The sequence below is a fragment of the Roseibium algicola genome (assembly GCF_001999245.1).
Taxonomy (GTDB): Bacteria; Pseudomonadota; Alphaproteobacteria; order Rhizobiales; family Stappiaceae; genus Roseibium; species Roseibium algicola.
On record NZ_CP019630.1, the window covers coordinates 2,397,809 to 2,455,479 of the forward strand.

Annotated in this window: 52 protein-coding genes (2 of these 52 running past the window's edge); 31 read left to right on the forward strand and 21 right to left on the reverse strand. The window is 57.6% G+C overall.

All coding sequences use genetic code 11. The features are described 5' to 3' along the window. From pcaG to B0E33_RS11180, 3 genes are all read left to right on the forward strand, one after another. Positions 1-310 carry the end of a protocatechuate 3,4-dioxygenase subunit alpha gene (gene pcaG, locus B0E33_RS11170; protein WP_075284651.1) on the forward strand. It extends 311 nt beyond the left edge of the window, so 310 of the gene's 621 nt are visible here — the last part of the coding sequence; its start codon lies beyond the left edge, outside the window; it ends in the stop codon at positions 308-310. Between the two features lie 196 nt (positions 311-506). Beyond that, on the forward strand, positions 507-1,343 hold the full coding sequence (locus tag B0E33_RS11175; RefSeq protein ID WP_077291257.1) for a 3-oxoadipate:acetyl-CoA acetyltransferase: 837 nt from the start codon (positions 507-509) through the stop codon (positions 1,341-1,343). A 54-nt stretch (positions 1,344-1,397) separates the two neighbouring features. Then, a complete protein-coding gene (locus B0E33_RS11180; RefSeq protein ID WP_077291258.1) occupies positions 1,398-2,711 on the forward strand; it encodes a lyase family protein in 1,314 nt (437 codons plus the stop codon). Positions 2,712-2,724: 13 nt separating this feature from the next. Here B0E33_RS11180 and B0E33_RS11185 read toward each other — a convergent pair whose 3' ends face one another. Further along, the gene (locus B0E33_RS11185) at positions 2,725-3,624 is read right to left on the reverse strand and encodes a LysR family transcriptional regulator (RefSeq protein WP_022999303.1); all 900 of its coding nucleotides are present in this window, start codon (positions 3,622-3,624) and stop codon (positions 2,725-2,727) included. 202 nt (positions 3,625-3,826) lie between these two features. Between B0E33_RS11185 and xdhA the strand changes: the two genes are divergently transcribed. The 6 genes from xdhA to maiA all read left to right on the forward strand — a co-directional run bounded on the left by xdhA (position 3,827) and on the right by maiA (position 12,460). Continuing rightward, positions 3,827-5,290, forward strand: a complete 1,464-nt coding sequence (xdhA, locus tag B0E33_RS11190; protein WP_077291259.1) for a xanthine dehydrogenase small subunit — start codon at positions 3,827-3,829, stop codon at positions 5,288-5,290. A gap of 17 nt (positions 5,291-5,307) precedes the next feature. Then, positions 5,308-7,650 (forward strand): xanthine dehydrogenase molybdopterin binding subunit, encoded by a 2,343-nt coding sequence (xdhB, locus tag B0E33_RS11195; RefSeq protein WP_077291260.1) that lies wholly within the window; start codon positions 5,308-5,310, stop codon positions 7,648-7,650. A gap of 3 nt (positions 7,651-7,653) precedes the next feature. Then, positions 7,654-8,508 carry a xanthine dehydrogenase accessory protein XdhC gene (gene xdhC / locus B0E33_RS11200; protein WP_206051430.1) on the forward strand — a complete coding sequence of 285 codons (855 nt, stop codon included), beginning with the start codon at positions 7,654-7,656 and terminating at the stop codon, positions 8,506-8,508. Positions 8,509-8,576: 68 nt separating this feature from the next. After that, entirely contained in the window at positions 8,577-10,160 is a 1,584-nt protein-coding gene (locus B0E33_RS11205) for a permease family protein (protein WP_077291261.1), read from the forward strand. 66 nt (positions 10,161-10,226) lie between these two features. Beyond that, positions 10,227-11,606: a guanine deaminase gene (gene guaD, locus B0E33_RS11210; protein ID WP_077291262.1), complete on the forward strand. Its 1,380-nt coding sequence runs from the start codon at positions 10,227-10,229 to the stop codon at positions 11,604-11,606. Between the two features lie 209 nt (positions 11,607-11,815). After that, positions 11,816-12,460, forward strand: a complete 645-nt coding sequence (maiA, locus tag B0E33_RS11215; RefSeq protein WP_077291263.1) for a maleylacetoacetate isomerase — start codon at positions 11,816-11,818, stop codon at positions 12,458-12,460. Between the two features lie 7 nt (positions 12,461-12,467). On the opposite strand, the gene B0E33_RS11220 is transcribed toward maiA, so the two are convergent. Further along, the gene (locus tag B0E33_RS11220; RefSeq protein ID WP_077291264.1) at positions 12,468-13,574 is read right to left on the reverse strand and encodes a FecR family protein; all 1,107 of its coding nucleotides are present in this window, start codon (positions 13,572-13,574) and stop codon (positions 12,468-12,470) included. Between the two features lie 201 nt (positions 13,575-13,775). On the opposite strand from B0E33_RS11220, the gene B0E33_RS11225 reads away from it, so the two are divergent. Next, positions 13,776-15,995, forward strand: coding sequence for a CHASE2 domain-containing protein (locus B0E33_RS11225; protein WP_167579526.1), 2,220 nt, complete (start codon positions 13,776-13,778; stop codon positions 15,993-15,995). Between the two features lie 72 nt (positions 15,996-16,067). Here the strand turns inward: B0E33_RS11225 and B0E33_RS11230 are convergent, their stop codons facing one another. The 7 genes from B0E33_RS11230 to B0E33_RS11260 form a co-directional block, all read right to left on the reverse strand. Further along, on the reverse strand, positions 16,068-17,846 hold the full coding sequence (locus tag B0E33_RS11230; RefSeq protein ID WP_077291266.1) for an ABC transporter ATP-binding protein: 1,779 nt from the start codon (positions 17,844-17,846) through the stop codon (positions 16,068-16,070). A 66-nt stretch (positions 17,847-17,912) separates the two neighbouring features. Beyond that, positions 17,913-18,863, reverse strand: a complete 951-nt coding sequence (locus B0E33_RS11235) for an acetamidase/formamidase family protein (RefSeq protein ID WP_022999313.1) — start codon at positions 18,861-18,863, stop codon at positions 17,913-17,915. Next, a complete protein-coding gene (locus B0E33_RS11240; RefSeq protein ID WP_022999314.1) occupies positions 18,853-20,481 on the reverse strand; it encodes an ABC transporter substrate-binding protein in 1,629 nt (542 codons plus the stop codon). Before B0E33_RS11240 ends, B0E33_RS11235 begins: the two co-directional genes overlap by 11 nt. A gap of 71 nt (positions 20,482-20,552) precedes the next feature. Then, a complete protein-coding gene (locus B0E33_RS11245; protein WP_055656842.1) occupies positions 20,553-21,473 on the reverse strand; it encodes an ABC transporter permease in 921 nt (306 codons plus the stop codon). Between the two features lie 2 nt (positions 21,474-21,475). After that, positions 21,476-22,363 (reverse strand): ABC transporter permease, encoded by an 888-nt coding sequence (locus tag B0E33_RS11250; RefSeq protein ID WP_156912518.1) that lies wholly within the window; start codon positions 22,361-22,363, stop codon positions 21,476-21,478. Between the two features lie 4 nt (positions 22,364-22,367). Beyond that, complete coding sequence (locus B0E33_RS11255) at positions 22,368-22,970, reverse strand: ANTAR domain-containing response regulator (protein WP_022999317.1); 603 nt, start codon at positions 22,968-22,970, stop codon at positions 22,368-22,370. After that, a complete protein-coding gene (locus B0E33_RS11260; RefSeq protein WP_077291268.1) occupies positions 22,967-24,181 on the reverse strand; it encodes a transporter substrate-binding domain-containing protein in 1,215 nt (404 codons plus the stop codon). The genes B0E33_RS11255 and B0E33_RS11260 overlap by 4 nt, the downstream gene beginning before the upstream one ends. Before the next feature lie 682 nt (positions 24,182-24,863). Here B0E33_RS11260 and B0E33_RS11265 point away from each other — a divergent pair. The 7 genes from B0E33_RS11265 to B0E33_RS11295 are packed head-to-tail and all read left to right on the forward strand — an operon-like array spanning position 24,864 to position 32,895. After that, a complete protein-coding gene (locus B0E33_RS11265; RefSeq protein ID WP_022999320.1) occupies positions 24,864-25,580 on the forward strand; it encodes a FadR/GntR family transcriptional regulator in 717 nt (238 codons plus the stop codon). Next, a complete protein-coding gene (locus tag B0E33_RS11270; RefSeq protein WP_077291269.1) occupies positions 25,570-26,565 on the forward strand; it encodes an ABC transporter ATP-binding protein in 996 nt (331 codons plus the stop codon). Before B0E33_RS11265 ends, B0E33_RS11270 begins: the two co-directional genes overlap by 11 nt. Then, on the forward strand, positions 26,562-27,662 hold the full coding sequence (locus B0E33_RS11275; protein WP_077291270.1) for an ABC transporter ATP-binding protein: 1,101 nt from the start codon (positions 26,562-26,564) through the stop codon (positions 27,660-27,662). The genes B0E33_RS11270 and B0E33_RS11275 overlap by 4 nt, the downstream gene beginning before the upstream one ends. A 28-nt stretch (positions 27,663-27,690) precedes the next feature. Further along, positions 27,691-29,196 (forward strand): ABC transporter substrate-binding protein, encoded by a 1,506-nt coding sequence (locus B0E33_RS11280; RefSeq protein WP_077291271.1) that lies wholly within the window; start codon positions 27,691-27,693, stop codon positions 29,194-29,196. Positions 29,197-29,255: 59 nt separating this feature from the next. Then, the gene (locus tag B0E33_RS11285) at positions 29,256-30,203 is read left to right on the forward strand and encodes an ABC transporter permease (RefSeq protein WP_075284666.1); all 948 of its coding nucleotides are present in this window, start codon (positions 29,256-29,258) and stop codon (positions 30,201-30,203) included. A gap of 5 nt (positions 30,204-30,208) precedes the next feature. After that, positions 30,209-31,078: an ABC transporter permease gene (locus B0E33_RS11290; protein WP_077293233.1), complete on the forward strand. Its 870-nt coding sequence runs from the start codon at positions 30,209-30,211 to the stop codon at positions 31,076-31,078. A 29-nt stretch (positions 31,079-31,107) separates the two neighbouring features. Then, positions 31,108-32,895, forward strand: a complete 1,788-nt coding sequence (locus B0E33_RS11295; protein WP_077291272.1) for a gamma-glutamyltransferase family protein — start codon at positions 31,108-31,110, stop codon at positions 32,893-32,895. 52 nt (positions 32,896-32,947) lie between these two features. On the opposite strand, the gene B0E33_RS11300 is transcribed toward B0E33_RS11295, so the two are convergent. The 5 genes from B0E33_RS11300 to B0E33_RS11320 all read right to left on the reverse strand — a co-directional run bounded on the left by B0E33_RS11300 (position 32,948) and on the right by B0E33_RS11320 (position 38,060). Continuing rightward, on the reverse strand, positions 32,948-34,012 hold the full coding sequence (locus B0E33_RS11300) for a DmpA family aminopeptidase (protein WP_228148083.1): 1,065 nt from the start codon (positions 34,010-34,012) through the stop codon (positions 32,948-32,950). Between the two features lie 44 nt (positions 34,013-34,056). Further along, a complete protein-coding gene (locus tag B0E33_RS11305; protein ID WP_077291274.1) occupies positions 34,057-34,887 on the reverse strand; it encodes an ABC transporter permease in 831 nt (276 codons plus the stop codon). Then, complete coding sequence (locus B0E33_RS11310; protein WP_077291275.1) at positions 34,884-35,819, reverse strand: ABC transporter permease; 936 nt, start codon at positions 35,817-35,819, stop codon at positions 34,884-34,886. Before B0E33_RS11310 ends, B0E33_RS11305 begins: the two co-directional genes overlap by 4 nt. Beyond that, on the reverse strand, positions 35,816-36,934 hold the full coding sequence (locus B0E33_RS11315) for an ABC transporter ATP-binding protein (protein ID WP_077291276.1): 1,119 nt from the start codon (positions 36,932-36,934) through the stop codon (positions 35,816-35,818). The genes B0E33_RS11310 and B0E33_RS11315 overlap by 4 nt, the downstream gene beginning before the upstream one ends. A 79-nt stretch (positions 36,935-37,013) precedes the next feature. Beyond that, a complete protein-coding gene (locus B0E33_RS11320; protein ID WP_077291277.1) occupies positions 37,014-38,060 on the reverse strand; it encodes an ABC transporter substrate-binding protein in 1,047 nt (348 codons plus the stop codon). 114 nt (positions 38,061-38,174) lie between these two features. Between B0E33_RS11320 and B0E33_RS11325 the strand changes: the two genes are divergently transcribed. Next, positions 38,175-39,044 (forward strand): MurR/RpiR family transcriptional regulator, encoded by an 870-nt coding sequence (locus B0E33_RS11325; protein WP_075284660.1) that lies wholly within the window; start codon positions 38,175-38,177, stop codon positions 39,042-39,044. Positions 39,045-39,051: 7 nt separating this feature from the next. On the opposite strand, the gene B0E33_RS11330 is transcribed toward B0E33_RS11325, so the two are convergent. After that, complete coding sequence (locus tag B0E33_RS11330) at positions 39,052-39,627, reverse strand: cupin domain-containing protein (RefSeq protein ID WP_022999333.1); 576 nt, start codon at positions 39,625-39,627, stop codon at positions 39,052-39,054. Between the two features lie 116 nt (positions 39,628-39,743). Here B0E33_RS11330 and aptA point away from each other — a divergent pair, with 116 nt between their 5' ends. The 3 genes from aptA to B0E33_RS11345 all read left to right on the forward strand — a co-directional run bounded on the left by aptA (position 39,744) and on the right by B0E33_RS11345 (position 43,256). Then, positions 39,744-41,084, forward strand: coding sequence for an omega-aminotransferase AptA (gene aptA / locus B0E33_RS11335; RefSeq protein WP_077291278.1), 1,341 nt, complete (start codon positions 39,744-39,746; stop codon positions 41,082-41,084). Positions 41,085-41,556: 472 nt separating this feature from the next. Then, positions 41,557-41,934 (forward strand): hypothetical protein, encoded by a 378-nt coding sequence (locus tag B0E33_RS11340; RefSeq protein ID WP_077291279.1) that lies wholly within the window; start codon positions 41,557-41,559, stop codon positions 41,932-41,934. Beyond that, on the forward strand, positions 41,931-43,256 hold the full coding sequence (locus B0E33_RS11345; protein WP_077291280.1) for a relaxase/mobilization nuclease domain-containing protein: 1,326 nt from the start codon (positions 41,931-41,933) through the stop codon (positions 43,254-43,256). Before B0E33_RS11340 ends, B0E33_RS11345 begins: the two co-directional genes overlap by 4 nt. A gap of 96 nt (positions 43,257-43,352) precedes the next feature. On the opposite strand, the gene B0E33_RS11350 is transcribed toward B0E33_RS11345, so the two are convergent. Beyond that, on the reverse strand, positions 43,353-44,429 hold the full coding sequence (locus B0E33_RS11350; RefSeq protein WP_077291281.1) for a type II secretion system protein: 1,077 nt from the start codon (positions 44,427-44,429) through the stop codon (positions 43,353-43,355). A gap of 93 nt (positions 44,430-44,522) precedes the next feature. Between B0E33_RS11350 and B0E33_RS11355 the strand changes: the two genes are divergently transcribed. Continuing rightward, positions 44,523-45,257, forward strand: a complete 735-nt coding sequence (locus B0E33_RS11355) for a hypothetical protein (RefSeq protein ID WP_077291282.1) — start codon at positions 44,523-44,525, stop codon at positions 45,255-45,257. On the opposite strand, the gene B0E33_RS11360 is transcribed toward B0E33_RS11355, so the two are convergent. Further along, entirely contained in the window at positions 45,258-45,524 is a 267-nt protein-coding gene (locus B0E33_RS11360; protein ID WP_156912386.1) for a hypothetical protein, read from the reverse strand. 313 nt (positions 45,525-45,837) lie between these two features. Here B0E33_RS11360 and B0E33_RS30890 point away from each other — a divergent pair, with 313 nt between their 5' ends. The 5 genes from B0E33_RS30890 to rplO all read left to right on the forward strand — a co-directional run bounded on the left by B0E33_RS30890 (position 45,838) and on the right by rplO (position 49,222). After that, on the forward strand, positions 45,838-45,984 hold the full coding sequence (locus B0E33_RS30890) for a hypothetical protein (RefSeq protein ID WP_156912387.1): 147 nt from the start codon (positions 45,838-45,840) through the stop codon (positions 45,982-45,984). After that, positions 45,981-46,454 (forward strand): tyrosine-type recombinase/integrase, encoded by a 474-nt coding sequence (locus B0E33_RS11365; protein ID WP_077291284.1) that lies wholly within the window; start codon positions 45,981-45,983, stop codon positions 46,452-46,454. The genes B0E33_RS30890 and B0E33_RS11365 overlap by 4 nt, the downstream gene beginning before the upstream one ends. Before the next feature lie 313 nt (positions 46,455-46,767). Continuing rightward, the gene (locus tag B0E33_RS11370; protein WP_167579529.1) at positions 46,768-47,973 is read left to right on the forward strand and encodes a CHAT domain-containing protein; all 1,206 of its coding nucleotides are present in this window, start codon (positions 46,768-46,770) and stop codon (positions 47,971-47,973) included. A gap of 12 nt (positions 47,974-47,985) precedes the next feature. Beyond that, a complete protein-coding gene (locus B0E33_RS11375; protein ID WP_077291286.1) occupies positions 47,986-48,285 on the forward strand; it encodes a Pepco domain-containing protein in 300 nt (99 codons plus the stop codon). Positions 48,286-48,334: 49 nt separating this feature from the next. Beyond that, entirely contained in the window at positions 48,335-49,222 is an 888-nt protein-coding gene (gene rplO / locus B0E33_RS31560; RefSeq protein ID WP_322853557.1) for a 50S ribosomal protein L15, read from the forward strand. Between the two features lie 1,087 nt (positions 49,223-50,309). Here rplO and B0E33_RS11390 read toward each other — a convergent pair. From B0E33_RS11390 to B0E33_RS11400, 3 genes are all read right to left on the reverse strand, one after another. Continuing rightward, positions 50,310-51,080: a hypothetical protein gene (locus B0E33_RS11390; RefSeq protein WP_077291287.1), complete on the reverse strand. Its 771-nt coding sequence runs from the start codon at positions 51,078-51,080 to the stop codon at positions 50,310-50,312. 279 nt (positions 51,081-51,359) lie between these two features. Further along, positions 51,360-51,791, reverse strand: a complete 432-nt coding sequence (locus B0E33_RS11395; protein ID WP_077291288.1) for a hypothetical protein — start codon at positions 51,789-51,791, stop codon at positions 51,360-51,362. Between the two features lie 12 nt (positions 51,792-51,803). Beyond that, on the reverse strand, positions 51,804-52,310 hold the full coding sequence (locus B0E33_RS11400) for an antirestriction protein ArdA (RefSeq protein ID WP_077291289.1): 507 nt from the start codon (positions 52,308-52,310) through the stop codon (positions 51,804-51,806). Between the two features lie 504 nt (positions 52,311-52,814). On the opposite strand from B0E33_RS11400, the gene B0E33_RS11405 reads away from it, so the two are divergent. Both B0E33_RS11405 and B0E33_RS11410 read left to right on the forward strand, forming a co-directional pair. Then, positions 52,815-53,066 (forward strand): helix-turn-helix domain-containing protein, encoded by a 252-nt coding sequence (locus B0E33_RS11405; protein WP_028482377.1) that lies wholly within the window; start codon positions 52,815-52,817, stop codon positions 53,064-53,066. A 39-nt stretch (positions 53,067-53,105) separates the two neighbouring features. Next, positions 53,106-54,368, forward strand: coding sequence for a type II toxin-antitoxin system HipA family toxin (locus tag B0E33_RS11410; RefSeq protein WP_322853558.1), 1,263 nt, complete (start codon positions 53,106-53,108; stop codon positions 54,366-54,368). 140 nt (positions 54,369-54,508) lie between these two features. Here B0E33_RS11410 and B0E33_RS11415 read toward each other — a convergent pair whose 3' ends face one another. Beyond that, complete coding sequence (locus B0E33_RS11415) at positions 54,509-55,195, reverse strand: hypothetical protein (protein ID WP_077291291.1); 687 nt, start codon at positions 55,193-55,195, stop codon at positions 54,509-54,511. Between the two features lie 74 nt (positions 55,196-55,269). Here B0E33_RS11415 and B0E33_RS11420 point away from each other — a divergent pair, with 74 nt between their 5' ends. Both B0E33_RS11420 and B0E33_RS11425 read left to right on the forward strand, forming a co-directional pair. After that, positions 55,270-56,457 carry a CBASS cGAMP synthase gene (locus B0E33_RS11420; RefSeq protein WP_077291292.1) on the forward strand — a complete coding sequence of 396 codons (1,188 nt, stop codon included), beginning with the start codon at positions 55,270-55,272 and terminating at the stop codon, positions 56,455-56,457. Further along, positions 56,457-57,671 carry the 5' portion of a ThiF family adenylyltransferase gene (locus tag B0E33_RS11425; RefSeq protein WP_077291293.1) on the forward strand. The gene runs 447 nt beyond the window's last position, so 1,215 of the gene's 1,662 nt are visible here — the first part of the coding sequence; the start codon lies at positions 56,457-56,459; its stop codon lies off the right edge, out of view. Before B0E33_RS11420 ends, B0E33_RS11425 begins: the two co-directional genes overlap by 1 nt.

The window sequence follows — 57,671 nt, forward strand, 5'->3', positions numbered from 1 at the left end:
TTTCGACACCGGCGAATGGGGGTTCGACACGGTCAAGCCAGGCCCGGTCAAGCTGCCGGACGGCAAGGTTTCCGCGCCCCATATCAGCCTCTGGATCGTCGCACGCGGCATCAATGTCGGGCTTCAGACCCGCCTTTACTTCGAGGACGAAACCGAAGCCAACGCGGCCGACCCGGTGATCAACCTGATCGAATGGGAAAAGCGCCGCCAGACCCTGATCGCCCGGAAGACCGAGCGCGACGGCAAGACGGTCTATCGTTTCGAGGTCAAGCTGCAAGGCCCGGACGAAACGGTGTTTTTCGATATCTGAGAAGGCACAAACCACTCTTCCTCATCCTGAGGAGCTTGGCCAAGCCAAGCGTCTCGAAGGATGGGCGGCGCACTCAAAGTATGCGGCCCATCCTTCGAGACAGCGCTGAAGCGCTTCCTCAGGATGAGGGAGGCTTATGCAACGATCGCCGCTCCTTGATGGGACAGGCGCAAGCGAAACCGGAGCGGCGTGAAACATGTCCAAGCCCTGCATCATCTGCGTCGCGATTACCGGATCGCTGCCGAAGAAGGAAAACAATCCGGCGGTGCCGATCACCGTTACGGAGCAGGTGGAAAGCACGCAGGCTGCCTTCGAGGCCGGTGCGACCATTGTCCACGCTCATGTGCGCAACAACGATGAGACGCCATCCTCGGATCCGGAGAAATTCGCGCGGCTCAAGGAAGGGCTGGAAAAACACTGCCCGGGCATGATCATCCAGTTTTCGACCGGAGGCCGTTCGGGCGCCGGGAAGGAACGCGGCGGCATGATTGCCCTTCAGCCCGACATGGCGTCGCTGTCCGTCGGCTCCAACAATTTCCCGACCCGGGTCTATGAGAATCCGCCGGATCTGGTCGACTGGCTTGCCAGCGAGATGCGGACCCATCATGTGAAACCGGAGATCGAGGCATTCGACCTGAGCCACATTCATCAGGCGGCTGCCATGAACCGCGACGGGCGTATTCCCGGCAAGCTTTATGTGCAGTTCGTCATGGGCGTGAAGAATGCCATGCCCATCGACCGGGACGTCTTCGACTATTACATCAAGACCGTTGAACGGCTGGTACCGGACGCCGAATGGTGTGCCGCCGGGATCGGCCAACATCAGTTCACCCTCAACGAGTGGTGCATTTCCTCAGGCGGTCATACCCGCACCGGCCTGGAAGACAACATCCGCCTCGACCGGGACACGCTTGCCCCTTCCAATGCGGCGCTTGTAAAACGGGCGGCGGATCTTTGCGAGAAATATGAGCGTCCCGTCGCGACCTGGCAGCAGGCGCGCGAGATCCTGGGTCTGCCGCTGAAGGCGGCTTGACCCGCCTTTCCACTTGGCTCTCAATAAGGGCCCATCCAGAGACCCTGCCGAGCCATGCCTCTTTCGCTATTTTCCAGCCAGATCCATTCCTCCCTCTTTGCTGACGGTGACCTGACCAAGCTTCTCGCTGACGGCAGCGATGTCGCGCATATGATCGCTTTTGAGCGCGCCCTTGCCATCGTACAGGGGCGCCTGGAGATCATTCCGGCGCAGGCCGCGCGGGAGATATCAGAGAAGCTCGCCGACGTTCACATCGAGCCCGCAAACCTGGCGGCCGGTACAAGATCCGCCGGCGTGCCCGTTCCAGCGCTTGTGGCGGAACTGCGCAAGCAGCTCAGCGCCGACGCCGGGGCCTGGCTGCACTGGGGCGCGACCAGTCAGGATGTGATCGACACGGCGCTGGTCCTTCAGGCGAAAGTGGCGCTGGAGATCCTGGGCGCTCGGCTGGAAAAACTGGTCGATACGCTGGAACGGCAGAGCGAGCGCCATGCGGATCAGCTCATGGCGGGGCGTACGCGCAGCCAGGTTTCGACACCGATCACTCTCGGCTACCGGATCGCGCAATGGGCGCATCCGCTGATAGATGCGGAAAATGCCCTGCCCGCGCTCAGGTCCGCCGTGCTGCGCGTCCAGTTTGGCGGCGCCTCAGGCATCAACAGCGCAATCGCTCCAGATGGAACCGCCGTCTCGGCGGCGCTCGCACTGGAACTCGGCCTTGAGGACAGCCCGTCGTGGCACGTCAACCGGACGCCAATTCTGGCGCTTGCGGGCTGGCTGCAGCAGGTCACCTCCGCCCTTGCGAAGATGGCTGGAGACCTGGCGCTTTCCGGGCGCACGGACATTGCGGAAGTTTCCAGCGGGACCGGTGGCGGATCCTCGACCATGCCGCAAAAGGCGAACCCGGTGCAGGCCGAGACCATTCAGGTGCTCAACAGCATTGCGATTGCCGCCCAGGCCGGGCTTGCCGCTGCCGCCAGCCCCCTTGAGGAGCGCGACGGGACAGCGTGGCCGCTGGAATGGCATTTCCTGCCACAAATGCTGCTGGCCGCAGGCGCTGCGCTGGTTCACGCAGAAGAGCTTGCCACCAGCCTGCAGGCGCATGAGGCCAACCTCGCCGCTACACTGGCCTCAAACCCGGAAATCATGGCCGAAACCGCCAGCTTTGTTCTCGCCCGGAACAGCGTTTCCCGCGCTGAGGCAAAGGATCTTGTCGCGGCAGCTGCAAAGGACCCGGCCCCCTTTGCCGAAGCCCTAGCAAGGATTTCGCCGGTCAGCCTTGACTGGCAGAAGGAACTGGACCCGCAACAGGTCGTCGCACCGGCAAGGGAAATGTCGGCGCGGATCTTTCAGACCCGCCGCAGAGACTGAACAGGGTCGGGTCCTACCCGGCCACATCCGCGTTGCTGATCACGAAATCCACGAAATGGCGGATCTTTGGGTCCTGAAGACGCCTGTGCGGATAGAGGCAGCCGAAGATGGTGGGGGGAGGCGGCGTGTCCTTCAGGATCTCCACCAGACGGCCGCTTTCCAGATGCTGGGCTACGTCGAACCTCGGCTTGTTGACGATGCCGTATCCTGACAAGGCCCAGTCGGTGAGAACGTCGCCATGGTCGGCATCCATCTTGCCGGAAACCTGAAGCTTGCGCGGCCCGGCCGGTGTCTGCAGAACCCAATAATATTCCGGCGAGCGCGGGTAGCGCAGCAGCAGGCAATTATGCTCGTCGCTCAGCAGATCATCCGGGGTTCGGGGCGTACCGTGCTTTTCCAGATACTCCGGAGCCGCGCAGAGCACCCGGGGGCAATCGGATATCTTGCGGAGCTTCAGATTGGAATCCTGCGGGGTGCCGATGAAAAAGGCGACGTCCAGCCCGTCGGACAGGATGTCGACCTTGCGGTCCGACAGGCGCATATGCACTTCCGTTGCCGGGAATTTTTCAACGAAACGCGGCACCAGCGGGGCGATGATGCGCCGGCCGGCACCAAGCGGTGCCGTGACCCGGATGACCCCGCGCGGCGTATCGGAAAAGCTGGCGACCGCGGCTTCCGCGTCTTCGATGGATTCCAGCGCCTTCACCGCATAATCGTAGAACACCTTGCCGACCTCGGTCGGCGTGAGGGACCTTGTGGTGCGGTTGAAGAGCCGCACGCCGAGATGCTTTTCCAGCTCCTTTATGCGCTTGCTGGCAACCGCCGGTGTCAGGCGCAAGTCGCGTCCGCCGGATGTGATGCTGCCCAGTTCGACCACGCGGGTGAAGACGCGCAGGGATTCCAGATAGGACATGGCCTCTTGCCTCGGATTTGAATTCTCGTGCGATTACAGGGCGCTCGTTCTCATGATCGACTTTGGTCGCATTTCCCGAGCCACAGTATCGCACGGCCATTTTCAATGATCTGTTGAAAGAATTTCCGGAATCACCGGATTTTTTGCAAGTGTCCTGAAGCGTACCGTCCTCGGCTGAGAGAAGACTTTGCCCGAGGACGCGATGACCCACCGCACAGAAATCCGGTTTCTGCTGAACGGCGCCGACGTGATTGTCACGGATGCGCCTGCCGACAAGACCCTACTCGACTACCTGCGCCTGGAGCGCCGGCTGACGGGCTCCAAGGAAGGCTGTGCGGAAGGCGACTGCGGGGCCTGCACGGTGTTGGTCGGCCGGCTGGCCGGCGGCGTTCTGAAATATGAGACCGTCAATGCCTGCATCCGGTTTCTCGCGTCGCTTGATGGATGCCACGTGGTCACCATCGAGCATCTGCGGGGAGAAAACGGCGGTCTGCATCCGATCCAGCAGGCGATGGTCGATTTCCACGGCAGCCAGTGCGGCTTCTGCACCCCGGGCTTCGTCATGTCGCTCTACGCGCTGTGGATGGGCAATCCGGAACCGACAGAAACGGAAGTCGAAAGCGCGATCCAGGGCAATCTCTGCCGCTGCACCGGCTACCAGCCCATCATTGCCGCCGCCATGGCCGCCAACCGCTACGGCTCGCCGGCACAGGATTTCCTGGAAAGCGAACGGGCAACCATCACCGAACGGCTGACAGCGCTTTCCGACGGCCGCCGTGTCGTCACCGGCCCTGACGACAACCAGGCGATCCTTCCGGCGGATGTCGCCGACTTCGCAGCCGTTCTGGAAGACTTTCCGCAGGCGACCATCGTTGCGGGTTCCACCGATGTCGGTCTCTGGGTCACCAAGTTCATGCGCCCCATCGGCCCGGCCGTCTTCATCAGCCACCTTCAAGAGCTGAAATCGGTCACCTTGAGCGACACAGCCCTGGAGATCGGTGCAGGCGTCACCTACTCGGAAGCGCAGGAGACCATCTGCGAGATCTTTCCGCATCTGAAAAGCTACTGGGACCGGATCGCCGGCCAACAGGTGCGCAACATGGGCACCATCGGCGGCAACATCGCCAATGGATCGCCCATCGGCGATACGCCGCCCGTGCTGATCGCGCTCGGAGCGCAAATCGTTCTGCGCAAGGGAGCCACGCAGCGCAGCCTGCCACTGGAGCAGTTCTTCATCGAATACGGCAAGCAGGACCGGGCGCCCTCCGAATTCGTCGAGAGCATCCTGATCCCGCGGCCCCGGCCCGGCCAGTTTCACGCTGCCTACAAGATTTCCAAGCGCCGGGACGAGGATATCTCGTCCGTGGCCGCCGGTTTCTGCGTGACCGTTTCCGAAGGCCGCATCACCGATTGCCGCCTGGCATTCGGCGGCATGGCTGGCACGCCGAAGCGGGCCGCCAAGGCAGAAGCCGCGCTGCGCGGCCAGCCATGGGGGGAAGCTGCGTTCGTGGCTGCCGGCAAGGCGCTGGAAGCCGATTTCACACCGCTTTCCGACTGGCGCGCCTCGGCCGAGTACCGGGCGACTGCCGCGCGCAACCTGCTGCAGCGCTTCTTCCTGACCCATGACGAAACGACCACGGAAGCGGTCGATCTGCAGTCTGCTTGAGTTTTGAGGCGAACCACATGAAACACGACATCATCACGGACGCCAAGAAGTCGATCAGCGGCGCTGTCCATACCGACCGCCGCCACGACAGCGCGGAAAAACACGTCACCGGCCGGGCAGAATATTGCGACGACATTGCCGAACCGCAGGGCACCCTGCATGCCTATCTCGGCACGTCCACGGTTGCCCACGGCCTGATCAAGTCAATGGATCTGGAGGCGGTTCTGACAGCTCCCGGTGTCATCGGAGTGCTAACTGCAGCCGACGTTCCGGGCTGCAACGACATCAGCCCCACAGGCCAGAACGACGAACCGGTGTTCCCGGTCGACAAGACGGAATTCCATGGTCAGCCGCTGTTTGCCGTCATCGCAACAAGCCGCGACGCTGCCCGGCGGGCCACCGAGCTGGCAAAGATCGACTATGAGGTTCTGCCGCATGCGCTTGATCTCGTCAGTGCGATGGATGCCGGCTATCCGCATGTCACCGCACCGCTGAAGCTGGAACGCGGCGACATCGCCCCTGCTTTCGACAGCGCGAAGAACCGCATCCAGGGCCGGATGACGATCGGCGGCCAGGACCACATGTACCTGGAAGGCCAGATTGCCTTTGCCATACCGGGTGAGGACGACGACGTCGCCGTCCACTGTTCGACCCAGCACCCAAGCGAGGCGCAGCATATGGTCGCCCATGTGCTCGGCGTGCCGTCGAACGCGGTCACGGTCAACGTCCGCCGCATGGGCGGTGGCTTCGGCGGCAAGGAAAGCCAGATGAACCTCTTCTGCGCGGTGGCTGCCATCGCCGCGAAGAAGTGGAACTGCCCGGTAAAGATCCGCCCGGATCGCGACCAGGACATGACCGCCACCGGCAAGCGGCACGACTTTGTGGTCGACTACGACGTTGCCTTCGACGACAGCGGCCGGATCGAGGCTGTCGACGGCACCTTCGCGGCACGTTGCGGTTATTCCTCGGACCTTTCCGGTCCGGTGACCGACCGCGCGCTGTTCCACGCGGACAATGCCTATTTCTATCCGAATGTCCGGCTCACCAGCCGGCCGATGAAAACCAACACGGTCTCGAACACCGCTTTCCGAGGGTTCGGCGGGCCGCAGGGCGTGGTTGCCGCCGAACGCATGATCGAAGAGATCGCCTATGCGCTCGGCAAGGACCCGCTGGAGATCCGCAAGGCCAATTTCTATGGCGACCGCAACGACGGCCGTCTCCTCACCCCCTATCATCAGGAGGTCGAGGACAACATCTTGCCGCGCTTGATCGGAGAACTCGAAAGCTCCTCTGACTACCAGGCCCGCCGTGAGGCGATCCTGCAGCACAATGCCCGTTCCTCCATATTAAAACGGGGTATTGCGCTGACACCGGTCAAGTTCGGCATTTCTTTTACAGCCACCTGGTACAATCAGGCCGGTGCGCTGATCCACATCTACAATGACGGATCGATCCACCTGAACCATGGCGGCACCGAAATGGGCCAGGGCCTGAACACCAAGGTCGCCCAGGTTGTCGCAGATGCCTTCCAGGTGGATTTCGAGCGCATCAAGATCACCAAGACGACGACCGAAAAGGTGCCGAATACATCGGCGACCGCCGCCTCATCGGGCTCCGACCTCAACGGCATGGCCGCCTTGAACGCGGCCGAACAGCTGAAGGAACGTCTGGTCGCCTTTGCCGCCGAGCGCTGGAACACCGAACCGGAAACCATCCGTTTCCATAACAACATGGTCGAGATCGGGTCCGAACTGGTGTCCTTCAATGATCTTGTCCGCCAGGCCTACATGGCCCGTGTGCACCTGTCGGCCGCCGGCTTCTACAAGACGCCGAAGATCCACTGGGACCGCGCCGCCGGGAAAGGCCGTCCGTTCTACTATTTCGCCTATGGCGCATCCTGCTCGGAAGTTTCCGTCGACACGCTGACCGGTGAATACCGGGTGGAGCGGACCGATATTCTGCATGACGTCGGCAAGTCGCTGAACCCGATCCTCGACAAGGGGCAGGTGGAAGGTGCCTTCATTCAGGGCATGGGCTGGCTGACGACGGAAGAATTGTGGTGGGACCAGGCCGGACGCCTCAGGACCCACGCGCCGTCGACCTACAAGATCCCGCTCGCCTCCGATCGGCCACGCCAGTTCACCGTGAAGCTTGCCGAATGGTCGGAAAACAAGGAACGCACCATCAAGCGCTCCAAGGCCGTGGGCGAACCGCCCTTCATGCTGGGGGTGTCCGTCTTCGAGGCGCTTGCCATGGCCGTTGCCAGTGTCGCCGATTACCGCAAATGCCCGCGCCTTGATGCCCCGGCAACGCCGGAGCGGGTGCTGATGGCCATCGAGCGGCTGAAAACCCGGGAGTAAATCATGACAATGCGCTCCAGCCAGACCGAAAGCTTCTTCGGCTCAGCCCACCCGATCGTCCGTGTCGTGCTGACGCGGGTTCGAGGATCGTCCCCCCGGGAAGCCGGAACGGAGATGTTCGTTGCCCCGAACAGCCTCTTCGGCACCATCGGCGGCGGCCAACTGGAGCACATCGTCATTACCCAGGCCCGTTCCATGCTGGCCGAAGGCACGCTTTCCTCCAGGCTCGACTTGCCGCTCGGCCCGGAAATCGGCCAGTGCTGCGGCGGACGGGTGGAATTATCACTTGCACGCATGCGCAAAGCCGAACGGCAGGCAGTCATCAGCCGCCTGCAGGCCGAGGACGATGCGCTGCCGCATGTCTATGTCATGGGCGCGGGGCATGTCGGCCGGGCGATTGCCAACCTGCTGCAGCATGCGCCGGTGCACTGCGTCCTGGTCGACATGCGCAAGGAAGAGCTGGCGCAATGCCAGGCGCGTGTCGACATGCGCCTGCGGGCCATTCCGGAAGTCGAAATCTACAATGCGCCTGCGGGCAGCGCCTTTATCGTGCTGACCCATGACCACGGCCTGGACTTCCTGCTGACGTCGGCCGCCCTGGAGATCGGTCATGCGTCCTATGTCGGCATGATCGGGTCGGCCACAAAACGCGCCAAGCTGCGCTCCTGGTGCAACAGCCATTGCAATGGCCTTTCCATCGACCAGCTGACCTGCCCGATCGGCGCAACCGCCAGCCGGGACAAGCGCCCCGAGATCATTGCCGCTTTTGTCGCCGCAGAAGTCCTGACCGCCCTGACCTCGGGCGCAAGAGCTGCCGGCGATACGGAGGAGGCTGCGCTGCTGGAGGCCGCGCAGTGAAACAACGGCTGACCTGTCCTTTGGGAGATGGAACAGGACGGCTGTCTTACCCTGAAAGGAGACCCGACATGCGGGTTGGGAGGAACGACTACACTTTGTTTTCGAGGGGGGATTTCAGCGCCTTCTGGGCCCTGTTCACCGACAACCTCGTAAACCTCATGGTCCTGGCAGGCATCTGCCAGTTCGTATTCCAGATGCCGGCGGACATTGTCTACGGCAAGATCGTGCCGGGTGCCGCCATCGCGATCCTGGCCGGTGTCGCCGCCTATGTCCTGCTGGCCAAACGCGCCGCCGCACAGCATGGCCGGGACGTGACCGCGCTGCCTTACGGCATTTCGACACCGGTGATGTTCGTCTATCTCTTCGGCGTCATCGGACCGATCTACTGGGCGACCAACGATCCGGTTCTGGCCTGGCAGGTCGGCATCGGCGCGGGCTTCATGGGCGGCATCGTCGCGGCCCTTGGGGCGCTTGTCGGCCCCTGGCTGAAAAAGGTGACCCCGCGTGCGGGCATGCTCGGCACCTTGTGCGGCATCGCCCTGGTGTTCATCGGCACCGTGCCTCTGGCAACGGTGTTCGAGAACCCGTTCATCGGCTTCGCCTCGATGATCATCATCCTGTGGGGCCTCGTCGGCCGGTTCCGCCTGCCGTTCAACATTCCGGCCGGCCTGTTGGCCCTGATGGTCGGCACCGGGGTCGCGCTGGCCACCGGTCAATCGACAATCAGCTTCGAGGGCGTCGGCTTCTATCCGCCCGTTCCCTACCTTGGCGACCTGATGGCCGGGATCCAGCATCTCTTCAACCATCCGGAGCTGTTCCTGGTGCTGGTGCCGGTGCAGATCTACAATTTCATCGAAACGATGAACAACGTGGAGAGCGCGGAAGCCGCAGGCGACCACTATCCGGTGGCAACCTGCCAGATCACCGACGGTGTCGGCACCATGATTGGCGCGCTGTTCGGTTCGCCCTTCCCGACGACCGCCTATATCGGCCATCCCGCCTACAAGCGCATGGGTGCTCATGCAGGATACGTGATCGGCGTCGGCGCGGTCATTCCGCTGGCGGCCTTTTTCGGATTGCTTGCCTTCCTGAACAACCTGATCCCGGTGGCCGCTGCCGCCCCCGTTCTGGTGTTCGTCGCGCTCAGCCTGATCACCAACACCGCCCATGCCGTGCGCACCGACCATATGGCCGCCGTCACCATCGCAATGATGCCGCATGTCTCCAGCTTCCTCATCATCAAGTGGGGCTCGCTGATCGGCGCACTCGGCGCGACCGGGGCCACAGGCATGCTGGCCCTTGGCGATCCGAAACTGACCGCAGCGCTGCTGCAGCAGGGCGCCCATTACGAAGGCCATCTGGCCCTCAGCCAGGGGGCGATCCTGACGGGTCTCATCTGGGGCGCCATCGTTGCCAGCGTCATCGATGGCAAGTTCCGCAATGCCGGCGGTTTTGCCTTTGCCGCCTTTGCCATGGCCTCGGTCGGGATCATCCATTCCGCAACGCTTCACTGGCCGGAATTTACCACCGTCAGCCTCGGCTACCTGATCGCCGCCGCCTTCCTGTTCATCTACCCGATCTTCCATCGTGAAGACGCGGCAGAGCCGGAAGCCGAACCGATTGCCAATGCCCAGGTCAGCCCGGGCGAATGAACCAGACCTAAAACCACTTCGGGGCGGATCTTCCGCCCCGAACTCCGACAAACGGGACCTTTCTCGATGCCTTCCGACCGTCTCTTGCTTCGTGGCCGCATGCTGACTTTTTCCGCCGAGCCGCAATCCCCGGACGACACCACCGCCTTCGATTACATCGAGGATGGTGCGCTTCTGATCGAAAACGGCCTCATCCTGCGACGTGGCAGCTATTGCGAAGTGGTTGCCGGGGCGGGCGATGCGGAAATCATCGATCACCGACCGAAACTGCTGATGGCGGGGTTCATAGACACCCATATTCATTTTCCGCAGGTGCAGATCGTCGCCTCCTGGGGTGCGCAACTTCTTGACTGGCTGAACACCTACACCTTCCCGGAAGAGACCCGCTTTGCGGATGAAGGCCATGCTGCCGCCATGGCCTGCCGCTTCTTCGACCTGCTGACTGACCATGGCACCACGACGGCCGTTGCCTATTGTTCGGTTCACAAGGCCTCGGCGGAGGCCTATTTCGAGGAAGCCGAGCAGCGCAACATGCGGATGATCGGCGGCAAGGTGCTGATGGACCGCAACGCCCCGGACGGGCTGCGCGACACGCCGCAATCCGGCTATGACGACACGAAGGACCTGATCGCCAAATGGCATGGACGAGGGCGTGCGAGCTACGCCATTACGCCGCGCTTCGCGATCACCTCAACTCCGGAACAGATGGAGATGGCCGGCGCGCTGGTTGCCGAGCATTCGGACTGCTTCGTCCAGACCCATCTGTCCGAAAACAGAAACGAGATCGCCTATACGCTGGAGCTTTACCCGGAAGCTCGCGACTATCTCGATGTCTACCAGCACTACGGACTCCTGTCGGACAAGATGCTGCTCGGCCACTCGATCCACCTGGAACAGCGCGAGATTGATGCGCTGGCCGAAACCGGCGCCCGGCCGGTGTTCTGCCCGACGTCGAACCTCTTCCTCGGCAGCGGTCTTTTCGATGATGCAGGCTTGCGCTCGAAGGGCATCGTCAACGCCATTGCCACCGACATCGGCGCCGGCACCAGCTATTCCATGCTGCAGACACTGAACGAGGGCTACAAGATCCTGCAGCTGCAGGACCAGAAACTGCATCCTTTCCGCGCCTTCCACTGGATCACCCGCGGCAATGCCGTCGCGCTTGGCCTGGAAGACAGGATCGGCACCCTGGACGAAGGCACGGAAGCGGACATCGTGGTGCTGGACAGCCGTGCGACCGAGGCAATGGCCCTGCGCATGGAGCGCGCTTCGACCCTTGCGGAAGAGCTTTTCGTTCTGCAGATGCTGGGCGACGACCGGGCCATAGATGAGGTCTATGTCGCCGGCAAGCCGCAGAAGGGCAAGGCACCGGCGGTACCGCAGCCCGCGCCAGCAAGGACACGCAAAACGCCTGCTGCCCGCGAAAGGGACCTTGTCCTGTCCTGACCAGCGAACCTGGCCGCGAACTTCGAAGTCACCCCGAGCGAGCATCGCGAGACCCGGGGTGACCTCCAGAGGAAGAGAAAAGATAACGGCAAGGGCTTCTTCACCGGCTCAGCAAAAAATCGGCTTTTGATACCGTTCCACGCACACGGACTTGCCAATTCATGGCCAAATAAGTGTATCAATGCACACCGTGTTGCTGGGAGGGATTCGTGGCAAAAGATATTGTTTTATATGACTACTGGCGGTCCTCGGCGAGCTATCGCGTTCGCATTGCGCTCAATCTGCTGAAGCTCGATGTTGACTACCGACCGGTGAACCTTCTGACCCGCGCCCATCTGGAAGATGACTATCTCGCTCTCAACCCTCAGGGCCTGTTGCCTGCGCTGATCGTTGACGGCAAGACGCTGACCCAGTCGCTGGCCATCATCGAATATCTGCATGCGACCACACCCGGTTCGACCTTGATGCCGGACGATGTCGACGGCCAGTACCGGGTGCGCCAGCTCTCCTATGCCATTGCCATGGAAATCCACCCGGTCTGCAATCTCGGCATTGTTGGTCATGTGGCGGAGCTGACCGGCGGTGGCGATGATGCCAAGAAAGCCTGGATGCAGCGCTTTATCGGCAAGGGCCTTGCCGCCTTCGAGAACCTCCTGGATGACAACGGTCCGTTCTGCCACGGCGAAACGCCGAGCATGGCCGACTGCTGCCTGATGCCTCAGCTCTACAACGCCAATCGCTGGGGCGTGGATGTTTCCGGATTTCCGAAAATTCTGCGCGTGGCAGCTGCCGCCGAAGCGCTCGACGCGTTCAAGGACGCCCACCCGGATGCCATCGGCGCGCCGCCCGCCTGATAAAAGACTAATTGTTGCGGCGTTCAGCCTGGTTGCGGGCCTGTCTGTTTTCTCCCGGTGTGCTGCCGCTCCTGCCCGGTGAATCGCTGCTCTGGCCGGGTGCGTTTGCACTGTTTCCGCGAGAGCCGCCGGAAAATCTTTCTCCCGCGTTGCCGACAGCATTGCCGTTGCCCGGATTGTTGGGAACGCCAGCGCTCGCAGGCGCACCGCCAGATTGTGTCGCCGGTTCTGGCGAACTGGAAACGGAATTGCTCGGCTCTGAGCTATTCGAACCTGGGCTGTTCGGCTCGGGGCTGTTCGGCTCGGGGCTGTTCGGCTCCGGGCTGTTCGGCTCCGGGCTCCTCCGCTCGGGGCTGTTCAGGTTCTCGGTTGGTTGTCGTGGACTGAAGAGGGCGCGGAAAATGTTTCTGGGTTGCTGCTCGGGAACCCGATCGGGTGCCAGCCTCGCATTTTTCACGGTGCATCCAAACCCGCGCTGCCTGAACTGTCTGTTCAGGTTCGACTCATTTACGAGTAGCGGAAAGAGTGACTTCGACCGATTTCTGAGCGAATCCGAATTCAGCCGATCCTTTTTCACGCCGCGCCGACCGATAAGGACATAGTCGCACCGGTTTCTGACCAACTGGCAGCGCCCGCTCCTGTCGCATGCGTTGATCGCACCGCGCAACAGGGCGACATTGGTTCCCTGAGGCGTGATTGTCACATCGAAAGCCGTGCCCCGCACGCCGATCGTGCCATTCGGCGTCCGGATGCTGTAGGCGGAAGACTTGCTGCGCCCGCTGATGAAGCGGAAGGCGCCGCGCGTTGCACTAACAGTAAGCTTGCTAACAGTCTGACCCGTGATCACGAAGTCATCGATCTTCACATCCGCATTGGGACCGACAACAATCTTGGTGCCGTCGATCAGCCGGATCTGTGCGTTTCCGCTGGAATTGGCACGCAACCGGTCGTCCCTGAAAATGGATGTGTTTGATGCCAAGATGCGGGGGTCACCTCCCCCCGTCGCTTTGACGGTCTTTCTTGCATCAACGGTTATGCCAACCTTGTCGGCCAAGGACACCGACGAATAAAAGATGGATAACGATAAAACTATTAAAACCGGGGCAAACCTCATAGCTCCCACTCCGGCCCGACCGATGAGATCTTACCACATCGTTAACCAATAGACGAATCGTTTCCGATTTCTCAGCTCAAACCCTGTTCTTTTTGTCAAGGTCTATTTTTCACAGAAACGCGTATTCTAGCGTAGAGTGGACACCAGACATGGGAACGGTGTCGCGGCTCCCGAACAGCTATGTCGGTCAGGGGCATGTCGGTGGGAAAGACGCTTTTCAACTTGCTACGCAACAGGCACGTTTTCGTCCTGGGTCTGACGCTGATCCTCCTTTTCGGCGCCCGTGAACTACGCCTGTCCGATCCCCCGTTCATAGCGTCCCTGCGCTGGATCACCTTCGACACCTATCAGCGTTTCAAACCGAGGGAGGCTTTGGGGCAACCGATCCGGATCATCGACATCGACGAGAAGTCGATAGCGCAGCTGGGCCAATGGCCTTGGCCGCGTACGCAGATTGCCAAACTTCTGAAGCGTATCCAGAACCTGGGAGCCGCCTGCGCCGCCTTTGACATGGTGTTTTCCGAGCCCGACCGGACAGGACCGGCAGGGTTCTTGCGCGAGCTGGAAGAACGCGGTTGGCCCGGCCGCGACGAGATCAAGCCACTGCTCTCGGGAATACCAGACAATGATGCCGTTTTCGTTCAATCAATGGCCTGGCTGCCAACGATCCTCGGGTTTTTCAACGAACCGAGATCGGCAATGGGACTGCCCGATGCCAAGGCTGCCTACGTCGTCCTCGGGGAAGATCCGACACCGCTCCTCGACCCGATCAGAGGCAGCGTGATGAGCCTGCCGCCCTATCAGGCTGTCGCGGAGGGAAGTGGTACGATTTCCCTTGGGCAGGCGGATTCCGACGGGGTGGTGCGCCAGGTTCCAATGTTCATCGCCGGCACGAACGGTGAAATATATCCGGCCCTTGCACTTGAGACGCTTCGTGTCGCACTTGGCGACAAGACCTTTGTTCTCAAGACTTCGGAAGCGAGCGGCGAGTTCAGTGCAGGAACACTCGCCATGACCGAATTCAAGGTTGGAGAGTTTCAGGTTCCGGTCACGGCCAATGGCCATCTGCTGATCTATTATTCGCGCAATGACCCGTCTCTCTATCTTTCTGCGCGGGATCTTCTGAACCTGTCGGACGAGGAGCTGGCCCCCCTGATCGAGGGCCACATCATCCTCTTCGGATCGTCGGCCGCCGGATTGCGAGACATCAGGCTCACGGCTCTCGGCGAGAGCGTTCCGGGTGTTTTCATGCATCATCAGATCATTGATCAGATCCTGTCGAATACGTTTCTCAACCGTCCCGACTGGGCGACCGGAGCCGAAATCGCGGCGCTGTTCATCGTGACACTCATCATCGGCGCCATTTTGCCGTCAACGGGCGCGATTCCATCGGCTGCCGTTGGCGCCGTCCTGAGCGCGGCAGTTAGCGGCGGAAGCTGGTTTGCCTTTTCCAGCTATGGCCTCCTTCTGGATCCGGTCTTCCCCATGCTGGTTTCAGGGCTTATTTTTCTTCTGACCACAATCTTGATGTTTGCCTTCGCGGAGCGGGAAAAGCGGTTTGTCCGAAGGGCGTTCCAGCGCTATCTCGCACCGGATTTGCTCAGAAAGCTGGAGGAGCAGCCTCACACGCTGCGTCTCGGCGGCGAAATCCGCGACATGACGATGATGTTCATGGACGTGAGGGGGTTTACGCCGATATCCGAGAAACTGCCTCCCGAAGAGGTGGTCGCATTCCTGAACCGTCTGCTGTCTCCACTATCGGATTGCATCCAGAAACGGGAAGGCGCAATCGACAAATATATTGGCGATTCAATCATGGCGTTCTGGAACGCGCCGCTTGACGTTGCCGATCATCCGGTCAAGGCCGCCCATGCTGCGCTGGACATGATAAAAATCGTCAAGGAACTCAACGACCGGGATGCCTTCGGCTTCAAGTCCGGCCCCCATAAGTTGGGCGACATTCGCATTGGCATCGGTCTGAACAGCGGACCTGGTTGCGTTGGCAACATGGGCTCGAGTTCGCGGTTCAACTACTCGGTCATCGGTGACGCCGTCAACGTTGCTTCCAGAGTCGAGACAGCCTGCAAGCAGGTCGGCTGGCCTATTTTGCTGACGCAACCAACTGCCACCGCGTGCAAGGCCATGGCACTTCTGGAAGCAGGGTCGATTACACTCAAAGGCAAGGCTCAGCCGGCAACTCTCTACGCGCTTGTCGGCGATGAGACACTTGCCCGAACGAAAGAGTGGCAGGCATTGGAAAGGCGGCACAGGGAACTTATCGAAGGGCGCACGCGCGTCGCCAGTCGCGCAGAGATCGAACGCCTTGTGAACGCCTGCCTCGCGGTGGCTCCGGTCGACTTGAGCGCCTTCTACGACAGTTTCATGCCGTCACCCATCATCGAGGAACTTGCCGGGGAGTAACGCCTGCAGTGCATTCTCGCAGGATGCATGCGAGGTAAAGCGCCGCCAGCCCCACGCTCGGTTCCTACGGCTTCAGGCGACAGCCACCAGATGCCGGTCGCCGACATCATGGTAACGGACCCGCTCGACCGATTGCCCAAGCGGCAGTACCGGTGAGGGGATTTCGCCCGTCGGCACATCGAAAACGGTGCGCCGGCGCTTGGGATCAGGGATCGGCACGGCCTTCAACAGTCGCTTGGTATAGTCGTGTTGCGGGTTTTCGAACACCTGACGGCGTGTTCCCATCTCCACGATCTGGCCGAGATACATGACCGCGATCCGATGCGAGACCTGCTCGACGACCGCCATGTCGTGGGAAATGAACAGGTACGAGAGGCCGAGATCCTCCTGCAGTTCCTGCAGAAGATCCAGAACACGGGCCTGCACCGAAACATCGAGCGCCGAGACGCTTTCATCCGCGACAATGACCTTGGGCGAAAGCGCCAGTGCGCGGGCAATACAGATGCGCTGGCGCTGGCCACCGGAGAATTCGTGGGGATGCCGGGTGATCACATCGGCCGGAAGGCCGACCCGGTCGAACAGCGATGCCACCTTGTCCTTCAGGTCCTTGCCCCGCGCCAGACCGTGGATCACCAGCGGTTCGCCGACGATTTCGCCGACGGTCATGCGTGGGTCGAGGGAGGCATAGGGATCCTGAAAGATCATCTGCATGTCGCGCCTGCGGCGCTGTTCCTGTGCGCTGCCGATGCCGACATGCTGGCCGGCGACCCGGATGCTCCCTTCCCAGGGCACCAGGTTCATGAGCGCCTTGCCGATGGTGGACTTGCCGCAGCCGCTCTCTCCGACGAGGCCCAGGGTTTCGCCGGGTGCCAGCGTGAAAGAAACGCCTTCGACCGCATGAACACGGGATGTCACCCGATTGAGCAGGCCGCCATGCAGGTCGAAGCGGACGACAAGGTCTTCCACCTCGAGGACCGGTGCTTCGGGCTGGTCCTTTTTCCGGGCCGCACTGTCGACACCGGTCATGGCGCCAAGCTTGGGTACGGCCTCCAGAAGGTGCCGTGTGTAACTGTCCGCCGGACGTTCGAACACGTCTGACGCCGTGCCGCTTTCCACGATGTTGCCGTGGTTCATGACGATCACCCGGTCGGCCATTTCGGCAACGACACCCATGTCGTGGGTGATCATGATCACCGCCGTGCCGAAATCGCGCTGCAAGTCGCGGATCAGCTGCAGGATCTGTGCCTGGATCGTCACGTCGAGCGCCGTCGTCGGCTCATCGGCAATCAGCACCTTCGGATTGCAGGCCAGCGCCATGGCGATCATCACCCGCTGGCGCATGCCGCCGGAAAGCTCGTGCGGATATTGTTTCAGCCGCCGTGCCGGTTCCGACAGACGTACCGATTCCAGCATTGCCAGTGCGCGCTTGTTGGCTTCACTACCCGAGACATCCTGATGTGCCAGAATCGCCTCACGCAACTGGCGACCAACCGTCAGCACGGGATTGAGCGAGGTCATCGGCTCCTGGAAGATCATGGCAATGTCGCCGCCGCGAATGCGGCGCATGGCGTCCTCGGGAAGCTTGATCAGGTCCTTGCCCTGAAACAGCACCTCGCCGCCGGAGACCCGGGCCATCGGCTCCGGCAGAAGTCCCATGATGGAAAGAGCCGTGATCGACTTTCCGGATCCGGATTCGCCCGCGATACAAAGGGTTTCACCGCGCTTCAGATCAAACGACAGGCCCTTGACCACGGTCTTGCGGCCGGAAGGCGTCGCGACGTCCGTGCGCAGATCTCTTACGGAAAGAACGACGTCTTCGGCAACGGCTACATGGTCTGGCTGGCTGGACATCCGGACGCCCTGGTCTTTCTTGAACTCTGGAAAACGGGCGGCGGCGGTGACCGCCGCCCGGCTGCGTTACTGAAGCACGACTTTCGGGAAGTAGAACGAGACCACCCAGTTGGGCATGTCCACGATTTCCGAAATCCGGAGATCGCCGCAGACCGAACACAGCATGTAGGCATCGACCGCGCTGTAGCCGTGACGGGCACACAGGAGGTCGATCATGTTGGAAACGGCTGCCTGGGCGCCTTCGAAGAGATCACTGCCGATACCGGTGGTGACCTCGTAGCCCATCTCGTCGAGATGGCGGGTCACCGGGCCCGGGGTTTCGAACCGTGGCATCTTGAGATTGGCTCCCTTGATCAGGTCCAGCTCGACCACCGTGTTCATCGGGCTTTCGATAGCGGTTCCGCAGACCTCGCCATCGCCCTGCGCCGCGTGGGTGTCGCCGATGGAGAACAGGGCTCCGGCAACTTCCACCGGCAGGTAGAGCGTTGTTCCGGCGGCAAGGTCGCGGATATCAAGATTGCCACCGACCCGCCGGGGCGGAACGATGGAATGAAGACCTGCTTCCGCCGGAGCGACACCGATGGTACCGGCAAACGGCTTCAACGGCACCTTGCCAAACGGGGCAAACGCCGAGGTTCCCAGCTTGTCCTTGTCATAGGACCAGATATGCAGGGCCGGATCCTTGAACTGGTCCGCCAGCAAACCGAAACCCGGAATGTTGGCGGTCCAGCCGAAGCCGGAGGGTTTGAACTCGTGGATCTTGACCACCAGCGCATCGCCCGGCTCGGCCCCATCCACATAGATGGGGCCATTGACCGGATTGATCTTGCCGAAATCCAGCGTCGAAACATCCGCGACAGTGCTTTCGGGCGTGAGCTGCCCGGCCGAACTGTCGAGACATTCGAATTCCAGCACCGTGCCCGGTGCCACCGTTTCGGCCGGGGCATTGGAGTTGTCCCAACCGAAGTGGTGCTGTGCCGCGTGGATCGTGTAAGCGGCCTTGCAGTTACTGCACATCTTTCGCCCAAACGTAGTCGTAGTTGACGGGAATGTGGACCGGATCGACGAAGATGGCATCGGGGCCACCCAGCCGCTCGGACCGCATCGTGAATCGCTGCTCGTGGAACACCGGCGCCCAGGCCGCGTCGTCCATCACCGAGATGAAGATCTTGCGCCAGGCTTCCTCACGCTCGGCCTTCTTCGCCGGGTCGGTAATACTGTCGGCAGCAGTGGCCTGCTTGTCCAGCTCCTCGTTGCAGTACCAGGACCAGTTCCACCCGCCCTTGACCGCGCCGGCACAGCCCAGGATCGGGCCATAGAAGTTGGACGGATCCGGGAAGTCGGCGATCCAGGCCATGCCGCCGGACCAGATCATCGGTGCCTGGTCGGGCTCGCCGCCGGCCGCGATCACGTTGGCCTGGGCCAGTGCCTTGATTTCAGCCTTGATGCCGATTTCGGCAAGATCGGCCTGGATGGACTGGGCAATGCGCGGGTTCGGGTCGGTGTTGTAGACATAGAGTTCGGTTTCGAACCCGTCAGCCAGACCGGCCTCGGCCAGAAGCGCCTTGGCGGCTTCCGGGTCATAAGCATATCCGGTGTACTCGTTGTCATAGCCCGGCATGGTGGGCGGCAGCGGCTGGTTTGCCGGGACTGCGCGGCCGTTGATGATGCGCACGACGCGATCCTTGTTGATCGCCATGTTGACGGCCTTGCGCACTTCCAGCTTGTCGAAGGGCGGCATCTTCACGTTCATGGTGACATAGCCGGTGTGCAGCTGGCCACCTTCGATGATCAGATCCTTGTATTGCGGGTCCTTGGTCACTTCCAGGAACTTCGCCGGGGGAATGCCATCGCCCGGAATATCGGCTTCGCCGCGTTGCAGGCGCAGGAGCGCAACCACCGGCTCCTGGCCGACTTCAAAGGTGATTTCGTCAAGCTTGGGAACGCCAGCGCGCCAGTAGTCCTCGTTGCGCTTGAACACCAGGCGCTGGCCGAGCGTCCATTCTTCCAGCGAGAACGCACCGGTGCCGACCGGATGCTTGCCGAAGTCGGCGCCAAATTCCTCCACGGCCTCTTTCGGCACGATGGACGAGAAGTTGATGGCCATCACGTGCAGGAAGGTCGCATCCGGGCGGGACAACTCGATCTTGACCGTATAGGGATCGACGACGGTGACACCTTCCAGGCTGGTGGCATCGCCGGCAGCCACGGCATCAAAGCCCTTGATGGAGCCGAAGAAACCGGCGCCGGGGCTCTGGGTAGCCGGATTGGTGACACGGTCGAGAGAATATTTGACGTCTTCCGCGGTCATCTCGCGGCCGTTGTGGAACTTCACGCCTTCGCGCAGCTTGAAGGTGAAGACCGTGCCGTCATCGGAAATCGTGTAGTCCTCGGCCAGATCCGTCATCAGGTTGGTGGTGCCGGGTTCATAGTCCATCAGGCCGTCGAACAGGCTCTTGATCATCGACCAGTTCTGCCAGTCGTAGCCAATTGCCGGATCAAGCGTCGAGACGTCGTCCTTGTAGGTGACGATCATCGATCCGCCCTGCTTGATGTCGTCCGCCAGAGCGGATGCCGATGTCAGGGCGGTGGCGGCGAGAAGGGCGGCAGCCCCTGCCAATACTGTCTTCTTCATAGTCCAACCTCCGGTTCTTACGGTGATGTGCCGGGCCGCTCTGAAGGCGGTTTTCCGGCGGTTGCCGCGCGTCAGCGCAGCTTGATCCTCGGATCAATCAGGGGAGCGATCAGGTCGGCAAGGAAATTGCCGAGCACGATCGCGAATGCGGACACGAGCGTGACGCCCATGATGATGGGAATGTCGACCCGCTGGATGGCCTGCCAGGCGAGCTGGCCGATGCCCGGCCAGCCGAACACGCTTTCAACCACCACGATACCGCTCATGAAAAGACCGATATCGATCCCGATCATGGCGATGATCGGCAGCAACGCGTTGGGAAGGGCGTGACCGAACAGGACCTGCCAGCGTTTCAGGCCTTTGGCGCGCGCCGTGCGGATGAAGTCCTGACGCAGCACGTCGATCATGGACGAGCGCATCATGCGCGAATACCAGCCGGCGCCCAGGAAACCGAGGGTCAACGACGGCAGCACCATGTGCATGAAGGTGCCGTAACCGCCGATGGGGAACCACCCGAGCTGCACCGAAAAGACGTAGAGCAGCAGGATGCCGATCACGAACTGGGGCGAGGAAACCCCGACGAAGGAAAGGACCATGAGGCTCGTATCTGTCGCCGTGTTCCGGCGCAGGGCTGCGACGAGCCCCATGGTAAGTCCGATCGCCAGTTCGCAGACGATGGCGCCGACCATGAGAAGGAGCGTTGCCGGCAGACGCGACCAGATGAGCGCGCCCACTTCCGTCTTCTGCAGGTAGGAGCGGCCGAGATCGCCCTGCAGCAGCCCGGTCAAATAACGGAAGTACTGCTGGTAGAACGGCAGGTTCAGACCAAGCTGTTCGCGAATGTTCTCGACCGTCTGCGCGGTGGCGCTGCGGCCGGCGATCTGGCGGGCCGGATCGGCCGGGATCAGATAGAGCAGGACGAAGGTCAGGAAGGTGATGCCGATGAGGATCAGCACGGACTGAAACACCCGGCGCAGAATATATCCACCCATGATCAGTGCCTCCCCTTCTGTGTCGGGTCGAGCACCTCACGCAGGGCGTCGCCCAGAAGATTGAAGCCCAGCGCCAGCGCGATGATGGCGATACCCGGGAAGAACACCAGCCAGGGCGCCGAGGTGAAATAGGTCTGGTTTTCGTAGATGATGTTGCCCCAGGAAGGGGTCGGCGGCTGTACGCCGATGCCGAGATAGCTGAGTGTTGCCTCCAGCAGCACTGTCGTCGAGATGCCCAGCGTGCCGAAGACGACGATGGTCGACAGAAGATGCGGCAGGATGTGGCGGAATAGTATCCGGAAAAGGCCTGCGCCCATGGCCCGTTCGGCCAGGATGAATTCACGCTCCGACAGCGACCTGGTTTCGGTATAGACGACACGCGCCATCTGCACCCAGTTGACCATGGCGATCACCATGGCAACGATCCAGAGCGATGGTCTGAACAGGGCCGCCAGCGTGATGGCAAGCAGCAGCGCCGGGAAGGCCATCATCAGATCGGTGAAGCGCATCAGCACCGTTTCAACCCAGCCACGGAAAAAACCGGCGAGGATGCCGACAAAGGCACCGACCGCAACGGCGATCCCGTTGGCGACAACCCCGATGATGAGCGACGTCTGCGCGCCGTAGATCAGACGTGACAGGAGATCGCGCCCGAGCAGATCCGTTCCCAGCCAGAAGGTTTCGCCCGGAGGCAAAGGCGCGCCCTCCAGGGTCAGCCCTTCGAAGAACTGTTCCGCCGGGTCGAAAGGCGCGACAAAGGGAGCAAAGACTGCGGCCCCGACGATTACACCGACCAGGACCAGGGCGAAGACGGCGAGTTTCCTTTCCAGGAGACGACGCCAGACGCCTTTCGGTATCTCGGGGGCGGCGGTTTTCACGGTGTCTGGCATCGCTTCAGGCTTCACGTCGGCCGGCATTCTGCCCTCCTGAACGCGCCAGCAGATCAAGCGCAACGTCTTCCATGGTTTGCCGGCTCGCCATCGCCATATCCTGAAGAAGTTTGTAGGCGGTATCGGCGTCGCTGCCCTGGTGCTGCATCAGGAGCAGGATGGCTTCGGCCACCTGAGGCCGACAGGCAAGGCGGGCTTCCAGTTTCGCGATCCTTTCCTCCGATGCACGGCGCATGGCAAAGGTTCGCGTGGCAACGACAAGCGCGCCGTAGACACCGCTGGAGGCGATGGGCTTGCTCAGATGGGCAATGGCACCGCGCCGGATGGCCCATTCGACCCGCCCGGGGGCCTCGCTGCCCATCAGCGCGATCATCGGCATCGGGTGTTCCTCAACCGGCCAGGGAAACTGGGCATCATGACCGGCATCGGCGTCGAAGATCACCAGATCGGCTTGCCTTGCTTCCTCGGGAAGTTCCGGCCAGGCGGTCGACACCGCAATGCCGAGACGGTCGAGCTGGCGGCAGACGGCATCCCTGTCGGAATGCGGCTTGTGCAGCACAGTCGCGGACCAACCGCGGAAACTCGGGGTGCGGAACAGGCTGCTCATGACGACACCAGCCTCAGTCTCGGCGTATTACCGTTATCCGGTTCCGGTGTATCACCAGATGAACCGGCGTTGCTTTCCAGCGGGTCATAGTGGACCAGATAGGGATCCGGCGCCAATGGGCCGGACGTCTTTTCGATGATGCGGAACCGGGAGCGGATACGCTCGGGCCCGGTGGTTTCCACCACCGCGATCAACGGCTGCAGGTAAGCGTGCTGCGTTTGCGGATCGATCCGGATGTCGCGCAACGGCGTCCGGTGCGGCCGGCGGCACAATTCCGCAAGGACATGATCCGGTGCATCCGAACCACAGGCCTCGATAGCGCGGGCGAGCAGCCAGACGGCCTCATAGGGTCCGACAAACATGGATGAAATCGACGCATCCGGGCCGCGCAAGCCTTCCAGCCGGCTCAGGAAATCCTCGTTTTCCGGCGTGTCCAGCGTTTCGAAATAGGTCGAGGTGGACACAAGGCCCTCGGCGGCAGCCCCCAGGATCGGCAGCTCGGCTTCCGTCAGATTGCAACTGAGGATCGGGCAGCGGTTCGGCGCAAAGGCGGGATCTTCCTTCGCAAGCCTCTTCATGGCGCGCAGGAAGGCGTAGCTGCTTTCGCCGATCAGGTTGTTGAAGATGAAGTCCGGCCGTTTTTCGCGGATTTCAACGATCAGATGGTCGATATTCTCGTCGCCGATGGCGACATAACGCTCGCCCAGAACTTCGCCGTCACACCCGGCCAGAAGTTCGCGGGCAATGCGGTTGGTTTCCCAACCCCAGATGTAGTTGGATCCGAGAAGGAAAGCCCGGCGGCCGGATTCCGGAACGATGTGGCGGAAAAGCGGAACCACGCCCTGGTTCGGGCAAGCGCCTGTGTAGACCACACGATCATGGCTTTCGAAGCCCTCATAGGGCGTGGTGTACCAGAGCAGCCCGCGGCCACGCTCCATCACCGGCAAGACTTCCTTGCGGGAGGAGGAGGTCTGGGTGCCGATGATGTGCCGGCAGCCGGCCTCCCGCATCATCCTGTCCGCTTCGACGGCGTAGTTTTCGGCAGAGCCCTTCGGGTCACCATCCACGCGCAGGAAACGGAAATCGAACAGGCCGGAAGCGTTGATTTCATCGATGGCGATCCGGGCACCCCAATAGCCTTCCTGCCCGATCGCGGCATAGGAACCGGATTTCGAAAACAGAACGCCAACAGGTATTTCACCAAAGGCCATGTATTACCCTGCCCTTCAGCCGAACGATGCAAACCGCGGGGGCTGAACATAAAAAAACCCCGACCCGCAGGTGATCACCTGCGACAGATCGGGGCGCAATTGCCGTGCGGCTGAACGATTGCCGCTATTTCGATATCAGGATCGCCGAAGAAAAAAATCTTGTCAATCGCCGCAAAGCTCAAAGATCAGCCACGCATAAAATTTCGCCACAAATGACGACGGCGACAAACGGCTTCCTATGAACCAGTTTCAGGAGTTTCGCCAACCGGGAGCCAGAGCATCAAAAAGCACTCTTTTTCTTGAAAAGAATGACAAATTTTCTCCCAAACCAAGCAATAATCAACCCCATGAGGAAGGGGATGCAATACAAAATTTCGCCTCAGGAGATAACCTGACGAAAATAGCGGAACCGATTAAAATTTGTTCCCCAGCACAAATTTCAGGCAAGCACCTCGCAAAGCCTTTTCCAAAAGGTGTCCCCTTCAGGCCTCACTGATATTTTTCTTTATATTATACAGTTATTTACACAATGAATGACTGAAGCCCTGCCTTTAAATTCCAGAACTCTCAAGCCCGGTCCGAAACTCGTATCGGGCACATCTTGGCAAAATGCACTACTTGCACAGCTAAAAATATCGCGCCAATAATGCGACCAATTCAAATTGGTTCGAATTGGTATGGCATGAGCGGCACCGACAAACCTTCGCAGCGCAACTCCAGCATGGCCTTGGAACGACTTCGGATCATCGTGGACCAGCTCACGGCTGAGGGCGAGGAACAGCTTCCCACCGAGCGTGAATTATCCGAAACCATCGGTGTCGGCCGCAGGGCCGTACGCCGGGCGCTGGAAGTGCTTGAAACCGAAGGCAAGATCTGGCGCAGGCAGGGAGCGGGAACCTTCATCGGCAGCGAACCTGCACAGCCGGAAAAGCAGATCCTGTCGCTGCACGAAAACTCCAACATGCTCGAGGTCATGGAAGTCCGGCTGCAGATCGAGCCGGTGCTGGCCCGGCTGGCCGCGCTGCGCGCCGCGCCTTCCGATATTGCCGCCATGAGCGACCTTGCGGACCGCGTCGGCAAGGCCGAGGACATGGACAGCCGCGAACTCTGGGACAGCGCCCTGCACCGGGCCATTGCACGGGCAGCACGCAACACGTTGTTCCTGGCACTTTTCGACGTTGTGGATCGGGTCCGACAGGATACCGCCTGGCGCCATGTGCGCGAAGCCTTGAGAACCGACGATGCCCTGACGCTGTACCGGGCGCAGCATGTCGACATCATCGCGGCCATTGCCAACCGGGACCCAATCGCCGCGGAAAAGACCATGCGCGCCCACCTGCTGGCGCTGCAGGAGCGTCTCCTTTTCCAGAGTGCAAGCGAGGCGGCAAATGCCGACTGAGACCCCCGTTCTTGAGGTTCAGGACCTCTCGCTCCGTTTCAAGGGTGCCCCGGCAAACATCGTCGATGGTCTGTCCTTTGCCGTCCGTCCGGGCGAAACCCTGTGCATCGTCGGAGAAAGCGGCTGTGGCAAGTCGGTGACCGCCTTGTCGCTGATGGGCCTGCTGCCCCGGGGTGTTGCCAGGGTCATGTCCGGCACGGCAACTTTCGCGGGGCAGGACCTTCTGGCCCTGCCAGAGCGCGCGCTCGCCGACCTGCGCGGCGACCGTATTTCCATGATCTTCCAGGAGCCGATGACCTCGCTCAATCCGTCTTACAGGATTGGCGACCAGATATCGGAAATCGTGCTGCGGCATCGCCCGGTGAGCCGTGTGCAGGCCCGTGCAAGGGCGCTGGAAATGCTGGAACGGGTCAAGATTCCGGCCGCTTCCAGCCGGCTGGACGATTACCCGCATGAGCTTTCCGGCGGTATGCGTCAACGCGTCATGATTGCCATGGCACTTGCCAACGACCCGGTTCTGCTGATCGCCGACGAGCCGACCACCGCGCTGGACGTGACCATCCAGGCTCAGATCATCGACCTGATCGAAGACCTGCAGAAGGAGAGCGGAACCGCGCTGATCATGATCACGCATGATCTGGGCGTCGTCGCCGAAATCGCCGACCGCGTCTGTGTGATGTACGCGGGGCGCGCGGTGGAGGAAGGCCCGGTCGCCGCAATTTTCGACGATCCGCAACACCCCTACACCATCGGCCTGATGAGCTCCGTGCCGTCGGTCGGGCCCCGGTCCGGCAGGCTGGCAACCATTGGCGGCATGGTGCCTGCCATCGACAACATGCCGTTCGGGTGCCGGTTCACACCGCGCTGCCCCTTTGCCGGAACCGGCTGCGAAACAACGCCGGCACTTGTCGAACTTGGCCCATCTCACCGGGCCGCCTGCCATTACGCCCCCTTGGAAAGCGCATTTGCGGAGGCTGCCGGATGAGCCTGCCAACCCGGGACAAGATCATCGAGACGCGCGCCGTCACCAAGCGTTTCGGCGGCCGCAAGAGCCTTTTCAAACCGGCAACCTCGGTCAGTGCCGTCAACGGTGTATCGCTGACCATCAAACGTGGAGAAACCTTCTCCATCGTTGGAGAAAGCGGCTGCGGAAAATCCACGCTGGCACGTCTTCTCGTCCGCCTGCTGACACCGTCGGACGGTGCGGTTCTTTACGACGGCAACGACATTTCCGCCCTGTCCGAACAGGAAATGCGCCGGTTGCGGAAAGACCTGCAGTTCGTGTTCCAGGACCCGTTTTCCTCTCTCAATCCGCGCATGACCGTCGGCGCGCTGATCGAGGAACCGATGAAGGTTCACACGGCGCTGACCCGCACCGAAAGGCGGCAGAAGGTCGCCGAGCTTCTGAACAAGGTCGGCTTGCGTCCAGCCTTTGCCAACCGCTATCCGCACGAGTTCTCCGGCGGTCAGCGCCAGCGCATCGGCATTGCCCGGGCGCTTGCCAGCGGTCCCAAGGTGATCGTCGGTGATGAACCCGTCTCGGCACTGGATGTTTCGGTGCAGGCCCAGGTCATCAATCTTCTGGAAGACCTGAAGTCGGAATTCGACCTGACGCTGATCCTGATTGCCCACGATCTGGCGGTTATCCGCCACATGAGCGACCGGGTGGCTGTCATGTACCTGGGCGAAATCGTCGAGTTGGCGCCGAACGACGCGCTCTTCGACAAGCCGTTGCATCCCTACACCCAGGCCCTGATGCGCGCGATCCCGATTGCCTCACCCCATGGGCGGTCGATGAAGGCCGCTCTCCTGGGCGACGTGCCCTCGCCGCTGGATCCGCCTTCAGGCTGCCGTTTCCATCCGCGTTGTCCGCACGCAACCAACCTTTGCAGCCGGGAGAAACCGACGCCCGCCAATGTCGCCGGTGGCCGAACCGTCGCCTGTCACCACTGGGAAAAGATTGCAGACGATACCCAGCCCCCGGTTCAGGAACCGCCAAGGAGCCCCAATGCGGAAAAGCGCTTCGCGCTGTTCCGGACCCGAAGTCAACAAAAAGAGCCGACGACGGCCGCAAGACCATAAATCGAGCCCTTCCGAGAGGAGTACAAACATGCGTAAGGATTTCCTTGCCGCGCTGCTGCTCAGCGCAACGACCCTGGCCACGGCCGCCCAAGCCGCCGATCTTCGTATCGGCCTTCAGGACGATGCCGATGTGCTGGATCCCGATCAGTCCCGGACCTTTGTCGGCCGTATTGTCTACACCTCGCTGTGCGACAAGCTGGTGGACATCACCCCGGATCTGGAAATCATCCCGCAGCTGGCCACCGGCTGGACCTGGTCCGACGACGGCAAGGTTCTGACCATGGACCTGCGCGAAGGCGTCACCTTCCACGACGGCACGCCGTTTGACGCGGAAGCGGTGAAGGCCAACATCGAGCGCTCGAAGACCCTTCCGGAAAGCCGCCGCAAGAGTGAAGTCAAATCCATCGAAGGCGTGGAAGTTTCCGGCCCGCTGCAAGTCAAGATCAGCCTCGCCTCGCCGGATGCAACGCTGCTGGCCCAGTTTGCCGACCGCGCCGGCATGATGGTTTCTCCGACCGCCGCAGAAGCCGCCGGGGCCGACTTCGGCAACAACCCGGTCTGTTCCGGCCCGTTCAAGTTCGTTGAACGCGTCCAGCAGGACCGCATTGTTCTGTCCAAGTTCGACGACTACTGGAACAAGGATGCCATCAACTTCGACACAGTCACGTTCCTGCCGATCCCCGATACAACTGTGCGTCTCGCCAACCTGCGCTCCGGCGATATCGACATGCTGGAACGCCTTGCTGCAACCGACGTCGCCTCGGTAAAGGGCGATGCCAACCTCGGCTTCGCGGAAGCCGTCAGCCTTGGCTACCAGGGCATCACGGTGAACCTCAACAACGGCGAGAAGGGTGACAACCCGTTCGGCAACGACCCGAAGATCCGCCAGGCCTTCAGCCTTTCGCTCGACCGTGACGCGATCAACCAGGTTGTCTTCGAAGGCGCCTTTGCACCCGGCAACCAGCCGTTCCCGCCGACCAGCCCCTGGTACGACAAGGACTATCCGGTTCCGGCACGGGATGTCGAAAAGGCAAAGGCCCTGCTGAAGGAAGCCGGTTATGGCAGCCTCGACGTCGAAGTGCAGGTGGCCAACAACCCCGTGCAGACGCAGATGATGCAGGTTGTTCAGTCGATGGCGGCGGAAGCCGGTTTCAACGTCAAACTGAAGTCGATGGAATTCGCCAGCCTGCTGGCGGACCAGTCCGCGGGCAACTACCAGGCAAGCCAGGTGGGCTGGTCGGGCCGTGTCGATCCGGACGGCAACATCCACCAGTTCATGACCTGCAAGGGCGGGATCAACGATTCCAAGGTCTGCATTCCGGAAGTCGACAAGCTGCTGGACGAGGCGCGGCAGAGCAATGACACCGCCACGCGCAAGGCCAAGTATGACGCGGCACGGGATATCCTGATCAACGAATTGCCGATCGTCTATCTCTACCACCCGACCTGGATCTGGGCCCTGTCCGGCAAGCTGGAAGGCTTCACCGCCTATCCTGACGGCATGATCCGCCTCGAGAACGTCAAGTTCAAATAACCAGACGCATGACGGGACCCGGCTCTTGCCGGGTCTCGTTCCAAACGGATTTTGCCTGAATGCTGTCCTACATCGTACGCCGGCTGCTCATCGCCATCCCGACGCTCATTCTGGTCTCGGTCTTCGTGTTCGTGCTGCAGAAACTGCTGCCCGGCGATCCGGCGCTCGTGCTTGCCGGCGAAGAACGCGATCCTGAAGTGCTGGCGTTCATCCGCGAGAAATACCGGCTCAACGACCCGATCCTCTACCAGTATTTTTCCTGGATGAAGGCCATGCTGCAGGGCGATCTCGGCATTTCGCTGCGGACCAACCAGCCGGTGACGCAGCTTATTGCCGACAAGCTGCCGGTCACGATCCAGCTCGCGGTGATGGCGATGGTCATCGCCTTTGCCATAGGCATTCCGGCCGGCATCCTGTCCGCGGTGCGCAAGGGAACTGCCGTGGACTACATCGCCAATTTCGTGGCGCTATCCGGCCTGTCCATCCCGAATTTCTGGCTCGGCATCATGCTGATCATGCTGGTCTCCGTTCACCTGGGCTGGCTGCCGGCCTCTGGCTATGAATCGCCCTTCGTCGATCCGCTGAAATCACTCCAGACCATGATCATGCCCGCCTTCGTGCTGGGCACGGCACTGGCGGCCACATTGATGCGGCACACCCGCTCGGCCATGCTGGGTGTCCTGAAGGCCGACTACGTCCGCACTGCCCGTGCCAAGGGTCTTCGAGAAAACGTGGTCATCCTGAAACACGCGTTCCGCAACGCGCTTCTGCCCATCGTCACCCTGAGCGCCCTGCTATTCGGCGAATTGCTGGCAGGAGCGGTGCTTACGGAACAGATCTTCACCATTCCGGGCTTCGGCAAGCTGATCGTCGATGCAGTCTTCACTCGAGATTATGCCGTCGTCCAGGGGATCGTCATGTGCACGGCTGCCGGCTTCATCCTGATGAACCTGATCGCCGATGTTCTCTACTTCCTTCTCAATCCGCGCATGAGGAGCAGCCTGTGAGCGCCGTGACCACCGCCGCAGATCCGGCCGAGGAAACCATCCGCCTCGAAAGCCGCGCCTGGAAAAAGCTGAAGGCGAACAAGAGCGCTCTGTTCGGTTTCATCATCGTCGCCTTTTTCATCGGCATAGCGGTTGCCGCGCCGCTGCTGCCCATTGCCGACCCGGCCGCGACCAGCTGGAGCACCGTGCGCAAGGCGCCTTCCGCGGCCCACTGGCTTGGCACCGACGAGATCGGCCGGGACATTCTCTCGCGCATGATCTGGGGCGCGCAGGCCTCGCTGATGGCGGGCGTCGTGTCCGTGTTGATCGCTGTGCTGATCGGCGTGCCATTCGGTCTTCTGTCAGGCTATTTCGGTGGCTGGATCGACCAGGCGATCTCACGGGTCACCGATGCGCTTCTGGCAACGCCCTTTCTCATTCTGGCAATTGCGCTTGCCGCGTTCCTGGGGCCGAGCCTCAGCAACGCCATGATCGCCATCGGCCTGTCGGCCATGCCGATCTTCGTGCGCCTGACACGCGGCCAGGTGCTGTCGGTCAAGACGGAAGACTATGTTGAAGGGGCCCGGGCCATCGGGCTCAGCCATTTCGCGATCATGTCCCGCTACATCCTGCCCAACGTGTTTGCTCCGGTTCTGGTCCAGGCGACCCTGACAGTCGCCACCGCGATCATCGCCGAAGCGAGCCTTTCCTTCCTCGGCCTCGGCCAGCAACCTCCCGCACCGAGCTGGGGTTCCATGCTGAACGTTGCCAAGAACTTCATGACCCAGGCGCCCTGGATGGCCTGGTGGCCGGGTGCGGCGATCTTCCTGGTCGTTCTCGGTTTCAACCTGCTTGGCGATGGCCTGCGCGACGCTCTCGACCCGCGCGAAAGCTGACCCGTTTTTTAAAACCCAAAGAGTAACTCATGCCGACTTTTACCACCCGCCCCGAAATCACCGGCACCTTCGGTGTCGTCACTTCCACCCACTGGATCGCAAGCGCCGTCGGCATGAGCATCCTGGAAAAAGGCGGCAATGCCTTTGACGCCGCCGTTGCGACCGGGCTTGTGCTGCAGGTTCTGGAGCCGCATCTGAACGGCCCTGCCGGCGATTTGCCGGTGATCTTCCACAAGGCCGGAACCGGCGAAACCAAGGTCGTTTGCGGCCAGGGACCTGCCCCGGCGGGAGCCACCATCGACCATTACAAGGCGGAAGGGCTGGATCTCATTCCGGGCAACGGCCTGCTGTCGACCGTCATTCCGGGTGCCTTCGACGGCTGGATGCTGATGCTGCGCGACCACGGCACATTGAGCCTGCGCGATGTGCTGGAGCCTGCGATCTATTACGCTGAAAACGGCCAGCCCATGTTGCCGGGTGCAGCGGCAACCATCGGCGGGCTGAAGGACTTCTTCCAGACAGAATGGCCGACGTCCTTCCAGACCTGGGTACCTGGCGGAAACGTTCCGGAAGCCGGCGAGATGTTCAAGAACCCGGTTCTGGCCCAGACCTGGACCCGGCTCCTGAGCGAAGCGGAAAACCAATCCGGACGCGAGGCGCAGATCGACGCGGCGCGGGACTGTTTCTACCGCGGCTTCATTGCCGAGGAGATAGCCGCCTTCCTGGAAACCGCCGAGGTGATGGACGGCTCGGGCACCAAACACAAGGGTGTGCTGACCGCCGACGATCTGGCGACCTGGAGTGCCACCTACGAAGATCCGCTCCAGAGCGACTATCACGACTGGACCGTTGCCAAGACCGGCCCATGGGGACAGGGGCCCGTGCTCCTGCAGGCGCTGGCGCTCCTGAAAGGTTTCGACATCGGCGCGATGGACCCGGCTGGTGCCGACTTCGTCCACCATGTGACCGAAGCCATGAAACTCGCCTATGCGGACCGCGAGGTCTATTACGGCGATCCGGCCTTTGTTGACGTTCCGATGAGCACGCTGCTGTCGGACGACTATAACGATGCGCGGCGCAAACTGATTTCCGGCACCGCTTCCTTCGACCTGCGCCCCGGCGTTCTGCCGGGTTTTGAGGATCAGGTCGCTGCCAACATGGCCGTGATCGAGCGCGCAGGCATTGCCAACACGGGTCTTTACGAACCGACGATGGCGCATCTTTCCGAGCGGCGGGGTGACACGGTTCATCTCGACATCATCGACCGCTGGGGCAACATGGTTGCCGCGACCCCGTCCGGCGGCTGGCTGCAATCCTCTCCGATCATTCCCGCGCTCGGCTTCTGCCTGAATTCCCGCGCGCAGATGTTCTGGCTGGAAGACGGCCTGCCGACCAGCCTGGCGCCCGGCAAACGCCCGCGCACCACGCTGACCCCGAGCCTTGCCTTCCATGAAGGGCGGCCGGCGATGGTGTTCGGCACACCAGGCGGCGACCAGCAGGACCAGTGGCAGCTTTCCCTGTTCCTGCGGCTGGTGCATCACGGCCTCAACCTGCAGGAAGCCATCGACCTGCCGCTGTTCCACACCACCCATTTCCCGACGTCGTTCCACCCGCGCCAACGCCAGCCGGGGCACGTGATGGCGGAAGGCAATTTCAGCTCAGAGACAATCAATCTGCTGCGGGCCCGCGGGCATTCGGTGGAAGTTTCCGGCAACTGGACCATCGGCCGGCTGACCGCCGCCAAGCGCAGCGCTGACGGCGTCCTGAAGGCAGCGGCAACCCCGCGCCTGATGCAGGCCTACGCGATCGGTCGATAGACGGCACCACAGCCCCGCCGATCTCTTGCACCTATCGGCGCCGGCGGGGCTTTCAAACCCGTGCGAAGAGCTCCCTGAGGGCTTCGGCGTCGATCGCCCGGCAAACCGCACCTGCGGGCCTTGCGGTTGGCGTGTCTTCGGCCGCCAGCATGGCGTTGAGGACAGCTTCCTCGATTGCCTCCACCGCAGCCATGTAGACCGGATCGAGCAGATCGTCGTTCAGCGACACCATGGATTTCCACGGCCCGCTAAGCTGCGGCAGATCCATTTCATTGGCCGTGCTGAAAGCAAGGAAAATGTCGCCGGAGCTGTTGCCGCCCGGCGTTCCGCCCCGGCCAATGCCGATGGTCGCGCGGCGGGCCAGACGGTCGAGCTGGGAAGGCAGCAGCGGCAGATCCGTTGCGATGATCACGATGATCGAACCACGCTCCGCCTTGAAGCCCGGCAACCGGTCTTCCATCATCTGTTCCCCGACGGGCTGTCCCAGCACCTTGAACCATGGCCGAAGACCGTGGTTCGCCTGCACAAGAACCCCGACCGTGTGGGGTTTGCCACCTGCTTCGATACGCCGTGAGGCGGTGCCCGTTCCTCCCTTGAACTCGTAGCAGATCATGCCGGCACCACCGCCGACATTGCCTTCGGCAGGCGGATTGGATGTCGCGTTTTCGAGGGCTTTTGCCGCGTGTTCCGGCCGCACATGCAAGCCATTGATGTCGTTCAGGACACCGTCATATGTTTCCGCGACAACCGGCATCGCCCAAAGATGGTTGTTCTCCCAGGCATCGCGATAGGTATCGACCATCCAGCGTACGGCGGCCTCGTGCGCAGCGCCTACGCTGTGCGTATTGGTGATCAGGATCGGGCCGGTGAAATAGCCCGCATCCTTGACCCAGTGACTGCCGGTCATTTCACCATTGCCGTTGAGCGCATGCAGCCCCGCCCACACCGGACGCGGTGTCGATGTCCGCCCCCTGGGCAGGATTGCCGTGACGCCTGTCTGCACGGGAAGGCCGTTGCTCGCGAGCGCAGGTGTCAGCCTTGAGGAAAGCGTTTCATAGCCGACAAGCACACCTTCGACATCGGTAATCGCGTTTTGCGGACCCGGAGTGCCCGGCATGGGAAGTCCCAGGTCGCGAGCACGTTTGGAGTTATGTTTCTGCGTCATTTCTTGCGGGACCGCATGTAGAGGCCAACGGATGCGATGATGAACGAAAACACCAGCATGACCGTGGCAATTGCATTGATTTCCGGTTTGATGCCCCTGCGCAACATCCCGTAGATGTGAACAGGCAGGGTCGTGGAATCGACGCCGGAGATGAAATAGGTGATCACCAGATCATCCATCGAGATGATGAAGGCGAGCATCGCACCGCCGATGACACCCGGTGCGATCAACGGCAAGGTCACCCGCCGGAATGTTGTCCAGCCATCGGCCCCCAGATCCGCCGATGCCTCTTCCAGGCTGTCGTCCATATCCGCGATGCGGGCGCTGACCACGATGAACACGTAACTGCTGAGGAACGTGCAGTGGCCGATGATGATCGTGTGCAGGCCAAGACCGAAGCCGAAGGACACGAAGAAGATCAACAGTGCGATGCCGAGGATGATGTCGGGCATGATCATCGGCATGAACAGAAGGGCCCGGTAGAAATTCTTGAGGCGGAACCGGAAGCGGGCGACCGCCAACGCAACCGACGTTCCGAGCACCGTCGACACCGCCGTCGTGACAAGGGCTACCGTCAGGCTGTTCAGCACCGCGTTATAGAGCTGATCGGTGGATTCCACATAAAGCGTCAGCTCGTTCAGCTCCGTCGGGAAGCCGAAGATCGTGCGGTACCAGTCGAAGGTGAACCCCTGCCAGATCATCATGTTGACCGGGTTGGAGTTGAACGAGAACACCGTGATCAACAGGATCGGCACGTAGATGAAGACCAGAAACAGCCATCCGTAGACCGACAGAAACAGGTTTCTCCAGGAAATCTTGCGTCTCATGCCGCAACCTCCTCTGCCACCTTCGATCCGCCTGCCTGCCGCTCTTCGCGCGTGACGATGCGGATGTAGTAGAGAAGCAGGATTAGGACAGCGGCCATCACCATCATTCCGAGCGCCGCTCCGAAGGGCCAGTTGCGCGCCGACAGGAATTGCTGCTCAATCAGATTGCCGATCATTACCACCTTCGCCCCGCCCAGAAGCGACGGCACGATGAAGTTGCCGAGGCTCGGGATGAAGACGATGATCGAGCCCCCGACGATACCCGGCAGGGTCATCGGCAGGATGACGCGAAAGAACGTCTGAAGCCTGTTGGCGCCCAGGTCCTGCGAGGCTTCGATCAGGCTGAGGTCGAGCTTTTCGATGCTGGCATAGAGCGGCAGGAACATGAACGGCACGAACACATAGACCATGCCGATGACGACCGCCGTTCCGGTGAAGATGATTTCCAGCGGCTCATCGATCAGCCCGAGGCCCATCAGCGCCTGATTGAAGAAACCGGTCGGCCGCAGGATCAGGACCCAGGCGAAGAGGCGTACGATCAGGCTGATGAAAAACGGCAGCGTGATCAGGAAGATAACCAGGTTCTTGCGTTTTTCCGGCATGCGCGACACCCAGAAGGCGACCGGGTAACAAAGGATGAGGCTGAGGAGAACGGTTGTCGCGGCGAGCTTTACCGAACGCAGGAAGATCTCGAAATAGACCGGATCGAAGCGTTCGTATTTTGTGTCCGCCCAGCCCAGAATGCGGCCGTAGTTCAGGTGGAAGAACTTCCATTCAACGCCGCCGTAAAGCCCCGGTGTGAGCCAGGAATAGACGATCATGATGGCGAGCGGTCCGAGGAAGAAGACCGCGAGAAAGGCGGACGGCGGCAACAGCAGGCCGAACAGCGTCAGCTTTCGCCTGTGTTCCAGGGTGTGGTGCGCCTTGCTCATGCCGGCGCTCCCTTGCCCGGAATAAGATGCACGGCATCATGCGGCACGAACAGGGAAGTCTGTTCGCCGATCGTGTGATGCGACGTGCCAGGCCCAGCCCGAAGCGACGCCCTGACAGGCGGCAACCCCTTGCACGCCAGGACAAGATTATAGTCGGTTCCGGCGAAGAAACTCTCGCTGACCGTGCCCGAGATCTCGTGCCCGGTCCTCTCGTCAGGACTGCTTTGCCCAACACTCTCGACGAGGCTCTCCGGCCGGATCAGCACCTTTGCCGGATCGCCCCGCTTCAGGCCGTTCACCGGACAATCGCGGATGACGGTGCCGTCGGCCAGCGCGACGTCGCAGCTTTCGCCTTCGACAGACACCACCGTGGCATCCAGAAGATTGCTTTCACCGATGAAGCGGGCGACGAACTCGTTCCCGGGGCGGCGATAAAGCTCCTCCGGGGCATCGAGCTGCTGGATGGTGCCGCCGTTCAGCACAGCGATCCGGTCCGACATGACCAGCGCTTCTTCCTGATCGTGCGTTACAAAAATGAAGGAGATGCCGAGTTCGTGCTGCAGGGTTTTCAGTTCCTGCTGCATCTTGTGGCGCAGGTTCTTGTCGAGTGCCGACAGAGGTTCATCCAGCAGAAGAATTTTTGGTCGCGCCACAAGCGAACGGGCAAGGGCCACTCGCTGTTGCTGCCCACCGGAAAGCTGGCCGATCTTGCGCGCGCCCATTCCGGCAAGGCCGACAAGCTCAAGCATGCTGCCGACACGCTGTCTGATTTCCGCTTTCGCGACGCCTCTAACCTCGAGGCTGTAGGCAACGTTCCGTTGCACCGACAGGTGCGGGAACAGGGCATATCTTTGAAAGACGGTGTTGACCGGTCGTTTGTGTGCCGGCTGATCCGATACCGGTTGGCCGTCTATGTAGATCTCGCCACCGTCGAGATCCTCAAACCCGCTGACCGCCCTCAGCAAGGTGGTCTTGCCGCAGCCCGACGGGCCAAGCAGCGTCAGAAACTCGTTGTGAGCCACTGTCAGGGACACGTTGTCCAGTGCCCGGATGACGCCACCTTCCGGAGCCTGAAAGCTCTTGGAGGCGCTTTCGATCCTCAAAATTCCTTGCATTCTACCCCCTCGGAACGTCAGGCGACATGCGCGGCCCGTGGCCGCGCAGTCTGGTCGTGACGGTTATCCGCATCCGCACTCATTGTGCCGTTTTGATGCGCGTCCATTCACTGTTGTAAAGCTGAAGGTCGCGGCCGAGGTCCACGAAGATCTGCAGCTTTTCCATCACGTCCTGAGGCGGGTAGATGCTTTCGTTGTTGGCAATTTCCGGCGGCAGGAGCTCCCGGGCCGGCAGGTTCGGGGTGCCATTCAGCTGCTGCTGTACGTTCAGCGCGGAAATTTCCGGCTGAAGATAGAATTGCAGGAACTTCTTTGCGTTGTCCTTGTTCGGTGCGCTGGCAAGGACGCAGATATCCTCCTGGTACATGGTCGCGCCTTCCTCCGGTATGACGTAGGCGAGCACGTCCGGAGCCTGCTGCACGAAAATGTTCGCGCCGACATACCAGTGTGCCGCCGCCACATCGCCGGACTGGACCAGCGGAATGCTGTCGTAGGTAAAGGCGGTGACGTTCTTCTTGCGCTCCAGAATGTAATCTGCCGCGGCCTTGATCTCGGCTTCATCGGTGGAATTGACCGACGTGCCGTTCATGATGTGACCGATGCCGATGGTCTCGCGCAGATCGTCGAGAAGGATGATCTTCTCGCCCTTGTCAGCCAGGGCGAAGAAATCCTTCCAACCGGTCATTTCGGCCACTTTCTGCTTGTTGTAGGCGATGCCGACGGTGCCCCAGGCATACGGCAGACAGTATTCCGCGTCCGGATCTGTCTTCGCGCGGATGAACTGCGGGTCGATGTTCTTAAAAGCCGGATCGCTGCCGATGCCGGTCTTTTCCAGCAAACCAAGCTGGAACATGATGTCGTGCATATGGACCGACGGGAACACGATATCGTAACCGGTGGCACCGGCCTGGATCTTCGCAAGCATTTCCTCGTTGGAGCCATAGGTGTCCAGGTTGACCTTGATCCCCGTCTCCTCGGTAAATCTGGTCAGAACCTGAGGATTTATGTAGTCGCCCCAGTTGTAGAGATTCAGTTCTTCCTCGGCCTGCGCAGCACTGGCAACAGCCACCAGTGCCGCTGCCCCAAGTGTTGCCTTGGCAACTCTCTTCAGCGTGTTGTTAGTCATGGAACCCTCTGGTTTGCTGCCACGTTTCTGGGAGGTGAACGGGCTTGCGTCCAAAAGGAGATTGAATTATGACATTTCTGTCAAATGTTATTTTTCTGTCATTTGGGAGCTGAAATGGAAGCCGGCTTCTCCTCCTTCCCTCAGGCGAAATTCGATGAATTCATCAAACGCTTGCAGGATGAAACACCCAAACTCCCCAAGCAGGAGGCCCGGCTTGCGCAGTTTGTCAGCCTGAATATTTCATCTCTCGGGCTGGAAACCGGAAAATCTCTCGCGGAAAAGGCGGGGGTTTCAGAGGTCACTGTCGGAAGGTTGCTGCGCCGGCTCGGATGCGACGGCATGAAAGGGCTGAAGCAGCTGCTGCGCGAACATTATTCGGTCACCACGGCCTCCTTCGTCACCGACGGGGACATCCCTTTGCGGTTCGTCGAGACGCTGGAAGCCGAGGTCCAGGGACTGACCAACGTCTTCAACCAGACGCAAGGCGATAATTGGGAAGAGGTCATCCGACTGGTTTCGGCTTCCGAGACGATTTACGCCACGGGATTTCAGTCGATCCGGGGAACGGTGGAGGATTTCGCCCGCCGAATGGCGCTTGCGCGAAAGAATGTCCATTTCCTGTCCGCCCATGACGGCATGCTGGGCGAGTGGCTTGATCACGGTCCGGAAACGGCCGCCACAACATGCCTTATCCTGGTGGACGTCGTGCCCTATGCATCGGAATCGCTGAAGCTCGCCCGGCTGGCAAAGAGCCAGGGCCGATCAGTGATTGTGGTTTCGGACGAATATTGCCACTGGAGTAGGGAGATCGCCGATGCCGCCGTCTATGCGCCTTCCAGAACGGGCCTCTTCCTGGAATCGACAATCGGGATCGTTGCCGCGCTCAGCCTGATGGTCGACATTGCAGCCAGGGCCAACGAGACGACCTCGAGCCACCGTCTGGTACAATGGAAGGCGAATTCGAAGAAGCTCGGACTGTTCTAGCGTAGGGTCAGAACGTCGGCGGCGTACAGGCGCTGACAACGACACAGCGGCCGTTTCGCAGTGCCTTGAACCTGTGTGGGATCGAACTCTTGAAGAGGTAGGCATCTCCCGGTCCGAGGACCTTTCTCTGCTCGCCGACGGTAACTTCAAGCCGTCCCTCAATGACGATACCGGCTTCCTCGCCCTCGTGGCTGAGCATGACCCGCCCTGTATCCGCACCCGCTTCATAAACTTCGTAAAGCATCTGCAGCTCGTGGCCGAAGAGGCTGTTGCCGACTTGCCTGTAGGAAATGTTGCCCTTGCCGATTTCGGTCAGCTCATCGACGCCGAAAAACACCTGCTCCTGCCGCTCCGGTTCATAGGCGAAGAACTCGGAAAGACCGATCGGTATACCGTCCAGAACGCGTTTCAGCGCGCTGAGGGAGGTGTTGATCTTGGCCGCTTCCAGCTGGGAAATGAAACCGTTGGTGACACCGGCCCGTTTGGCCAGTTCCCGCTGTGAATAGCCATGCGCTTCCCGGATCGCCCGCAGGCGCAATCCGACGTCGCGTGAGAAGTCATCGGTGTTTAGTGTGTTTATCATCCTAAACAGTTTCCCATTCAAAATGCGTCTTTTCAATGCCTTGGTGTCTGCAAGAAACAGACTATTCGGCTTGTCAAAATCAGTGCTTTCTAGTGCGACCGACCGAGGAGGCGCACATGAACATCGTCAACAACAACACAGATATTCGATCCAACCAGCCGCTTGACGCATACTGGATGCCATTTACCGCGAACCGTCAGTTCAAGCAGTCTCCTCGCATGCTGGTCTCGGCCAAGGGCATGCATTACCGCAGCGATGACGGCCGCAGAATTCTCGACGGCACTGCGGGCCTCTGGTGCTGCAATGCCGGACACGGTTATGAAGAGATCACCAATGCGGTCGCCCGGCAGCTGTCAGAACTGGACTACGCGCCCTCCTTCCAGATGGGGCATCCGATTGCCTTCGAATTTGCAGAACGTCTGAAGTCGGTTGCGCCGGAAGGCTTCAACCATGTCTTCTTCACCGGATCCGGGTCTGAATCCGTCGACACGGCCCTGAAGATGGCGCTCGCCTATCACCGCGCCAGGGGCGACGCTTCCCGAACCCGGCTGATCGGGCGGGAACGCGGCTATCACGGGGTCGGCTTCGGAGGCATTTCCGTTGGCGGTATCGTCAACAACCGCCGTCATTTCGGGTCGCTCCTGACCGGTGTCGATCACTTGCCGCACACCCATGCTCCCGAACACAACAGCTTCAGCAAGGGCCAGCCGGAGTGGGGCGCACATCTTGCTGACGATCTGGAACGGATCGTTGCGCTACATGGTGCAGAGACAATCGCGGCCGTTATCGTCGAACCGGTCGCCGGTTCCACCGGTGTCCTGATCCCGCCCAAGGGATATCTGGAACGACTGCGTGCGATCTGCGACCGTCACGGTATCCTGTTGATATTCGATGAGGTCATCACCGGTTTCGGACGCCTTGGCGCCCCTTTCGCATCCGATTTCTTCGGCGTGAAACCGGATCTCTTTACCACTGCCAAGGGTCTTACCAACGGCGTCATTCCGATGGGAGCGATCTTCGCGCAAGACGCGATCTATGAAGCCTTCATGGATGGTCCGGCCGAAACAATCGAACTCTTCCACGGCTATACCTATTCCGGTCACCCGGTTGCCTGCGCCGCCGGCCTTGCCACGCTCGATATCTACGAAAAACATAAGCTTCTGACCCGTGGTTCGGAGATTTCAAACGCCTGGGAAGACCGTATCCATACGCTCAAGAGCGCCAAACACGTCAAGGACATCCGCACTGTTGGCGTCATTGCCGGCATTGAACTCAACTCCCGCGAGGACGCGCCCGGAAAACGTGCTTACGAGGTTTTCATCAAGTGCTTCGAGGCGGGCTTGCTGATCCGCGTGACTGGCGACATCATCGCCCTTTCGCCTCCATTGATTGTAGAAGAAGGCATGATTGACGAGATGGTGGAAACGCTGGGACAGGTTCTCTCCGATACGGCCTAGGTTTCCGGTCTTCCGCCCTGCCCCCGCCGTGATCCAACAAAAAACCCCGGTCAGGATATCTGCCGGGGTTATTTGTTTGTTTCGGTATGTGGCTTTGAGCGTTTTGTGGCCTTGGGCGTCGGGCATAGCGCTTTTTGTGGGGGCGCTGGTCAGTTTAAAATCTGTATCCGTTACCAACAAAAAACCCGGCGCGAGGCCGGGTTATTTGTTGGTTGCGGGAGTGCGCAACTGCCAAGACCTACGTCCTGCTGAATATGTAAAGCAGGACAAGATGGTTGCGGGGACGCACAACTGCCTCGACCTACGTCCTGCTAATAATGAAAAGCAGGACAAGTTGGTTGCGGGGGTTCGCAACCAATTCAGCCTACTTACATTTGCAACTGATCTCTCGGCATGGCGTTACGCCTCCTGACATGTGTTCCTGTTAGGAGAGTTGTTTTCGCCGCCATACGGGAGCCGGAAAGGGCTCGCTATGGCTAAAACATTGATCAACGTTCCATTCTCACTTCGCCTGACTTTCGAAGAGAGGGCAAAACTCGAAAAACAAGCTGCCGGAATGCCGCTCGGCGCATACATCCGCAAACAGGTCTTTGGCAAGGACACAACGCCACGCAAGACACGAGGAAAGCACCCCGTCAAAGATCACGTTGCACTCGGGCGCGTTCTTGGTGCGCTCGGCCAATCCCGCCTTTCCAGTAACGTGAATCAACTTGCCAGGGCAGTAAACACAGGATCGTTGCCTGTCACACCGGACACGGAGCAATCAATTATCGAGGCTTGCGAAGCCATCGAAGAAATCCGCATCGAATTGCTCAAAGCTCTCGGCTCGGAGCCAGGAGGTGTCGAATGATCCTAAAAGGCTCCGCCAGGGGTAGCGCCCGCGAATTGGCCGCGCACTTGCTCAATACTACTGACAACGAACATGCTGAAGTTCACGAGGTTCGCGGCTTCGCCAGTGAAGATCTAACCAACGCAATGATTGAAGCTGAATGTCTTTCGAAAGGAACACGGTGCACCAAGTACCTGTTCTCCCTCAGCCTAAACCCACCTGCTCACGAGACTGTATCCATAGAGACCTTCGAAGAGGCTGTTGACCAGATCGAAACCGGGCTCGGATTGGAAAATTGCCCCCGAGCCGTGGTATTTCATGAGAAAGAAGGCCGCCGTCACTGCCATGTTGTTTGGAGCCGCATCGACAGTGAGGAAATGAAAGCTGTACCAATGCCGTATTTCAAAAATCGGCTAATGGATTTGTCACGCGACCTGTTTCTTGAGCACGATTGGGATGTTCCACTTGGCATTCTTGATCGCTCAGCCAAGAACCCATTGTCATTCGATTTGAGCGAATGGCAACAAGCCCAGCGAACAAAGCAAGACCCGCGTATTATCAAAGCCGTTTTGCGTGATTGCTGGCAAGGCTCGGATTCCAAAGAAGCCTTCAAAGGCGCGTTGGAGAGCTATGGTTACTATCTTGCCCGTGGTGATCGTCGCGGTTTCGTCGCCGTGGATGTCAGAGGCGAAGTTTACTCGCTCTCTCGTGCCATTGGTATCAGATCCAAGGACTTGAACGACAAGCTCGGTACTCCAGACGACTTACAGAGCGTCGAAGAGGCAAAAATGCTGGTCAACGCACACTGGTCGGAGAAATTGCAAAGACTTTCCGACGACATGGATGCAAAACATCGCCGACAGAAAGAACCTCTAGATCAGAAGCTAAACCAGATCACCCAGCGTCAATGCCAGGAAAGGCAGGCTCTTAGCCAGTACCATCAAGAACGCTGGGACAAAGAATCCGTAATACGTTCCGAACGCCTTCCTAATGGGCTTGGCGGCATTTGGAGCCGTTTCACAGGTAAATACGCCAAAATTCGGCATTATAACGAGTGTGAGGCTTGGGAAACACTCAAGCGCGACGAAGCGGAAAAAGAGCACCAGATCGTTAAACATCTTGAAGAGCGATCATCAATCCAGAAAACGCGTCAACGGCTAAAACAGCATCAGCAAATCGAACGCGCCGAGCTTCACCGCGAAATCGCTGCTCAAATGAGCCGAAGAACAGTGCAGCGGCAAAGGTTCGAAGCCGAATTCAAATTGCAGACTGCAAAACCACAACTAAGTCAACGTGCGCGAGGTCTATTTCGAAACAGAGACGATCTCGAGCCAGAATTTTGATCAACCCCAAAATATTGATAAAGCATTATCAAATTACAGAAAAATCGGAATATTTGCTTACACGAAAGTCTGCCAATACCCGTGTTCTTTGTTAATTCAAGGGGAATAGGCAAATGAAGATGCATCCCATCTGTAAATGGTCATGTTGTTGGTGGCGGCCCAATTTTCCGAAAAGGAAATGGTTATCCGTTTATGATTTGCCGTGTCGGACGAGAGACATCCAACAAGTCCACTTGAGTTAGTCACGTTCAGTGCGCGAATAAACCCCTTGTTACAACTAAGAACAATGTTTGAGTCATTCACCACACAGGAAGCATCTCCCCAAACATTGGAGCACACTTCGGCATTCCGAAGTGCGTTTTTCAGCTGACCTAAAGCAGTTAAATCGATAATCGAGGCGGCGCTGAGTTGGATACTGCCCACCAGTTGCCCCGCGGCCAAAGTTTTTGCGGTATTGGCGGCATATTCGAGATAATCGTCATTGTAGTAGATACCCTCGGCAAAGCTGCGTTCAGCCGTGCTTACGAAGGTTGCATTGTTGTCGCAGTTTTCTCCATCCGCTGTGTTTGTGTCGCATTCCCAGGCCTGCTTGCCTTCACGGGTGTAAGCTCCAGCCTTATTATCCCCGTGGCTCAGAACAACAAAATGGCCGTTAATTGTCAGAGTGTTATTACCTTGGTCAATTACACGAATAGCGCCAAGATTGGCGTCAAAAGTCTCAGAATTCTGTGCGAGCACTTCCGTCACAGCGTAGCTAAGTCGGTTGCCGGAACCATCTATGCCTAAATGTCCAGGCAACAGGCGCGCCCCACCATCTTGGCTGATCAAGGGAAATGTTCCGATCCTAACAACGCGGCCATCTGTTCCCGACACTGTTTTTATTTCAGTCGGTGAGGCACTCGAACAGTCACTTGCGCGGCTTTGAGCGTCTGAAGGACGAGCGGGGCAAGGATAATGTCCATTGTTCCTCTGAAACTCGACTATCGCTTCATAGGCTGCAGAGATGCTCTCCAGATTCTGGCGAGTTCTCTTTTCTTCCAAATAGGTCGCATAGAGATTTGCCAAAGAGGCGGCCAAGACACCGAAAATGATTAGAACAATTGACAATTCGATTAAGCTAAAACCGTTTTCCGCTCGAAACCTCAGATTAAGCTGCAATATTTTTAAGTTCATTTAAATATATTACATCTATTTATAAGTAATATAAAGTAATTTTGAAAATAACCCAATTATTGTGCTAGTATAAAATTAGGCAATAAGTGACGAATGGGAATTATGGTGGAATTAGAGGAGATAGCGGCGGCGCAAAGGGAACGCCAGCGTGCGCAGGATCTGGAAGACTTCAACAACGAACTTCACGGCAATGAAACAGGGCGTTTACCGCGCTTTTTGAGCGTGGAAGCAAGGGAAGCTCTTGCCGAGGGTAAAACTGGAAGACAATCCAAATCTTCACTTTCGACGCTGGACTGGCTGCTTCTGAACGATCCAGAATTCGCGCAAGCCTATGAACTGGCCATGGATGCCCTGGCCGATGCCGAAGATGCGGTGCAGACAGCTCTTGACCAAGCCATCGCCCGAGCCGAAGAAACCCAACTGGCGCTGGACGAGTTAACCGACAAGGCCATGCGCCTCAGCGATGGCCGCGCGGTGTTCATGGATCAATCTGGTATCGTTCGCGATGAAAAAGGAAATGCTATTGATCCGGTGCTGGCCGCTACACTCGAATGGCAGGGCTACGGGCCGTCTTTTGAAGACTATTTGGAAAAACGGGAAGCCGACAACGAAGCAGACGCAGCCGTTCTGGCTATCCGCGAGGATCAGGCGGAACTTGGTGAAATCAGGGACGAATTGAGCGACGAGGATGCAGAACTATCGACGGAGCGCGTGAAAGAACTGCATCAGCGCGTCGATGAAATCCGCGACACCTACATAGCTCCTGTTGATGCGCCGGAAATCCGCAACGAAACAAGCATGAAAGTTGAGCCGATCACTTTGGGATGATCACTGAGTGCGGTAATCGAAGCTACCGCATTTCTTTTCAAGAATAGCGTAGAGGATCGCAAGAGGGTGCGCGGAAGGGTAATCCTTCATGATGTCTGCAACATAGGCATTGCTCTGGGTTTGATCACTGAAATACCAATCATTGATGCAGTCACGCTGAGCCTCCTGTCCGTTTTCAACTGCGATCATACCAGCCATCGAACCTGCAATTTTTGTGTAGGAGCTTCGGCTCTCCTCTGACCAGTCAAGAAAATCTTTGGCGGTCAATGCCTCGTTAGCTTGTGAAGTGCTAGCAAATGAAGTAATTGCGATGCCAATGACTAGAAATAATTCCGGGAAATTTTTGAATTTCGGAGAACAGTTTAGATATTTTTGTTTTTGTTCTTGATATGTCTTGATATGTCTTGATATGTCTTGATAATTCCCTACAATAAAGGCTGTTTAGTGGCACGGATTGAAGGGCAAAAATCCTGCCAAGCCATTGAAACACAGAGAGGTACGGAACCTTGGAACAGAAATATCTAAACTGTTCCCCGCGCTGAGCGTTGCTTTGAGGCGGGGCACGTAGGAGTGAACCGCCATGACGGGCAGCGATCATATTTTCAATGGCATGAGCCTCTACTCGTTAGCGGGTGAGCGCAAATATCTCTCCGCCGCTGAGCGTGAACGGTTCTACAGAGCGCTTCCCGTTCTCTCCTGTCCCGAAGAGCGTACTTTTGTTGAATGATCTATTGGACAGGTTGTCGTCCATGCGAAGCCCTGTCGATGTCACCGCTGCAAATCCAGTGCGATGATGGCTTTGTCGTGATCCGCAGCGCCAAGAAACGCGGCAGGCTCAAAGGCCGTCACTTTCGTTCCGTACCGTTGCCGGAGCCCTTCTTATGCAGGATGGAGGAGGTGCATGATTTGCGCGACGTGCAGGTTTACGAAGAAGTAGAAACCATCCGGCTCTGGCCGTTCGGGCGCACCAAGGGCTGGCGGCTGGTCAAGCGCGTGATGGAAGCGGCAGGGATATACGGCATTCAAAGCTGCGCGCGCGGCCTGCGCCACACGATGGGCGTACACGCCATCATCACCAATGTGCCGGAAACCCGCGTGCAATCCTGGCTCGGCCATGCCAGCCTTGCGACCACTGGCATCTATATCGACGCCACAGGCCCTGAAGACCGCGCCATCGCTGAGCGCATGTGGCAATAACTTCCTTCCTCATGAGATGCCTGTCCGTCGCCCCCAATCGGCAGGCAGGCATCTCGCCTGAGCTTGTAAGCGCTGCAACACTTCAGGCTCTGAATTCCAGTTGAACAAAACTGCCATGCTGGTGAAAGGTAAAACCCGCCGATCCCAATAGCTGGAAAGATTGAAGGCCCCGTGTATTTGGAACTGAAAAAACAATCCTCTCACGCATATTGACAGATAAACCTTTGATTGCATTTACTCCTAAACTCACTTGCGCCAACCGCTAAAATATGCACGAATATGAATAATTGCCTCTTTTTAAATGATATGTGTCATGTCTTCTCGATCACTTCCTAGAAATCGACCATCAAAAGAAACGCGAAACTCACCTAAAGTATCTACTGATATCAAAGCGGTGTTAGCTCAAACACCTTGTGATATTCAGATAGATATTGAAGCACGAGGCGACAGGTATACCGTAACGGTTGCTGACGCACACGGAGCGCGTGCAAGATGTAATTCCGATGGAACTAAATTCGATTTTCAGAACCTAGCCAAGAATGCAATGGAGCTAGCCCCTTTATTTCTAAACAATCCCAGCAAGCATATTTCTGAGTTTTCATCACTTTGTTATAGAATTTACGTCTCTTTGTTCTCATCACAGAATACTAGAGACATTGTTTCTCAAGCATTCAAGAAATCCGAAAAGCACCCATCTAAAATCATCATTCATTCGATGGAACTTTCTCTTCCTTGGAATCTTCTTTTTATCGAAGATCCAGTCGAATTAGAGAGAGATAGCTTGGCGACATATTTTTTAGGCCAAAATTGTATTATTTCCGCAAACATTTTAGATCCTGAGACCGGAGCAAGTTACCCACATCCAAAGATCAATAAAAAGGCAGACATTCTCGGAGGTTTTTGCGACAGTTTACCTTTTGCATCGCAACTTGAGATCCCGTCTCTCAGACGTCATGCCACATCCCGTCGCTCCCCAAGTGTTGCGAAATATCGCCCACTACCAAAATATAACCGATTACCCGACAGTGGATCTGAAATTGATAAGAAGATCCGAAATAAGCTTTTCCGATCAAAAGTTAATTTTATTCACCTTGCATGTCATGGCAGCGCCAATGAGCATTCGCACGATAGTTTCATTACAGTAAGAAATCGATATCCGATAAAATTTAGCACATTCTGCCCAACTAAATATTATTTTAGCGACAACCCAATAGTATTCCTAAACGCTTGTGAAATGTCTTTCCAGAATCCAATGTCCGTTTTTAGTCTTTCTGGCGAACTAATTAAAAGAAACGCTCGCACCGTGCTTGCACCGTTCTGCAAGGTTTCGGACTATTCATCGGCTCGTTTTTCAAAATACTTTTACGCAAGCCTATTTCACAGAAATCAGAACGTAGCCGAGGCTGCCTTCTACGCACGCAAGAAGCTACTATTAAACGCGAATACAAAAGCCAAACATGATTTCACCGGCTTTGCGTACATTTTAGTCGGGCAGCACAACGCTCATCTATCTTATTGAAAGGTCAGATAAATGGCTAAAAAAACCGAATCCCAGATTCTTGTTCAAGTAAGTGACTCAACTTTGATGCGCTCTGGAGAAAACGAAGAAATACCAGTGTCAAAGATTAAGAAAGAGCTGTCGAAATTTCTTAATGAAATCGAAGGAATTCTCGAGGAGGCAAGCACTAAAACTTCGCATGCCGCTTATCTATCAGAGGTAACGCTCTCTGCGGCAGTCCATAGTGGAGGCAAACTTTCCTTACTCGGAAGCGGCGTTGAAGTGTCGGCAAAAGCCGGGATCACCTTCAAGTTCACTTTTCCACAACCTTAAGAAGATCTAAACTTTCTAATTGTGATAATCTAAACGAGCAAAATCGAATATGATTCGCCTGAATAAACTCTCTGATCGCCCCGGCTCCACAAGGCAGCGCCGCAGGAAGGCTCGTGGAATTGGAACCGGGAAAGGTAAAACTGCCGGGAGGGGGCATAAGGGGCAGAAGTCCCGCTCAGGCGCGTCGCTTTTCGGACAGGAAGGAGGTCAAAATCCTTTAGTCAGAAGGTTACCCAAACGAGGGTTCACGTCTCGCGATAAAACTCCCTGGTGCGAAATCAACCTACAGCAGATCCAGGAAAAAATCGATCAACATAGGCTGGATATCAACCAGACAATCGATGAAGACGCTCTGTTTCAAGCTGGTCTGATGCGACGAGGTCGTATGTATGCAAGGGTTCTTGGGGTTGGAGAGCTCAAGCAGGCGATAGAACTGCATGTGGCACATTCTAGCAAAGGCGCTAGAAGCAAAATAGAACGCTCGGGTGGAAAAGTAAAAAACCTCGCATCAGCGGTTAAAAACCTTGATAGCAAGCATTTATATGGCTTATACAATAAAGAAGTAAATATTAAGGAGGCAATTCAAATAAACTTTGAAGGAGTGAGCATGTACCTTAAATCCAATGTCGACAGATACAATATAAATGCTACCGATACCGTGAATGTTGACATAGAGGTTCGGCTTGACGACACTGAGAAGATGATTGAACCAGATTTACTATCTGAATTATCAATTTTGTTCGACGGTTACGGCATTGAATCAGAAGTACAAAGTTTAGATTTTTCACAAATCTATAATGACATATCGTCGAGAAATGTATTTAATTCTACCGTTAAATATCACCCTACTGAAACAGGTTCGCTCGACATACTCGTCAACATAATGCGCGGGCACGAGCGCATCGCACGAACTAGACACACATTGGACTGTGAATAAGAAGGCACAGTATTATGAGTGTTTAGCGCTCTTTTTGTTTCACTAGCGAATTTTTTCTTACGTCTTTCTTAGATAGCCTGACGATTATTCACCTTAACTCCCCAAGTAGCCAACATTTAGCCCGTATAATCGATGAAGTTTTCGGTTGGCCTTGGGCACCTAATGCAGCAGGAACCCTAAATTTAAGGGAATGGAATGCCCTACAGCGCTCCAGAACTGTGCTTAATCGTGTGGATCGCACATCGGCCTGCGCCTCACTTTTAGGCCATTGATTGGTACGAATTCGAGCGGGACAGTGAAGCCCGTGTCGTCATTGTGCTTCCATGTGCCACTGATCTTAGCCCAAAATGAAATTTCGCCTTTGTAGATGACGTGCTAGGCAAGAAAGTCTGGTGCGTTTTGGTTGTCGCGTTTGTTTGCCATGATTTCCTCCTTTGATTCAGGTTTAGCTCGTCTACGCCGCTCCGATAGACCGGACGCAGGAGGCCTCGCGGTCATGTCCAACACGGGTGAGCGGAAACGCGAACTGGCGCGGGCAGGCACTTGACGGCAGGCCACGTTCGGTCAGGACGAATGCGTTAAAAGACGGGCTTTCCCTAAGCCCATAGGCGGGTCACTGGCTCCTCAGTACTTAAAACCAATCCAACCAACCAAACAACGCGCCGTTTGCGTTGCCCTACTCGCTCGGGTCTGAGGCATTTCGGTTCTGGCATGAGCTGATCTGCGGATGACAAGGAACGCTGCGCTTTCCTGCTCCACGTTTGATGTTGCGCCCCTGACGGGTGTCCTGCCGTGCAGCCCCTGCGCCTCCCGATCCCATGACGACCCGAACGGTTCGGGTCCAAAGCGAAACGGAGGTTGTTATGAGAGGATGGATTGGACAAGACGCACTGCGAAGACTGCGGGATCAAGAGCTTTATGGGCTACGCTCACTGCTCTTTCGCGCTCTGACCTGCCCGCAGATAGATCCAGCGGATCTGCCTGCAATCCGCGCCACACTGACCGCTATCGAAGCCGAATTGGCATGGCGCAGCCAGACTCCGTCTCCTGCGCCTTAGCGGAGACGGTTGAGCCCGAATAAAAGCTTTTATTCGGGCTCGGCCAAAATGGCATCATCGATCCGGCGAAGGCGGCGACGAATTGCCTTGGATTCGGACGCGCTAACTTCTTTTGCGGCATTCAGGGCTTCCGAAACTTCACAGTCTTTTTCTGGAAGCTCTTCTCTAGATTTTTCTTCTATTTTTTTGACTTCTTCTAATTGGCTAGAAGATATCTCTGGGTCGCCTTGTGCTCTTTCATAGAGGGAAATACCGTCCAGGCAATCAGCTAGAGCCTCTAGCGCCAAAATAACATTTCGCCGCGCAGCTTCTATGCGATGGGTATCACGCATCAATCTTTGATGGGTTTTGAGCTTGCTCGCAATACTAAAACACTGGGACGACATATTGTGAGCCCATTGCGAGTCAACGGGTGTTGAAGCATATCCAAACTCACCATCGTCATCAAAATCGTAAAGGTGGTTCATTATCTCACGCAGTAGTGAATCCACCTCCTTCTCCATGTATCCGGCACGCCCCTCAATTCCCTTTAGTCGGCTGACTATGGCGGAGCGCGCTGCAATATCTTGCTGCAGTTTCATTTTTTGAAGCTGAAGCCATGCCGGGCGGGCGGCGACAAAGGCCGCAACAATTGCAAGCCCCGCACCTGTAAGGGTTTGATATTCGCTGAAGGTGCGCACAACAATGCAGAGTTTCGTCTCACATACCGCAGCCGGGTCGAGCGGGACGATCATCGCGTTGGCTGTGGCCAGTAGGACGAATGTATAAACGCTTATTGCGCCGATGAGCGGATAGTTCAAACGAGCCCCCGTAGCTTCAACCCCTAGTGGCGCATGGCTATACTAGAACTTCAGGCAAAAGGCGACTTACACACAAAGACGCTTGCCGATTTTGTCCATGCAAACGGGCAAAATCGGCTCAAAAATTTCATAGGGGCTTTGCCCCCGCTGCGGGACAAGGGGAACCGAGGCTCAGGCGGAGCCTTGCGCCCGCACCATCCCCTTGCGCTTATTCGCTTTCCCTTGCACCCCCACATTCGCCATGGGGCAGAAGGGCAAGAGACTTGCCCTTCCTACCAATCAAAACAGGTCGAGTTGTGAAGGTATTGAATCCAGCTTCTGCAGATGGATGAAATCATTCAGCAGATGGGAGAATTTCAAGCTCATGGCAACATGCACATCATCGCAGATCCTTGGACTGGTATCAGGCTGACGGGTTTTTCTGTAGGCGGATAGGTTCCTTACTGCCCTGGGATAACCGCTCATGTCTCTGTGCAGCCCATCCATGATTTCAGCGCGGATCTTTGATAGAACTTGCGTGCGTTTTGGCTCGGGCAGTCTATGCGCGGCATCGATTTCTTCTGCCCTGTAGCCGCGCCGCTCAAAACGCTGCGCATAGGCCCAGATTTGCTTCAAGGTGGGTCGCTTACCGCCAAGCAGATAATACCAAGGATGTCCTGCGCAATATCCGCCGCACTCCAATTCTATTTCCAGGGTTTCGGTCTGTGTCATGTTTCCCTCCCCTTACGCGCAGCGATAGATGAGGGTTTCACCAGCGATCACCGTCTCGGTGTAATCCACCGAGAGATCACGGGCGATAGCATCATAATCGAGATAGTATTGCAGGCGTTCGGGGATCTCCCCGAACAAGCCTTCTTCAACAAACTGCTCGGCCAGCTCGCGCATGCTGGACACATAGTAGATGTCCAGATCCATGCCACCGATATGCCCCAACACACGCTCGATGTCATAGCCGCATTCACCGACAGCCAAAATCACTGTTTTCTTTTCGTCTTCGTCAAGCTCATCAACAGCACTGAAATAGCTTTTCAGATTGGCTTGATTGATCCCGTAGGCTTTGGCGAGTTCGCAATAGATTTCATCGCCATCGATAAACTGAATCTCGAATTCTTCGACGCGCTCGCCGTAGTGGTTCACGGCCTTCGCCGCCTTGGCCTGATAGTCTTCAAAACTTTCGAAATAAAAGCCGTTTGCTGAAATGTCGTAAGGCTGAGCAAAGAGATAAGTCATTGATAAATCCTCCAAATAGAAAGTGGGTTGTTCATGCAACCCTGCTTCCGGCCGAGGATGGAGATGGGAGGGGCTAAGGAAAATCGATGCCGGGTGGTGCGGGCGCAGGCAAAGCCGAGCCACGGCCAGTGTCTATTTTCCTTGCGGGGAGAAAGAGGCAGAGCCTCTTGGCTTCCCCGATCAAAGTGCAAAGCGCTGCTACGCAGCTCAACAATCACGCGTCAGGAATGGAAGCCGAATGGCCGAGACGACAGGCTCGGTTTACGACAACCCGCCAGGACGCCTTGGAATTGGTCTTGCGTTTTGTGAGTCTCGCTGCAGTGTCTCGATTGAGTTCAAAGCGAGGAGCATATTTAACTCGACCAGCCGCCTTCCATTTCCACTCTATGAGCTACAGATCATATCGACTCGTTATGATCCACGCATCATAATGACTCCATATGAGCCGTAAATCATATTGACTCTTTATGATTTAAAGATCATAGTTAAAAAAGGAGTCGACATATGAAACAGTTAGCACGAACACCAAAAGATATAGGCCACGCCATTCGTGAAGCACGAAAGGAACGCAGGCTCTCTCAAACAGAACTCGCCTCAAGAAGCGGCCTGTGGCAGGAAACCATTTCCAAGATAGAAAACGGCGTAGCGAGCACCAAGATGGAAACGCTTTTTGACGTGCTTGCGGCTTTGGATCTTGAGATCCAGGTACAACCCCGCAGTAAGGGTGTGCCGTCCTCTATGGACGCGCTGTTTTAGATGGGACGCCGGAGAAGCTATCAACCCTTGAGCGTTTTCATGAATACGCGCCATGTTGGCACGCTTACGCGTGAAAGCACGGGCGCCATCAGCTTCGCATATGACAAGAGTTGGCTGGCTTGGGAAAGCACTATGCCCGTTTCCCTTTCCTTGCCCCTTCGCAAGGATCGGTATGTCGGCGCACCCGTGATGGCCGTATTCGACAACCTGCTTCCAGACAACGACGACATCCGAAAACGCGTTGCCGAACGCGTCGGTGCCCAGGGCACAGATGCTTACAGTATGCTTTCGGAAATTGGACGTGACTGCATCGGCGCGCTGCAATTCTTACCGGAAGGAGAAGAACCGCAAGCGACCAGCAATCTGAGCGGAGAACCTGTCAGCGACAAGCAAATCGAAGAGATGCTAAACGACCTCGATGTTGCGCCTCTGGGTATCCGTAAAGAGAGAGATTTCAGGATTTCCATCGCGGGTGCGCAGGAAAAAACCGCGCTGCTCTACCATGAAGGCCAATGGATTGAGCCATCGGGAACAACGCCAACAACACACATCATCAAGCCGCAGATAGGCAAGCTGCCGAACGGCATGGATTTGTCAGACAGCGTTGAAAACGAATATCTGTGCCTGAAACTGCTTGAGGCATTTGGCTTACGCACAGCCAATGTCGAAATGGCGACGTTCGGAAAACGCAAAGCTCTTGTTATCGAGAGGTTTGATCGTCGATGGGCGAAGGATGGCCGTCTGATCCGGCTACCGCAAGAAGACTGCTGTCAGTTGCTTTCAATCCCGCCGACAAGAAAATACCAAAATGAGGGTGGCCCCGGCATCGTTGAAATTATCGACAGACTGCGCGGGAGTGATGAGCCGACGCAAGATCGGCTGGACTTTTTCAAAGCAAATATTCTGTTCTGGCTGATGGGCGCGACAGATGGCCATGCGAAGAATTTCAGTATTGCACTTATGCCTGGCGGCCGCTTCCGCATGACGCCGCTTTACGACGTGCTAACGGTGCAGCCAACTTATGATCAAGGCCAGATCCAGCGGAAAGATTTCAAGCTGGCCATGCGCTTTGGCAAATCCAATCATTACAAGATCGAGAACATTTACGGGCGGCATATTCTCGAAACGGGTGTCGAAGCAGGCTTGTCAAAGGATGCCGTAGGAAGCCTATTCGATGAACTTCATCACGACGTTCCAAAGGCCATTGAAAAAACGATAAAGGAACTTCCGAAGGGATTTCCGGCTGCTTTGATTGACTCAGTTCAAGGAGCAATTTCAAACCGTCTAAAACGGCTAGAGTGACTGATACCCCCCAAAACTTGGACTTCAGCAATTTGCGGTGATCAACACCGCGAAAGAACATTCTGACAAATTAGCTCTGCTCATCGAAAGTTTGCGCTACTTGCAAACCTAATTAGATTCATCGTAGCCCCAATATCTGGTTAGTCGACACGAGTAAAAACAGCACTAGATGCGGTATTCATAGCGCGTTGCCACATTCTAGCAGTCCAAACGAGCCCTTTGAGCTGATGCTTTTCAAAATCATATTCTAGCCGAGCAGCCCCATAAAACTCGCTGTCGTCAGATACGTTTCCAGTCAAATTTTCCTGCTTGTAAATGTAGCAGATGCCTGGATCTCGGAGACCGTTACGAGGAAACGGATCAACGCTGATCGTATTGGATTTGTCGATGGGAGTGTTGCTTGCGGGATTATAAAGCTTCATCTCTATGGTCCACCAGCTTTGAGAAATCTCCGCCTCCAAGACCATGGGTGTTAGTTCAGCGAGTTCGGCTTCGGGACACCGCCGCATGTCTACCGCTGAATCTGCCGATTCTGCGGCCTCAAGTAGTTGCAGCTGGCGCGGCCAGTTTGAATAGAGTTCAACTTTCCACTTGCCGTTCAGGTCTGGAAACACAAGCCTCTGCAGATAGGGGAATTTCTTCCAAAAAAACCTCCAAACAGGGTTTAGCAACAATGCGCTAAAAAGAAACCACGCAACGGTCGGTATGGACGCGATACGCAGGGTTAGTTCGGTCAACCCAGTCAAAGTGTCAAATAGAAAATAGAGGCCAACAACTAGCCAAGCAAAAGCGACAAAAATGATCTTTTTGGGCAGAATCCTGTACATAGTTTTACCTTATAGGTTGTATCAAGGTTGCGGAAGTCCTAAATTGAACAAAACGTGATCAAAAGGGACGATTCGTGACCTTAGCTAATGCTCATGCCTTGTTTTGCGGCCTGAAGTCCACCCCAAGTTATTTGGCAAATCTTACAATCGACGATGAAGAGCGTAAGGGGCTCCTGGATGCGCGCAGAGCAATCCGCGCCACTCTAAAATCAGCGGCGAAACACCTTGTCATAGAGGACAAGTATTGGCAGGAAGGAAGTCGTTTCAAGGATTCCTGGCGCCAGCGTCCCGACACAATTGAGCTCAAGTTCATGACCCAAGGCAGTTTTGCCTATGGAACATTGAATGCACCTGCCCAAGCGCCTTGGCAAGAAATCGATCTCGACGATGGAATGTATGTTCCGGTAGATTTTCTTGAAAGTGGTGAACCTGCGCTCGCTGCCAAGGCGCTCTTTGAGTTTGTGGAGACTGCCCTCAAACCTCTTTGTGACGAGAATGACTGGGGAGTTACCCAAAAAGCAAACTGCGTTCGTGTAAAGCTCTGGCACGGCGCCCATATTGACATTCCGATTTATTCAATCCCGCGTATTAAATTTGGACAGCTCGTCGAAGCCGCAACAAAAATGGATTTTGCCGACGGGCTTTTCTCGCAGAAACGCATCTCTCAAATGAATCGCCTCCCTTCGGATCAGGTAATGCTCGCGCGCAGAGATGGCACTTGGGTTCAATCTGACCCTCAGCAATTACATGAGTGGGTTCAAGCAAGAAAAGACCGTTTCGGAGCCGTATATTTAAGGCTGTGCCGCTTCTATAAAGGGTGGAGGGACTTCATTTGGATCGATTCCCCTCTCTCGTCCCTCTGCATCATGCGCACCGTTGAAATGGCCCTCAATGAATTTGACGGCTTCCCCTCTGATGAACGGGATGATGAATTGATTTTGAAAGTGGCAGAATTGGTTCCCGGTTACTTCGATGGCAAAATTAGCAATCCTGTCCTAACAAACCTGCACTTGAATGAGTGGAAAAAAAAAGAGAGGGCAGTCATCGTTAAAGCAGCCAATGACCTAAAAGATGAAATGACCTCGGCACTTCACCGAACAGGCGATGCTGAACGTGTTGTTCAGAAACTTCGCGACCGTTTTGGTGATAGAATTCCATATCGCCCCGATGCGGTAAAAATTGGCTCAAGAATCGAAGCTGTGCAACAGTCTTCCCCTGATAAGGTCGCAGCTCCCAGCGTAATTGCTTCAACATCTGGATAATGGACAAGACCAAAGCCATTCAGATTATCGACGCGACCTTAAGGGCTAGAGGCTTTGAATATATAGGACCGGGTTCTTGCGACTATCAGGGCCCCGTGAGTGTTCACGGCAAGAAAATCGACATCAAATTATTCATTCCTGACGTTCATTTTGCCAGTAAGGCAAAAGCCTACTTGGTCGATAGAGAGCAAATTCCTCTTGAGACCCTTGCTCATATTGAGAGTGAAGATGGCATTTGTTACGCGTCAGGAGCTGGGCTTCCGCTTGATATCTATGAACCCGGACAGGCGGTTTTGCGTATTCTGGCCGAAATTGAGCGAACGCTGGAGTTATCTTACAAAGGACGTGCGCGCCAAGAAGTTGTCGATGAATATCAATTTTATTGGGATGCGAATTTGGGCATCCGCATATTCCTCCCCAAGTCTTTAGATAAAGGCATCTACAAAGCTTGGTCGTTCTTCGCGTGCGTCGATAGCGAGCCTTTATTCCTCGGTATCCATGACAAAAAGAAACTTCGCGGGTATGCAACCAATCATGTCAGGCCTGCACAAATATGGTACCTGTCTCAGAATATTGGCCCGGCGAATAGCATCAAGATCCCCTCTACATTGGCGGAACTTGAGATTTGGCTCAGTGGTCAAACTTTGACATCAAGTATGACTTGGGTCAAAGCCGAGAGACTTTTGATTGAACGCGGCACACTCGTTATCGCAGCCCCCAATGCTGCTGTTGGCTTCGACTTGGAAATACCTAAGATCCTGACGACTGCTGTTCAGCGCGGCGGTATACGTAAGGCAAAACTTCCCGAGATTGTCCGTGGAAAAAAACACGAAATAAACCTGAATCGCTACAGTGGGACTTGGTGTTCTATGGAGGATATTGCTTCAAGAAGCTATTTGGATAGCGCAAGCTTACAAAACACATCAATCGCTCTTGTGGGATGCGGAACAATTGGGAGCCACCTTGCTCGCATGTTGGTTCAAAGTGGCGCTGGAACGAATGGTAAGCTTACCCTCTGCGACAACCAGCTGTTGAGCGCAGGTAATATTGGCAGGCATCTCTTGGGCTTTTCCGCCGTAGGTGAGAAGAAAGCGACTGCGCTAAAACAAGAACTTGAAAGGTTTCACCCCCAGGTCAACGTGCACGCCGTCGCTGACGACGCCCTTGCGAAATGGGATATGCTGCAGAAATATGATTTGATAATTGATGCGACG

Bases quoted from the DNA above. Each gene is read 5' to 3' on its own strand.
- B0E33_RS11175 (WP_077291257.1), top strand. From the start codon at position 507: ATGTCCAAGCCCTGCATCATCTGCGTCGCGATTACCGGATCGCTGCCG.
- B0E33_RS11180 (WP_077291258.1), top strand. From the start codon at position 1,398: ATGCCTCTTTCGCTATTTTCCAGCCAGATCCATTCCTCCCTCTTTGCT.
- B0E33_RS11185 (WP_022999303.1), bottom strand. From the start codon at position 3,624: ATGTCCTATCTGGAATCCCTGCGCGTCTTCACCCGCGTGGTCGAACTG.
- xdhA (WP_077291259.1), top strand. From the start codon at position 3,827: ATGACCCACCGCACAGAAATCCGGTTTCTGCTGAACGGCGCCGACGTG.
- xdhB (WP_077291260.1), top strand. From the start codon at position 5,308: ATGAAACACGACATCATCACGGACGCCAAGAAGTCGATCAGCGGCGCT.
- xdhC (WP_206051430.1), top strand. From the start codon at position 7,654: ATGACAATGCGCTCCAGCCAGACCGAAAGCTTCTTCGGCTCAGCCCAC.
- B0E33_RS11205 (WP_077291261.1), top strand. From the start codon at position 8,577: ATGCGGGTTGGGAGGAACGACTACACTTTGTTTTCGAGGGGGGATTTC.
- guaD (WP_077291262.1), top strand. From the start codon at position 10,227: ATGCCTTCCGACCGTCTCTTGCTTCGTGGCCGCATGCTGACTTTTTCC.
- B0E33_RS11220 (WP_077291264.1), bottom strand. From the start codon at position 13,574: ATGAGGTTTGCCCCGGTTTTAATAGTTTTATCGTTATCCATCTTTTAT.
- B0E33_RS11230 (WP_077291266.1), bottom strand. From the start codon at position 17,846: ATGTCCAGCCAGCCAGACCATGTAGCCGTTGCCGAAGACGTCGTTCTT.
- B0E33_RS11235 (WP_022999313.1), bottom strand. From the start codon at position 18,863: ATGTGCAGTAACTGCAAGGCCGCTTACACGATCCACGCGGCACAGCAC.
- B0E33_RS11240 (WP_022999314.1), bottom strand. From the start codon at position 20,481: ATGAAGAAGACAGTATTGGCAGGGGCTGCCGCCCTTCTCGCCGCCACC.
- B0E33_RS11245 (WP_055656842.1), bottom strand. From the start codon at position 21,473: ATGGGTGGATATATTCTGCGCCGGGTGTTTCAGTCCGTGCTGATCCTC.
- B0E33_RS11250 (WP_156912518.1), bottom strand. From the start codon at position 22,363: ATGCCAGACACCGTGAAAACCGCCGCCCCCGAGATACCGAAAGGCGTC.
- B0E33_RS11255 (WP_022999317.1), bottom strand. From the start codon at position 22,970: ATGAGCAGCCTGTTCCGCACCCCGAGTTTCCGCGGTTGGTCCGCGACT.
- B0E33_RS11260 (WP_077291268.1), bottom strand. From the start codon at position 24,181: ATGGCCTTTGGTGAAATACCTGTTGGCGTTCTGTTTTCGAAATCCGGT.
- B0E33_RS11265 (WP_022999320.1), top strand. From the start codon at position 24,864: ATGAGCGGCACCGACAAACCTTCGCAGCGCAACTCCAGCATGGCCTTG.
- B0E33_RS11270 (WP_077291269.1), top strand. From the start codon at position 25,570: ATGCCGACTGAGACCCCCGTTCTTGAGGTTCAGGACCTCTCGCTCCGT.
- B0E33_RS11275 (WP_077291270.1), top strand. From the start codon at position 26,562: ATGAGCCTGCCAACCCGGGACAAGATCATCGAGACGCGCGCCGTCACC.
- B0E33_RS11280 (WP_077291271.1), top strand. From the start codon at position 27,691: ATGCGTAAGGATTTCCTTGCCGCGCTGCTGCTCAGCGCAACGACCCTG.
- B0E33_RS11285 (WP_075284666.1), top strand. From the start codon at position 29,256: ATGCTGTCCTACATCGTACGCCGGCTGCTCATCGCCATCCCGACGCTC.
- B0E33_RS11295 (WP_077291272.1), top strand. From the start codon at position 31,108: ATGCCGACTTTTACCACCCGCCCCGAAATCACCGGCACCTTCGGTGTC.
- B0E33_RS11300 (WP_228148083.1), bottom strand. From the start codon at position 34,012: ATGCCGGGCACTCCGGGTCCGCAAAACGCGATTACCGATGTCGAAGGT.
- B0E33_RS11305 (WP_077291274.1), bottom strand. From the start codon at position 34,887: ATGAGACGCAAGATTTCCTGGAGAAACCTGTTTCTGTCGGTCTACGGA.
- B0E33_RS11310 (WP_077291275.1), bottom strand. From the start codon at position 35,819: ATGAGCAAGGCGCACCACACCCTGGAACACAGGCGAAAGCTGACGCTG.
- B0E33_RS11315 (WP_077291276.1), bottom strand. From the start codon at position 36,934: ATGCAAGGAATTTTGAGGATCGAAAGCGCCTCCAAGAGCTTTCAGGCT.
- B0E33_RS11320 (WP_077291277.1), bottom strand. From the start codon at position 38,060: ATGACTAACAACACGCTGAAGAGAGTTGCCAAGGCAACACTTGGGGCA.
- B0E33_RS11325 (WP_075284660.1), top strand. From the start codon at position 38,175: ATGGAAGCCGGCTTCTCCTCCTTCCCTCAGGCGAAATTCGATGAATTC.
- B0E33_RS11330 (WP_022999333.1), bottom strand. From the start codon at position 39,627: ATGATAAACACACTAAACACCGATGACTTCTCACGCGACGTCGGATTG.
- aptA (WP_077291278.1), top strand. From the start codon at position 39,744: ATGAACATCGTCAACAACAACACAGATATTCGATCCAACCAGCCGCTT.
- B0E33_RS11340 (WP_077291279.1), top strand. From the start codon at position 41,557: ATGGCTAAAACATTGATCAACGTTCCATTCTCACTTCGCCTGACTTTC.
- B0E33_RS11345 (WP_077291280.1), top strand. From the start codon at position 41,931: ATGATCCTAAAAGGCTCCGCCAGGGGTAGCGCCCGCGAATTGGCCGCG.
- B0E33_RS11350 (WP_077291281.1), bottom strand. From the start codon at position 44,429: ATGAACTTAAAAATATTGCAGCTTAATCTGAGGTTTCGAGCGGAAAAC.
- B0E33_RS11355 (WP_077291282.1), top strand. From the start codon at position 44,523: ATGGGAATTATGGTGGAATTAGAGGAGATAGCGGCGGCGCAAAGGGAA.
- B0E33_RS30890 (WP_156912387.1), top strand. From the start codon at position 45,838: ATGACGGGCAGCGATCATATTTTCAATGGCATGAGCCTCTACTCGTTA.
- B0E33_RS11365 (WP_077291284.1), top strand. From the start codon at position 45,981: ATGATCTATTGGACAGGTTGTCGTCCATGCGAAGCCCTGTCGATGTCA.
- B0E33_RS11370 (WP_167579529.1), top strand. From the start codon at position 46,768: ATGTCTTCTCGATCACTTCCTAGAAATCGACCATCAAAAGAAACGCGA.
- B0E33_RS11375 (WP_077291286.1), top strand. From the start codon at position 47,986: ATGGCTAAAAAAACCGAATCCCAGATTCTTGTTCAAGTAAGTGACTCA.
- rplO (WP_322853557.1), top strand. From the start codon at position 48,335: ATGATTCGCCTGAATAAACTCTCTGATCGCCCCGGCTCCACAAGGCAG.
- B0E33_RS11395 (WP_077291288.1), bottom strand. From the start codon at position 51,791: ATGACACAGACCGAAACCCTGGAAATAGAATTGGAGTGCGGCGGATAT.
- B0E33_RS11400 (WP_077291289.1), bottom strand. From the start codon at position 52,310: ATGACTTATCTCTTTGCTCAGCCTTACGACATTTCAGCAAACGGCTTT.
- B0E33_RS11405 (WP_028482377.1), top strand. From the start codon at position 52,815: ATGAAACAGTTAGCACGAACACCAAAAGATATAGGCCACGCCATTCGT.
- B0E33_RS11410 (WP_322853558.1), top strand. From the start codon at position 53,106: ATGAATACGCGCCATGTTGGCACGCTTACGCGTGAAAGCACGGGCGCC.
- B0E33_RS11415 (WP_077291291.1), bottom strand. From the start codon at position 55,195: ATGTACAGGATTCTGCCCAAAAAGATCATTTTTGTCGCTTTTGCTTGG.